The sequence below is a fragment of the Sporosarcina sp. SAFN-010 genome, assembly GCF_059415065.1.
In genome coordinates, this window is sequence record NZ_JBPFDS010000005.1 from 57672 (window position 1) to 115342 (window position 57671).

56 protein-coding genes and 1 riboswitch (2 of these 57 cut by a window edge) are annotated in these 57671 nt (G+C 42.1%); of the genes, 18 read left to right on the forward strand and 38 right to left on the reverse strand.

Annotated features, from left to right (window positions below):
- Positions 1–282 carry the 5' end (the start) of a transcriptional regulator YeiL gene (gene yeiL / locus ACR65F_RS07730; RefSeq protein ID WP_440503917.1) on the reverse strand. The gene continues 390 nt to the left of window position 1, outside the view, so only the first 282 of its 672 coding nucleotides appear in the window; the start codon lies at positions 280–282; its stop codon lies beyond the left edge, outside the window.
- A 77-nt stretch (positions 283–359) separates the two neighbouring features.
- Between yeiL and ACR65F_RS07735 the strand changes: the two genes are divergently transcribed.
- Positions 360–1055, forward strand: a complete 696-nt coding sequence (locus ACR65F_RS07735) for a YjjG family noncanonical pyrimidine nucleotidase (protein WP_440503918.1) — start codon at positions 360–362, stop codon at positions 1053–1055.
- A 2-nt stretch (positions 1056–1057) separates the two neighbouring features.
- Entirely contained in the window at positions 1058–1669 is a 612-nt protein-coding gene (locus ACR65F_RS07740) for a YczE/YyaS/YitT family protein (protein ID WP_440503919.1), read from the forward strand.
- Between the two features lie 193 nt (positions 1670–1862).
- On the opposite strand, the gene ACR65F_RS07745 is transcribed toward ACR65F_RS07740, so the two are convergent.
- The gene (locus ACR65F_RS07745; RefSeq protein WP_440503920.1) at positions 1863–2048 is read right to left on the reverse strand and encodes a hypothetical protein; all 186 of its coding nucleotides are present in this window, start codon (positions 2046–2048) and stop codon (positions 1863–1865) included.
- A gap of 238 nt (positions 2049–2286) precedes the next feature.
- Between ACR65F_RS07745 and ACR65F_RS07750 the strand changes: the two genes are divergently transcribed.
- Entirely contained in the window at positions 2287–3198 is a 912-nt protein-coding gene (locus ACR65F_RS07750) for an NAD(P)/FAD-dependent oxidoreductase (protein ID WP_440503921.1), read from the forward strand.
- 108 nt (positions 3199–3306) lie between these two features.
- Here the strand turns inward: ACR65F_RS07750 and ACR65F_RS07755 are convergent, their stop codons facing one another.
- The 3 genes from ACR65F_RS07755 to ACR65F_RS07765 form a co-directional block, all read right to left on the reverse strand.
- Positions 3307–4272 (reverse strand): S66 family peptidase, encoded by a 966-nt coding sequence (locus tag ACR65F_RS07755; RefSeq protein WP_440503922.1) that lies wholly within the window; start codon positions 4270–4272, stop codon positions 3307–3309.
- A gap of 109 nt (positions 4273–4381) precedes the next feature.
- On the reverse strand, positions 4382–5113 hold the full coding sequence (locus ACR65F_RS07760; RefSeq protein WP_440503923.1) for a MerR family transcriptional regulator: 732 nt from the start codon (positions 5111–5113) through the stop codon (positions 4382–4384).
- A gap of 97 nt (positions 5114–5210) precedes the next feature.
- Entirely contained in the window at positions 5211–5528 is a 318-nt protein-coding gene (locus tag ACR65F_RS07765; RefSeq protein ID WP_440503924.1) for a hypothetical protein, read from the reverse strand.
- A 197-nt stretch (positions 5529–5725) separates the two neighbouring features.
- Here ACR65F_RS07765 and ACR65F_RS07770 point away from each other — a divergent pair, with 197 nt between their 5' ends.
- Positions 5726–7321 (forward strand): aspartate:alanine exchanger family transporter, encoded by a 1596-nt coding sequence (locus ACR65F_RS07770; protein ID WP_440503925.1) that lies wholly within the window; start codon positions 5726–5728, stop codon positions 7319–7321.
- 24 nt (positions 7322–7345) lie between these two features.
- Here the strand turns inward: ACR65F_RS07770 and ACR65F_RS07775 are convergent, their stop codons facing one another.
- The 3 genes from ACR65F_RS07775 to ACR65F_RS07785 all read right to left on the reverse strand — a co-directional run bounded on the left by ACR65F_RS07775 (position 7346) and on the right by ACR65F_RS07785 (position 11139).
- Positions 7346–8527: an MFS transporter gene (locus ACR65F_RS07775; protein ID WP_039042005.1), complete on the reverse strand. Its 1182-nt coding sequence runs from the start codon at positions 8525–8527 to the stop codon at positions 7346–7348.
- Between the two features lie 129 nt (positions 8528–8656).
- A complete protein-coding gene (locus tag ACR65F_RS07780) occupies positions 8657–10345 on the reverse strand; it encodes a DUF2207 domain-containing protein (RefSeq protein WP_440503927.1) in 1689 nt (562 codons plus the stop codon).
- Between the two features lie 149 nt (positions 10346–10494).
- Positions 10495–11139 carry an HAD family hydrolase gene (locus ACR65F_RS07785; protein WP_039042998.1) on the reverse strand — a complete coding sequence of 215 codons (645 nt, stop codon included), beginning with the start codon at positions 11137–11139 and terminating at the stop codon, positions 10495–10497.
- 176 nt (positions 11140–11315) lie between these two features.
- On the opposite strand from ACR65F_RS07785, the gene ACR65F_RS07790 reads away from it, so the two are divergent.
- From ACR65F_RS07790 to ACR65F_RS07805, 4 genes are all read left to right on the forward strand, one after another.
- Positions 11316–11963 carry an MOSC domain-containing protein gene (locus ACR65F_RS07790; RefSeq protein ID WP_440503928.1) on the forward strand — a complete coding sequence of 216 codons (648 nt, stop codon included), beginning with the start codon at positions 11316–11318 and terminating at the stop codon, positions 11961–11963.
- A gap of 72 nt (positions 11964–12035) precedes the next feature.
- A riboswitch (TPP riboswitch) is annotated at positions 12036–12145 on the forward strand.
- A gap of 92 nt (positions 12146–12237) precedes the next feature.
- Positions 12238–12807, forward strand: coding sequence for an ECF transporter S component (locus tag ACR65F_RS07795; RefSeq protein WP_039042996.1), 570 nt, complete (start codon positions 12238–12240; stop codon positions 12805–12807).
- Between the two features lie 5 nt (positions 12808–12812).
- Positions 12813–14306, forward strand: coding sequence for an ABC transporter ATP-binding protein (locus tag ACR65F_RS07800; RefSeq protein WP_440503929.1), 1494 nt, complete (start codon positions 12813–12815; stop codon positions 14304–14306).
- Positions 14284–15057: an energy-coupling factor transporter transmembrane component T family protein gene (locus ACR65F_RS07805; protein WP_440503931.1), complete on the forward strand. Its 774-nt coding sequence runs from the start codon at positions 14284–14286 to the stop codon at positions 15055–15057. Before ACR65F_RS07800 ends, ACR65F_RS07805 begins: the two co-directional genes overlap by 23 nt.
- Positions 15058–15381: 324 nt before the next feature.
- Here the strand turns inward: ACR65F_RS07805 and ACR65F_RS07810 are convergent, their stop codons facing one another.
- The 4 genes from ACR65F_RS07810 to ACR65F_RS07825 form a co-directional block, all read right to left on the reverse strand.
- A complete protein-coding gene (locus ACR65F_RS07810; protein WP_440503932.1) occupies positions 15382–16695 on the reverse strand; it encodes an acetyl-CoA hydrolase/transferase family protein in 1314 nt (437 codons plus the stop codon).
- Positions 16696–16809: 114 nt separating this feature from the next.
- Positions 16810–19425, reverse strand: a complete 2616-nt coding sequence (locus ACR65F_RS07815) for a YfhO family protein (RefSeq protein ID WP_440503933.1) — start codon at positions 19423–19425, stop codon at positions 16810–16812.
- Complete coding sequence (locus ACR65F_RS07820) at positions 19425–19805, reverse strand: GtrA family protein (protein ID WP_440503934.1); 381 nt, start codon at positions 19803–19805, stop codon at positions 19425–19427. Before ACR65F_RS07820 ends, ACR65F_RS07815 begins: the two co-directional genes overlap by 1 nt.
- On the reverse strand, positions 19783–20754 hold the full coding sequence (locus ACR65F_RS07825; protein WP_440503935.1) for a glycosyltransferase family 2 protein: 972 nt from the start codon (positions 20752–20754) through the stop codon (positions 19783–19785). The genes ACR65F_RS07820 and ACR65F_RS07825 overlap by 23 nt, the downstream gene beginning before the upstream one ends.
- A 259-nt stretch (positions 20755–21013) precedes the next feature.
- Here ACR65F_RS07825 and yfkAB point away from each other — a divergent pair, with 259 nt between their 5' ends.
- The 4 genes from yfkAB (at position 21014) to ACR65F_RS07845 (ending at position 26574) form a co-directional block, all read left to right on the forward strand.
- The gene (gene yfkAB / locus ACR65F_RS07830; protein ID WP_440503937.1) at positions 21014–22126 is read left to right on the forward strand and encodes a radical SAM/CxCxxxxC motif protein YfkAB; all 1113 of its coding nucleotides are present in this window, start codon (positions 21014–21016) and stop codon (positions 22124–22126) included.
- Positions 22127–22162: 36 nt separating this feature from the next.
- Positions 22163–23524 (forward strand): guanine deaminase, encoded by a 1362-nt coding sequence (gene guaD / locus ACR65F_RS07835; RefSeq protein WP_440503939.1) that lies wholly within the window; start codon positions 22163–22165, stop codon positions 23522–23524.
- Positions 23525–23968: 444 nt separating this feature from the next.
- Complete coding sequence (locus ACR65F_RS07840) at positions 23969–24817, forward strand: gluconate 2-dehydrogenase subunit 3 family protein (protein ID WP_039043585.1); 849 nt, start codon at positions 23969–23971, stop codon at positions 24815–24817.
- A gap of 11 nt (positions 24818–24828) precedes the next feature.
- Positions 24829–26574, forward strand: coding sequence for a GMC family oxidoreductase (locus ACR65F_RS07845; protein ID WP_039043586.1), 1746 nt, complete (start codon positions 24829–24831; stop codon positions 26572–26574).
- Between the two features lie 79 nt (positions 26575–26653).
- On the opposite strand, the gene ACR65F_RS07850 is transcribed toward ACR65F_RS07845, so the two are convergent.
- Positions 26654–28606 carry a Na+/H+ antiporter gene (locus ACR65F_RS07850; protein WP_039043587.1) on the reverse strand — a complete coding sequence of 651 codons (1953 nt, stop codon included), beginning with the start codon at positions 28604–28606 and terminating at the stop codon, positions 26654–26656.
- Positions 28607–28872: 266 nt separating this feature from the next.
- Here ACR65F_RS07850 and ACR65F_RS07855 point away from each other — a divergent pair, with 266 nt between their 5' ends.
- Entirely contained in the window at positions 28873–29367 is a 495-nt protein-coding gene (locus ACR65F_RS07855) for a DinB family protein (RefSeq protein WP_440503940.1), read from the forward strand.
- 74 nt (positions 29368–29441) lie between these two features.
- Here the strand turns inward: ACR65F_RS07855 and ACR65F_RS07860 are convergent, their stop codons facing one another.
- From ACR65F_RS07860 to ACR65F_RS07905, 10 genes are all read right to left on the reverse strand, one after another.
- The gene (locus tag ACR65F_RS07860) at positions 29442–30566 is read right to left on the reverse strand and encodes a DHHW family protein (RefSeq protein WP_440503942.1); all 1125 of its coding nucleotides are present in this window, start codon (positions 30564–30566) and stop codon (positions 29442–29444) included.
- A 39-nt stretch (positions 30567–30605) separates the two neighbouring features.
- Positions 30606–32030, reverse strand: coding sequence for an MBOAT family O-acyltransferase (locus ACR65F_RS07865; protein WP_440503943.1), 1425 nt, complete (start codon positions 32028–32030; stop codon positions 30606–30608).
- 59 nt (positions 32031–32089) lie between these two features.
- Complete coding sequence (locus tag ACR65F_RS07870) at positions 32090–32635, reverse strand: DUF4358 domain-containing protein (RefSeq protein WP_440503944.1); 546 nt, start codon at positions 32633–32635, stop codon at positions 32090–32092.
- Positions 32636–32828: 193 nt separating this feature from the next.
- Complete coding sequence (locus tag ACR65F_RS07875) at positions 32829–33668, reverse strand: MurR/RpiR family transcriptional regulator (protein WP_440503945.1); 840 nt, start codon at positions 33666–33668, stop codon at positions 32829–32831.
- Positions 33669–33688: 20 nt separating this feature from the next.
- A complete protein-coding gene (locus ACR65F_RS07880; RefSeq protein ID WP_440503946.1) occupies positions 33689–34600 on the reverse strand; it encodes an ROK family protein in 912 nt (303 codons plus the stop codon).
- Between the two features lie 100 nt (positions 34601–34700).
- Positions 34701–36194 carry a sodium:solute symporter family protein gene (locus ACR65F_RS07885; RefSeq protein ID WP_440503947.1) on the reverse strand — a complete coding sequence of 498 codons (1494 nt, stop codon included), beginning with the start codon at positions 36192–36194 and terminating at the stop codon, positions 34701–34703.
- A gap of 82 nt (positions 36195–36276) precedes the next feature.
- Positions 36277–37149, reverse strand: coding sequence for an N-acetylneuraminate lyase (locus tag ACR65F_RS07890; RefSeq protein WP_039043593.1), 873 nt, complete (start codon positions 37147–37149; stop codon positions 36277–36279).
- Positions 37150–37191: 42 nt separating this feature from the next.
- On the reverse strand, positions 37192–37878 hold the full coding sequence (locus tag ACR65F_RS07895) for an N-acetylmannosamine-6-phosphate 2-epimerase (RefSeq protein ID WP_039043594.1): 687 nt from the start codon (positions 37876–37878) through the stop codon (positions 37192–37194).
- A 219-nt stretch (positions 37879–38097) separates the two neighbouring features.
- Positions 38098–38460, reverse strand: a complete 363-nt coding sequence (locus ACR65F_RS07900; protein WP_052245934.1) for a hypothetical protein — start codon at positions 38458–38460, stop codon at positions 38098–38100.
- 622 nt (positions 38461–39082) lie between these two features.
- The gene (locus ACR65F_RS07905) at positions 39083–39448 is read right to left on the reverse strand and encodes a winged helix-turn-helix transcriptional regulator (RefSeq protein ID WP_039043596.1); all 366 of its coding nucleotides are present in this window, start codon (positions 39446–39448) and stop codon (positions 39083–39085) included.
- Positions 39449–39635: 187 nt separating this feature from the next.
- On the opposite strand from ACR65F_RS07905, the gene ACR65F_RS07910 reads away from it, so the two are divergent.
- On the forward strand, positions 39636–40622 hold the full coding sequence (locus tag ACR65F_RS07910; RefSeq protein ID WP_440503948.1) for a Gfo/Idh/MocA family protein: 987 nt from the start codon (positions 39636–39638) through the stop codon (positions 40620–40622).
- Positions 40623–40684: 62 nt separating this feature from the next.
- On the opposite strand, the gene ACR65F_RS07915 is transcribed toward ACR65F_RS07910, so the two are convergent.
- The 4 genes from ACR65F_RS07915 to hxlA form a co-directional block, all read right to left on the reverse strand.
- Complete coding sequence (locus ACR65F_RS07915; protein WP_440503949.1) at positions 40685–41497, reverse strand: Cof-type HAD-IIB family hydrolase; 813 nt, start codon at positions 41495–41497, stop codon at positions 40685–40687.
- A gap of 47 nt (positions 41498–41544) precedes the next feature.
- The gene (locus ACR65F_RS07920; protein ID WP_440503950.1) at positions 41545–42162 is read right to left on the reverse strand and encodes a cyclase family protein; all 618 of its coding nucleotides are present in this window, start codon (positions 42160–42162) and stop codon (positions 41545–41547) included.
- Positions 42163–42311: 149 nt separating this feature from the next.
- Positions 42312–42866 carry a 6-phospho-3-hexuloisomerase gene (hxlB, locus tag ACR65F_RS07925; protein WP_440503951.1) on the reverse strand — a complete coding sequence of 185 codons (555 nt, stop codon included), beginning with the start codon at positions 42864–42866 and terminating at the stop codon, positions 42312–42314.
- A 1-nt stretch (position 42867) separates the two neighbouring features.
- Positions 42868–43509, reverse strand: a complete 642-nt coding sequence (hxlA, locus tag ACR65F_RS07930; RefSeq protein WP_440503952.1) for a 3-hexulose-6-phosphate synthase — start codon at positions 43507–43509, stop codon at positions 42868–42870.
- Between the two features lie 413 nt (positions 43510–43922).
- Here hxlA and zwf point away from each other — a divergent pair, with 413 nt between their 5' ends.
- From zwf to gnd, 3 genes are read left to right on the forward strand one after another with little or no spacing between them, the layout of a single operon-like run.
- Positions 43923–45425: a glucose-6-phosphate dehydrogenase gene (gene zwf / locus ACR65F_RS07935; protein WP_440503954.1), complete on the forward strand. Its 1503-nt coding sequence runs from the start codon at positions 43923–43925 to the stop codon at positions 45423–45425.
- Positions 45426–45460: 35 nt separating this feature from the next.
- Complete coding sequence (locus ACR65F_RS07940; RefSeq protein ID WP_440503955.1) at positions 45461–46810, forward strand: glucose-6-phosphate isomerase; 1350 nt, start codon at positions 45461–45463, stop codon at positions 46808–46810.
- A 20-nt stretch (positions 46811–46830) separates the two neighbouring features.
- Positions 46831–48246: an NADP-dependent phosphogluconate dehydrogenase gene (gene gnd, locus ACR65F_RS07945; protein WP_440503956.1), complete on the forward strand. Its 1416-nt coding sequence runs from the start codon at positions 46831–46833 to the stop codon at positions 48244–48246.
- Positions 48247–48314: 68 nt separating this feature from the next.
- On the opposite strand, the gene ACR65F_RS07950 is transcribed toward gnd, so the two are convergent.
- From ACR65F_RS07950 to ACR65F_RS07970, 5 genes are all read right to left on the reverse strand, one after another.
- Positions 48315–49676, reverse strand: a complete 1362-nt coding sequence (locus tag ACR65F_RS07950; RefSeq protein WP_440503957.1) for a dihydrolipoyl dehydrogenase family protein — start codon at positions 49674–49676, stop codon at positions 48315–48317.
- Between the two features lie 432 nt (positions 49677–50108).
- A complete protein-coding gene (locus tag ACR65F_RS07955) occupies positions 50109–51329 on the reverse strand; it encodes a DHA2 family efflux MFS transporter permease subunit (RefSeq protein ID WP_440503958.1) in 1221 nt (406 codons plus the stop codon).
- A gap of 5 nt (positions 51330–51334) precedes the next feature.
- Entirely contained in the window at positions 51335–51895 is a 561-nt protein-coding gene (locus ACR65F_RS07960) for a TetR/AcrR family transcriptional regulator (protein WP_039043612.1), read from the reverse strand.
- Positions 51896–52057: 162 nt separating this feature from the next.
- The gene (locus ACR65F_RS07965; protein ID WP_369795227.1) at positions 52058–52600 is read right to left on the reverse strand and encodes an NADPH-dependent FMN reductase; all 543 of its coding nucleotides are present in this window, start codon (positions 52598–52600) and stop codon (positions 52058–52060) included.
- 94 nt (positions 52601–52694) lie between these two features.
- Positions 52695–53546, reverse strand: coding sequence for a VOC family protein (locus ACR65F_RS07970; protein ID WP_039043614.1), 852 nt, complete (start codon positions 53544–53546; stop codon positions 52695–52697).
- A gap of 194 nt (positions 53547–53740) precedes the next feature.
- On the opposite strand from ACR65F_RS07970, the gene ACR65F_RS07975 reads away from it, so the two are divergent.
- Complete coding sequence (locus ACR65F_RS07975; RefSeq protein ID WP_039043615.1) at positions 53741–54079, forward strand: winged helix-turn-helix transcriptional regulator; 339 nt, start codon at positions 53741–53743, stop codon at positions 54077–54079.
- Between the two features lie 471 nt (positions 54080–54550).
- On the opposite strand, the gene ACR65F_RS07980 is transcribed toward ACR65F_RS07975, so the two are convergent.
- The 6 genes from ACR65F_RS07980 to ACR65F_RS08005 all read right to left on the reverse strand — a co-directional run.
- Positions 54551–54742: a DUF6366 family protein gene (locus tag ACR65F_RS07980; RefSeq protein ID WP_440503959.1), complete on the reverse strand. Its 192-nt coding sequence runs from the start codon at positions 54740–54742 to the stop codon at positions 54551–54553.
- Between the two features lie 446 nt (positions 54743–55188).
- Positions 55189–55413 carry a DUF3953 domain-containing protein gene (locus tag ACR65F_RS07985; protein ID WP_440503960.1) on the reverse strand — a complete coding sequence of 75 codons (225 nt, stop codon included), beginning with the start codon at positions 55411–55413 and terminating at the stop codon, positions 55189–55191.
- A 117-nt stretch (positions 55414–55530) separates the two neighbouring features.
- Positions 55531–55857 carry a hypothetical protein gene (locus tag ACR65F_RS07990; protein ID WP_125102156.1) on the reverse strand — a complete coding sequence of 109 codons (327 nt, stop codon included), beginning with the start codon at positions 55855–55857 and terminating at the stop codon, positions 55531–55533.
- A 103-nt stretch (positions 55858–55960) separates the two neighbouring features.
- Positions 55961–56197, reverse strand: a complete 237-nt coding sequence (locus tag ACR65F_RS07995) for a DUF3977 family protein (RefSeq protein ID WP_125102157.1) — start codon at positions 56195–56197, stop codon at positions 55961–55963.
- Between the two features lie 485 nt (positions 56198–56682).
- A complete protein-coding gene (locus tag ACR65F_RS08000; RefSeq protein ID WP_440503962.1) occupies positions 56683–57435 on the reverse strand; it encodes a hypothetical protein in 753 nt (250 codons plus the stop codon).
- A gap of 174 nt (positions 57436–57609) precedes the next feature.
- Positions 57610–57671, reverse strand: partial view of a hypothetical protein gene (locus ACR65F_RS08005; protein WP_440503963.1) — the final stretch only. It continues 151 nt past the right edge of the window; 62 of the gene's 213 nt are visible here — the last part of the coding sequence; its start codon lies beyond the right edge, outside the window — the gene reads right to left on this strand; its stop codon occupies positions 57610–57612.

Consider the following 57671-nt stretch of genomic DNA (forward strand, 5'->3'; position numbering starts at 1 on the left):
TTTTTCCACCTCAATCAAGGATAAGTCACCAATAAAATCATCTTTCTTAAGAAACTGAATCAGTGCACGTTTTCCATTTTCGTGTACTATATATATCTTTGCTCGCCCATCCAATAAAAAAAATAAGTACTGAATATCTTCATCAAAGCGCACTATATATTCATTAGATGAAAACTTACAAATAATAGCTTGAGGTAAAACTTCTTTCGGAAAAGTTTCTTGAATATCATTATATGCATCTTCGAAGTTTTCGGCGTAATCCTTCAAATTAATTTTCTCCATTTTATCACCTCAATATGAGATATCTCCTATTATTATATTCTTACTATCGATATATTACTATCAAGAGGTGGATAAGAATGAACAAATACAAACATATTATTTTTGACCTAGATGATACGATACTTGATTTTCAAGATTCAGAAGAAAAGGCTTTAAAACAAATTATTTCGCTATACAAGATGCCCTATAACAAACATACCATTGCATGTTATAAGCGTATAAATGATGGATTATGGCATCAATTAGAGGACGGCTTGATTTCCCGTGAAGAAGTATTAACAACGCGTTTTTTACTTTTTTTGAAGGAATTTCGAATAGATGAGAACGGAGCAAAAGTTGAAGCTATATACCGTGAGCATTTAAACCAAGGACATAAGACTGTTACCCATGCACATGAATTATTAAATGCTTTAAGTAAGCGAGATTATAACTTATATATTGGAACAAACGGTGTAGGTACGACCCAAAGAAAAAGATTAGAAGATGCTAAGCTACAAGGATATTTTGAGCAACTTTTTATCTCCGAAGAAATTGGCTATGAAAAACCGAATCCCGATTTCTTTCACTATATTTTTGATGCCCTGAATTCAAGCCGTAAAGAAGAATTTTTAATGATAGGTGATCGAGTAACATCGGATATTAAAGGAGCAATCAATGCCGGAATTGACTGTGTATGGTTTAACCCAAAGAGAAGCATTCCTAAATCAGGTTCACCTAAGAGCACATATACGATAACAAATTTAATGCAAATAATGGACTTATTAGAGGAATAATCATGAAAAAAGTATTTCAATCGATTCTACTCTATATTATAAGTGCTATTGGCATAAGTCTTACATTAAAAGCTGATGTTGGAGTAAGCAGTTTTAATGCGATGAATTTATCCATCTCTGAATGGACCTCCATCAAAGTTGGATCAATGACATTCATAGCTAATCTAATTTTTCTAATCGGTTATATCTGCCTATGTAAAAAAAAGGATCTTAGAAAATTCGCTTTGATGTTCATTTCCATCTTGTCCTTTGGAATGGTTATTAATTTTTTCCTCTATACTATTTTCGGTACGTTCCACGTAGAAAATTATTTAATAAGAATCGGACTTTTTATTTTCGGTACGATACTAGCCGGTGGCGCAACTGGCATTATTTTATCATTAAACATCATTCCTTTCCCTATTGAAAGTTTATGTTTACGAATGGCTGACTTAACTAAACACTCTTTTTCTCAATACAGATATTGTGTCGATCTATTCTCCATTATTCTATCAATATCATTATCACTACTATACAATTTACCCATCAATATTCGAGAAGGAACGCTTATTAGTTTCTTCTTATTGTCCGGCATTATTTCTTATACACAATTGAAATTTAAAGTTATTAGCTGAAACCAAAACTCAATAAAAAGCATAACTAAAAATAACCTCTTACGGATAAGAATCCAAAGAGGTTATTTTTATCAAACTATATCCTTAGTAATAAATCTGTTATTGTAATACTCCAGTTAAACCATCTTGCACTTTTGCAGCCAAGTCCTTATTAATTCAACTCCCCCTAAAGTTGAAGATAGATGCTATTTACTTAGTGGGATTGCTCGCCAGGTTTAAGTGTATACACTACTTCACTTTTACTATTGTTAGCAATATATTCAGCTTCATAGATATTATTACTTTCAGTTTCAAATAATCCAAACCTTTTACCGGAACCTTTAGGTAGAAGTTCAAAATCACTTATAATTTCCTCTCCTATTTCGATTATATTATGCACCCATTTTTCGTCCTATCTTTGCCCAAAAGTATAGAACTTTACACAAAAAATAAACATAGCACTTGCGGACAGTCAGTTTCTATACTCCCTTAAGTGTTCTGTTAGTATTCTCGTAAATTGATAAGTGCAAGAAACATCCAGGATTGTTCGGAAAACACCTAACATTAATTCGTTCTTTAAGCTTAATCACAGTAGACATGGGTAAAGTGAATGTATGAAGAAAGGATGAGCAAAAAAGATGAACTATGATTGCATTATCATCGGTGGGGGACCGGCAGGATTAAACGCCGCACTCGTTCTCGGGAGAGCACGTAGAAATGTCATTTTAATTGATAGTAATGAACCCCGTAATCATGTCGTACGGGAATCGCACGGGTTTTTAACACGTGATGGAATCCAACCGGCAAAATTTCGGCAGCTTGCATTGGAAGAATTGGGAGCTTACCCTTCCATTCAAGTCAAACCTGAAAAGGCACTCTCTATTGAACGTATTTCAGAAACAAATTACGAAGTAACCACAGAATCCAGCAACGTGTATAAAACCACTAAAATCTTGCTGGCGACAGGATTAAAAGATGAGCAGCCAAATGTACCTGGCATTGAACGATTTTATGGGACAAGCTTGTTTAGCTGCCCATACTGTGACGGCTGGGAAGTTCGCGATCAGCCTCTCGCCGTCATTGCGGACAAAAATGTCTATAAGCTTGCAAAAGAGGTTTTCACATGGAGTCGTGATCTCATTGTGTTCACTAACGGAGAAGGACGACTCGAACTACACGAAAGGGAGCGTCTGGAAACACGTGGTATAAAAGTTGTGGAAGATATTCTTTCCGGGCTTGAAGGCACAAACGGTCAACTTGAACGCGTACGTCTAGAAGACGGCACGCTGATTGACCGATCATATGGTTTCGTTACTCCCCTGTGGTCGCACCCTAACCATTTTGCCGAAATCCTCGGCTGCAAATTGAACGGATACGGAGGAATCCAAACGGACGAATATGGACGCACAAATGTATGGAACGTATACGCCGCTGGTGATGCGGCAAATATCGTCCCTGCACAGCTTATTGTAGCAGCAGGCAGTGGAAGTGCCGCGGCAATTGGCATTAACGGAGACCTAACGAACGAATTATTTGATCAAACAAACTAGCATACATATCTTATAAAAGTGCTTAATACAAAAAACTTTCACTTTAGAGAACGTATTGCAAAAAGACACTGCATGAAGCAGTGCCAGTTTGAGAGATTGTTTGTCACGTTAGAACTTTGTCAATTCGATTGAACAATCCGCACTATTTAATATTGCTTCTCCACCAATCGGGAACGTGAACATCGGTTGGGTATGACCGAAATCGACGTCATAGAGAACAGGTATGTTTTGAAGCATCGGGTGTTTGTCTAGAATATATTGGATTTGTTCATCAGTGACCTTGGAGCTGCGCTGAAACCGACCTATCACCAGTCCACGTATTTCACCTGCTACTTGTAGCAGCGAAGCCAAATCCCGTGCAAACGTTTCGGGTATCGTCATTTCATCGTCTTCTAGGAATAAAATAGAATCGCCCAAATCAGGCATATACTCCGTTCCTTGCAGTAGGTTCAACGTACATAAATTTGCACCAAAGATTTGGCCCTCGGCCGTTCCTTCGTTATAAACCTTCCATTCTGTTGGTTCAAAGGTTCGATTTTCCTGATCCATGTACCATGAATCATCACTCCATTGTTCAGATGGTGTGATCGCAAAATGTTCCTCTTGCATGAGACACTTTTTGAAGAACTCCGTCTGCCATTCTCGGCCAATATCCATCGAAAAGCTTGAGAAATGAGGTCCTGAATACGTGATCATCCCTGTTTTGGCCGTGATCGCTGACGCAATTGCGGTAATGTCACTATATCCACAAAATACTTTAGGGTTGTTCCCAATCAATTCGTAATCCAGAAACGGTAGCAACTCATTACTATTAAATCCGCCAATGACCGTCAGAATGCCTTTGACAGCAGGATCTCTGAACGCTTCATGGACATCCTCGATTCGGTGTTCAATCGATGCGGAGTGTTGAAGATCCGACTCAAATGCATACGTACCGAACGTGACTTTGAATCCAAGTGCTTCCAAACGTTCTGTTGCGCTCTTCACTCCATCTTCTGATAATATCGCACCACTACGACTCGGCGCGACAATACGAATCTCATCACCGATTTGTAATTTAACAGGAACGTTCATTGGCTCACAACCTTTCCATCTAGTGTCAAACTGTTTTGATTAATCATAGAACAATGACTAAACGAGGTCAAACTAAAACAGGCACCCTTTGAAGGATGCCTGTTCAGTACTAGTTATTATGTTGTGCATATTCTTTCATCGCATCGCGCATGAAGCTCGCGAGCCCTATCCCAAACTTATCGATGTTCGTTGTGAACCGTTCGTCGGCAACATACATCTCCCCAAGTCCTGCGAATGCTTCTATTGAATACGTACCAATCGTGTTCAAAAACTGATACCATTCACCAATTGCTTTTTGGGCTTCCTCAGAGTCAGGTTGGAAATGTCGCACTTCAGCAAGACGTCGGTAGATCGCATTCATTTTTTCCTGCTGTTTCCCACCGAACTGTTGCAACTTCTTGTTCGTTTCGTCCACAGCTTCATCTCCCCAGCGGTCTCTCGCTTCCTGTTCATAAGGATTTTCACTGAAGTCGAATCCTTTAAATCGTTCTTCGCGTGTCATCGTCACTTCACCCTTTCCTTCTTTTATGGTTTGTTCAATCGTCCGGATCATGTCATCGAGTTGCTCACGCTTCTGATGAAGCATCTGTCGCTGACTAACCAATGCTTCAAGTCGATTAAATGATGGATTAGACAGTATTTCTTTGATTTGTTTCAACGAAAAACCAAGTGCTCTGTAAAACAGAATCTGTTGGAGCTCAGCAAGATTTTCGTCAGAGTAAACCCGATATCCGGCTTCAGTCGTTTCTGCGGGTTTCAATAATCCTAGTTCATCATAGTGATGCAGCGTTCGGACACTCACGCCTGATAATGCTGCTAGTTCTTTCACTTTCATACCCATCCTCCTTTCATACTTTCAGTGTAAAGGCTGACGTAACGTAAGAGTCAACAAGAAAAAAGAGACTGCTTATTTTTAGAAGTAGCCTATCTGTTCCGATTCATATTCCAGCATACAAAAAGCCGAGTCCGACTAATACGGAGAGGGTGAGAAGTACTCTACCTCCGAGTGCCTCTCGTTTTACAAAACTAATTGCCAAACCACCTACAGCGCTAATTCCCAGTGCTGCCGCGATTAACTTTCTTATAGTTTCCCCTTCTGGAAACGAAGTGAATGTTATGTATGCAATGAGTAGTCCGAGTACAGTATTCATGACACGAATTCCTAAATTCAAGTTGAATTGCTTCGTATACATCAACCCTTGAAGGAGCACCCCCGCAGCACCGAGAGCGATGAAAATGATTAATAATATTCCCACGTGAAAACTCCTTTCCATACGTAGCTAGTGTACTTCCTCATTTCGTTCTTTCCCTATTGTATAAGATGACTAACCTTTTCATCCCGATCCACAGATTCACTATCTTTCAGAGCAATGGGAATTTCAGGACTTGTCACTGCACTCAGCTGGTTCATTACAGTATACTTGGGGTAGATTGTTTCATAGAGGTGAATTGGATGGAATTACTGCGCTCGTTACTCGACGAACCACTGATTTTATTATTCGTTATCTTATTTCTGGGCTCCTGGTTCGGCTCATTGTCCATTAAGGGTCTTAACTTAGGTGCAGCAGGAGTTTTGCTAGTTGCAATGGTATTTGGACATTTCGGCTTTGCCATTTCGCCAGTGATCCAAAACCTCGGATTGAGTCTTTTCATAGTCGGTATCGGATTGCAGGCAGGTCCGAAGTTTTTCCGCATGCTGCGATCAAGTGGCCTGATTTTCGGGATTTTGTCGTTACTAATCATCCTTTTTGCTGTTGTAACGACGATTTTAGTTGCAAAAGGGCTCAACCTGGACCCGGCGCTCAGTGTTGGACTCATGACCGGTGCCCTTACAAGTACACCTGGTTTAGCCGCTGCCTTGCAGGCAACTCATGATCCACTAGCGTCGGTTGGTTATGGTATTGCCTATCCATTCGGTGTTCTAGCCGTTGTCTTGTTTGTCCAGTTGTTGCCCCGTATCGGCAAAGTGGACTTACAAAAAGACTTGGAAGAGACCGCGAACCCGATCCGGACAGTAGGTTCTCCCGTACTCACAACACTTGAAGTGACGAACCCGATGCTTCACAAAAGTAGTTTAAGCGAGTTGAATTTCGCTCCCTATGACGCCGTCGTCAGCCGGGTCATCCGTGATGGTCATACGATGATTGCTCTAGGTGATACGATATTACTGAACGGAGACAATTTAGTTGTCGTAGGTAATGAGACGAAGCTCGATGGACTAATCGCATATGTTGGGAAGCCTGTCGACACAGATTTAGAGAATCCCGATAATGTCCACCTCCGAAAAGTGACCGTCGATTCAGATGAAGTAATGGGGAAAACGCTGAAAGACCTTAGATTACGAAAAGATCACGGAACGACTGTCACCCGCATTACACGTGAGGGAATTGAACTTACGCAAAATCCAAATTTGCCGCTGATCCGCGGGGATGTCTTAACGATTGTCAGTACGGAGCTGCGACTTGATGAAGTCGAGGAACTTTTCAACCGCAAAAAACTCGCCATCACGAATTTGGATATCTTTTCAATCAGTGTGACGTTGTTGCTTGGCGTATTGCTTGGTATGGTTCCCATACCAATACCAGGTCTTGGTACCATTAAGCTAGGAACCGCAGGAGGTCCACTTTTTGTCGCTCTGATCATCGGGCATTTCGGTAAGCTTGGACCTATCCACGTTCGCTATTATGGTCCTTCCAATCATGTAATCCGTGAACTCGGTCTGGTGCTATTCCTAGCCGGAGCCGGAACGACAGCAGGTGCCGGTATTGTAGAAGTAATCCAGACTGAAGGCGTGAAGCTCATCTTTGGTGGGGTTCTGATAACACTGATCCCTATTTTCGCCGGCTATTTCGCTGCGCGCAAACTGTTAAAACTAAGTGTCGTCCACTCACTTGGCGGACTTTCAGGTGGCATGACAAGTACACCTGCACTTGGTGCCTTGAACCAACTAATCGACTCAGAAGATCCAGCGATAGCGTACGCAGCTGCTTATCCATTTGCGCTAATCCTAGTTGCGATAGCATCCCAATTGATTGTGTTCTTCTTATAGAAAAAGACCCTGTACATCAGCCGATTACAACGGCTGGTGTATAGGGTCTTTTGTTACGTCGGGTCTACGCATCCAAACGAATGCGAGTATAGCTCCTCCGATAAGTACAATCGTCGCGAAGTAAAACGGATAGTCGAGGTCAATATCAAACAACATGCCCCCAACGATTGGGCCAATCATATTCCCAATGCTCGTAAACATGGAGTTCATGCCCCCGACAAATCCTTGCTCGTTCCCTGCAATTTTAGATAAGTAGGAAGTCGCCGCTGGACGGATCAAATCAAATCCGACAAACACGACAATCGTAACTGCTAAAACCGCAAAGTAAGAATTCACTACTGTCATCATTGCAACTAAAACAGCGGATAAAACTAAACACAGGTAAATCAGCTTCTTTTCGCCCATCCGTTTTGCGAGTCGATCGAACAGTACGACTTGTGCGATTGCCCCGACAATTCCACTTCCTGTAATAACGATGGCAATGTCTGCAGGTGTGAATCCAAATTTGTGATCGACAAACAAGCTAAATATGGATTCGAACGATGCCAGTCCGAATGACAAGACAAAAATCAGGAGGAAAACGATGAAGTATATGGGTGCAAAAACCCGTGTAAATCCTGGTTTTTTCGTATTCATCGTTTCCTCATATTGACGCTCAGGTTCGCGTAACATAATCAGCGAGAAGATAGCTGCAAATAGCGCTAGACCTGCTGCGAAGAAAAACGGAACTCGGGTACCAAGTGTCGCAAGGAACCCACCCACTCCTGGTCCAAGGATAAATCCAGTGGAAATTGCTGCGGACATATACCCAAGCGCTTTCGCCCGAGTATCGTTTGTGGTGATATCCGCGATGAATGCTGTGACCGCTGGCATGATGAAAGCTGCACTAACTCCACCGACAATTCGGGATGCAAACAAAACAGATAGCGTTTGACCGACAGCAAATAGCAGTTCTGATGCACTAAACATGAGCAATCCAATGACAATCATTTTCTTCCGCCCAATTGAATCTACCCAACGCCCCGATAACGGAGAGGCAATAAGCTGTGCAACCGCAAAGAAAGCGACTAAGTAGCCGACTACTTTTCCGGATAGATGTAATTCATTCATTAACGTCGGCATGACGGGAATCACGAGACCTATGCCTAAAAAGGCAATGAGCAAATTGGTTAGCAACAACCATAAAGTTAGGGATGTTTTTTTCATATTATACGCTCCTACAGCCAGTATCGAACCAAAATAATATATTTCCTCATCTTATCACGGTTCTGGTAGGTTACCTAGCTAATTGTATTAAGGATTGCACTGGTTGTGACTAACTTTTGTCATCAAGGATTAAAAGGCTCCAGCACCGCCACCTCCGCCTCCAACTCCTCCCCCGCCACCAGAGACTGATGACGAAGACGAGCTCGATGCAGCAACTGCACTATCCGCCCGGTTCAATTGCGTATATGCAAGCGTACCGATTGGGAAGTAGTACATAATTGGCGGAACAAACCCTCGATCGTATACTGAATGTGATTCAAACAATTTATTTTCATTAAGTGTTTTCGTACCTATTCCAAAAATCACTGCACGCTTTTGCTCGTCATCGAGTTGATCATTCAAATCTGCTTCTGTCACCTCAGGCAATCGCTTTCTAAAAGCCTCCCACTGATATTGGATTCCATGCCCTTTGACTGTTTGTGGAGCGTACAAAAATCCAAATAGTACAAGAATGAGACTTGGGAATATCAAAAACAATAACCACATCGGTTGATCATAGATTCCAAATGCAATCATAGGTGCGATCAGTAAAAATCCTGCTATTACGGATAAGACACGGACTCCTTTACCGCCGCCCTTCAAATGATTTTCATCTATTTCCTCTTTAATAGACTTCTCCCAGGCACTTTGCAATGTATTATATTTATTGACTTCCTGTTGAACTGATAGTTTGTCTCCTTCCAATACATCCAAATCACTATAGGAAAATGTTTCTCCATTACCAAAACCATCGAATAACCATTCAATGAGCAATCGTTCGTGCTCATACTCCGTATCACGACTGATTACACGAAATGCATCTTCTCCATCTCTTTCAATGTATCCTTTTCTAAGCAGATCTAATAATGCGGTTGTTTGAATTTGTGTACTTTCCACATGCAATACCGTGTATCTAAGTGTTGAAGGCAAGCTCATAATCTCTTCTGGAACAAAGTAGGCTTCTGGATAATCCAAAGCTGCTTTCTCGCGGCGTTTGTTTTCTGTTCGCATGACATATACGCCTATAAGAAGCAACAGCAGTACTGCACTTCCAAATATGAATGGAGCCACCTGCCCTGACAACTTATGCATCTTGTCATAACGCGCTTGAGCAGCTGCTAATGATGCTTGCTCTTTTTCCAATTCGGGACGTATTTTTTGGTCACTTGTTTGTAGAGACCCGGGGAATAGCGCCTCGTCAACACCAATGCGGACATCTGCATTCGTCCCAGCTGATATTTCTCCAAGGTTAAATACAACCGTTCCCTCTTCATCCGTCTTTTCTAATCCACGTGCAGCATCATAGCCCATCGCAATTACATCATTCGTCACTTCAGGCGGGCGAATAGTAATCATTACATTTCCAAAGTCAGTTTCGTTTCGGTCGTCAAAAAACGGCCAGTAAAATTGTGCCATGTCAGAGTATTTTTCTACACCTTCTACAATCGTGTAGGTTAATTCAATAGCGACAGTCTCATCTTTTGCTTTCCTGTGTATTTTATAGCTGCCATCATTCCCTTCGATTTTCAGAGATTTCCCATTCTCTTCAGCATGAAGATCACTGATTTTGCTACCTTCTTTCGGATAAAGGTCACGGGTGATTCCATTGAAAGAACCGTCGAATTCATACGTTAACCGTTCCTTCACCTGCACATTTCCATCCGTTTCGAGTTGTGCATCAATTTTAAAATCTTTGATTGTAAAATCTTCTGCAAATGCCGGAATCGGAAAAACTATCAACAATACCAACATCACAACACTTAACAATGTTTTTTTCACGTCCATCACTCCCTTCTTTCTATTACGAATGTCCACAATTATAGTTTCAAAGTTCGAAATATTAGACCGCCTATATGTCTCTTCCCCTAAATCCGCCCATATAAAAGCGTTCCATCCATTTTTGGATAGAACGCTCTCGAATTACCTATTTACTGCTCTAGTAAACGATAGTCAAAATCAGAAAACGACTCAATCAGTTGTCCCTTTTCGTGGAACGATAACGAACGCGTCACATCATTCGGGATGATTAAGCAATGCACGCCTGCGCTTATTGCTGCAATCGATCCGTTATAGGAATCTTCCACAGCAATTGCCTCATCTGGTGTAACACCAAGTCGTTCCAATGCCACTTCGTAAATAGCTGGATTTGGTTTCACTTCATCCACGTCATCTGCTGAAACGATAATCGGGAAATACTCCAGCAAGCCATATTTCGTGAGAAACCCTTCGATCCAATTTCGATTTGAACTACTCGCAACAGCCAGCAAGATCCCTCGTTCTTTTAGTTGTTTTACAGTCTCTAAAAACCCTTCCCGTAAAGCCAATTGTTCCCGAATCGTTTCAAACCGGGTATTGACCTGATCATGGAAAACAGTACGATCCATTGGCACATCGAGCGACTGGTCAATAAAGTCGAATAAGGCTCCATCCGTTGAACCTACCACTTTCACGAATTCCTCTAACGTCAAGTTGAATCCATGCTGCTCCTTCAAGATTTCCTGATAAATATCAAACCATGCTGATTCTGTATCAATAATCGTCCCATCAAAATCGAATATTACCGCCTTCTTCACACCTGTTCCCCATTTCCAAAATACGTTCTAGTTCTCCTGTACCCATTATAGGGGCAAAGACGCATTTGGTCGACCAATTCTCTGGAATTCACCTTGTTATCAGAATACTGTCGTTAACTCTTGTCTTATTTGCTATACTTATTGCATAATCTAATGAATAGAAAAGAGGAGAATACATGCAATTAGTGGCACTATCTACGAGTTTACCTAAGCAAATTAGTACGTCAAAAGGAAAAGAACTCGTGACCGGCATTTGTAAGGAAACAATTCAAGAAGCATTTTTGTCTGTTGATGGTTTCAAAGGCGACGACGTGGCTGATAAAAAACACCACGGTGGACTCGATCGTGCAGTTTGTATGTATCCTCATGAACACTATTCAAAGTGGAATGATGAGTTTGAATGTGTACTTCCACCCGCAGCATTCGGAGAAAATATCACAGCATCCGGCATGACCGAATCTGAAATTTGTATAGGTGATATCTTTACACTTGGAGACGCTGTCATACAAGTGACCCAAGGCAGAATTCCATGCAACACAATTGACCAGCGCCTTGGATATCCTATGATGAAAAACATGATCCAAACCGGATTTACAGGCTACTTATGTCGCGTTCTAAAAGAAGGAATGGTTCGGTCGGATGACCAGATAACGTTACACAAAAAAGATTCACATGGAGTCACAGTACTTGAAGCCAATACAACGTACTTCCATAATCCTAAAGATATCGAAGGAATCCGTCGTGTGTTAGCGATAGAAGCACTCGCTGACGATTGGCGTGATAAGTTCGGCAAACGTTTAGAAATAGCGCTTGCGAACACCTAATATCAAAAAACTATAAGTAGATTGTGAGGTTGCCAGAAAATTTGTACTGTTGTATACTCGAATCACTTACATAACTGACCGTACGGGTGCTTGAGTGAATCAGGCTGAGATAGCAGATGAATCCGCTGCTGACCGCATCTGATCTGGATAATGCCAGCGTAGAGAGCCGTGATCTGAGGATCATTTGGGTACCCGGGAACCCACTCCTCGACCGTCTGCGCTTTCAGACGGTCTTTTTTTGTGAGAACACAAGCAAAAAAGGAGTTGGAGTTCATTGAAAAAGTTAACATTCACCGATTTACTCATTACCATCATGGTCGGTGTCGTGTTCGGTATCCTGATGAAGTTTTGGGATGATCTCTATACTGTCGTCAAACCGATGATGCCAGTAGCGAGACAACTACTCTATGGAATGTGGTTCATGAATGGGGTGTTTGCATTTCTGCTCATCCGTAAGCCTGGTGTCGCATTGATCGCCAGTATTGCTGGCGCAGGACTCTCTGCATTTATCGGCCATGGCTTGGAAGTTCTGATCTATGGATTTGCTCAAGGATTAGCTGCAGAATTGCTGTTTGCCGCATTCCGATATAGGAAGTTCTCTATGATCATCGCAGGTCTTGGAGGGATCTTGTCGTGTGCTGCGAGTTTCGGACTGGACATGTTTTACGGATATGCAGACTTGGAAACTTGGGCGCTCGTTGTAAAGTACGGATTGCGTGCAATTAGTGCATTCATCTTTACTGGAGTATTTGCGGTTCTTATCGTTCGTGCACTCGAAGCAACAGGCGTTACTCAGTCAATACGACCGGTGGCGAAAGAAGAATATTCGCTGCTGGACAGGTGATTTGAATGGAAACCTTAATCTCACACCAACGAGAGGCTGCGCTCAGTATGACCAACTTGCGATTGAAGTTTCCTGGGGAGGATTCCTTGTTGTTTAAGGACCTCTCCTTCTCAGTCAATAAGGGTGAGAAAGTATTGCTGCTCGGTCCGAGCGGCTGCGGGAAGTCCACGTTGCTGCAAGTTGCGAGTGGTATTGTCCCGAATTCCTTTGAGTTACCTATGAAAGCGGAAAAACTTGAGCTTCCGGATTCATGGGGATTTGTCTTCCAAGATCCCGACACACAATTTTGCATGCCTTATGTAGACGAAGAACTCGCGTTTGTATTGGAAAACTTGAACGTACCTCGCCAGGATATGACTGCGCTAATTGTCGAAGCTTTGGAATGTGTAGGTCTTCATCTGCCAGACATTCACACGCCGATTCTTGAACTATCGCAAGGCATGAAACAGCGGCTAGCATTGGCATCCGTTTTGCTGATGGAGCCAGAAGTGCTGTTTTTAGATGAACCTTCCGCTCTTCTCGACCCTGAAGGTACGGACCAAATATGGACGTCCATTCAAGCCGCAACAGCTGAGCAAACTGTCGTAATTGTGGAACATAAAATCGAACAGATTGCTGAGTGGATTGACCGTGTCGTTCTATTTACGGATGATGGAGCAATATTAGCAGATGGTCCACCCGATTCGATTTTTAAAGATTATAAGGAAGAACTCATTCGATATGGCATTTGGTATCCAGGAGTATGGGTTGACTATTTGGATTCAAAAGCATTTAAGACGTTGAGTGAGAATCGTTCATCTATAAGTTCGGTTGAAGTTCTTCATGCGGAGGAATTCAACGGGTATCGCGGCAAGAAATCCGTTATTCACGTGCCAAATGCATCTATTAGCCAAGGTTCCTGGGTGACGATTTTAGGAGAGAACGGTTCTGGGAAGAGCTCGCTACTGCTATCGCTTATGCAGTTGTTGAAAACATCTGGTTCTTTGCATGTCAATGGCAAGCAGGTTGTGCAAAAGAAACGACGTAGAACCCTTCCCGCAGGGCTATCTCTTGTCTTTCAGAATCCTGAGCTCCAATTTGTGACGAATACGATCGTGGAAGAATTGACGATTTCATTACAAGGGATGTCGTCAATGGGAGCAGTAAGTCATGTAGAAGAGATGATTGAGCTGTTCAACTTACCCGTTTCAGGTAACCGCCACCCGTACCAGCTATCGGTTGGTCAAAAGCGACGGTTAAGCGTCGCGACAGCGCTCACCTCTTCTATAGATATTTTATTGTTGGATGAACCTACATTCGGTCAGGATGCACGCAATACCTTCGCAATTCTGGAAAAGTTGGAGTCGTTGCGCAGGAATGGGATGACGATTGTGATGGTGACTCATGATTTGAATATTGCATCGAATTTTGCAACGGATTGTTGGAAAGTTGCTGATGGTAAGCTTGTGTCGTGCACTCGGCAAGGGGGTGTTGCTGATGCCCGCTTGGTTTACACCTGATCGCGAAACATGGTTATTTCGAGTGAATCCTGCGTTGAAATTCATGATATTTGTTTTGCTATTGCTCATTACACTTTTCACGAGGAATTTACCTTTTGTCAGTTGGCTAGCTGTTCTATTCGGAATCCTACTCTACGGTTTCAGTGGATACCCGATTCGAAAGTTAGTATTGCTATCGATTCCTCTCGTCATCTCCTTCGCTTCTTCAGCATTTACGATGATGCTGTTCGGAAAAGGAGATGCCGTGTTATGGCAATGGGGCATCCTTAAAATTTCAGAAGAGAGCATTCAGCACGGATTGTTGCTTGGCACGAAGTCGTTAACGTTTGGGCTGGTAGGCTTTACGTTCTTACTCACTGTTCAGCCCGTGTTGTTCTTTTACGCGATGATGCAGCAATATCGTTTGCCTTCAAAATACGCTTATAGTTTCATCGCATCGATTCGCTTGCTACCTCTAGTTGTAGAAGAGATACATGTGAGGACGAATGCGTTGAAAGTTCGTGGCATTACCTTTTCCCGTGGAATGAAAGGTTTAGGCGAACGGGTTCAAGCGTACACCGTTCCGTTGTTCGCTCAAAGTATTCGCCGAGCGCAACGGATCGCGATTGCAATGGAAGCGAAACAATACCAGATGGGGGCCGCCCGAACTTACTACTATCCAACTTCGTACAGTCGGATTGATGTAGTGTTTATAGGGGTGGTTGTTGTGAGTGTTGCTGGCGTTATGCTACTTGCGTTTGGGATGAACTAAGTAGAAAACAGGAGCCTCCTTGTAATGGGAGCTCCTGTTTTTATTATGGTGTTTCAATAGAATTGCTTCGCGAATGCGAAGCAACCCTTATTCAGCTTTTAAAGTGCTTGATTGGTCGCGTGATGGTTAGGCGTTGGCGTCTGTCTTCATACCGCGGGCGATTGATTGGGACTCCACTTTGTGTTTATGAGCACTTTTTGAAGTTTATGAGCACTTTCTAGGATTTATGATCACTTTTTAAGTTTTATGAGCACATTCCATGATTTATGAGCACTTTTCATGTTTTATGAGCATTTATCAAAATTTATGAGCACTTACCCAAGTTTATGAGCGCTCCACCATCTCCGTAGCTAAATGTCCCCCTTGAGTAGGCAATATTCCAGCCGCCATCGCTTCGCTTCGTAGCTCATCCCGGAATTTCGGATGTGCAATCGCAATCAAAGCTTCTGCACGTTCGCGAAGCGACTTACCATGTAGCTTGGCAATTCCGTATTCTGTTACGATACAATCGACTTCGTTTTTAGACGTCGTTACGACAGAACCTGGAGTAAGATTTAATTTGATGCGTGACATGGTATCGTTCTTCAATGTCGAGTACATGCAGATAAACCCTTTTCCATTTTTCGAAAGTTGGACAGCCCTTGCGAAGTCTGCTTGTCCGCCTGTTGACGAATAGTAGTTTCCGGCAATCGTTTCAGAAGCACATTGGCCATACAAGTCCACTTCTGTTGTCGCATTGATAGAAACAATATTATCCTCTTTTGCAATCTCATATGGATCATTGACCATACTCACCGGCAAAAACTCGACGCTAGGATTATTGTGAAGGAACTCATATAGTCGCTGAGTCCCATAGGCAAAGGTCGTCACAATTTTACCTTGATGGGTGCATTTGTTCATACCTGTCACCGCACCTGAGGCAACGAGGTCCACAATACCATCAGTCAACATTTCAGTATGGATTCCCAAATCACGGTGGTCCCGTAGCATACTCATAACGGCATTCGGAACCGCACCAATTCCCACCTGCAACGTATCTCCATTTTGAATTTGAGACGTGATATAACTTGCAATCTTTTTGTCTTTTTCATTACTTACTGGACACTTCTCTTCTGCAAGGAAAGCATCATGTTCGACATAGCCTTCAATTTGGCTCATGTGTACTTGGTTTTTCCCGAAGGTGCGTGGCATGTACCTGTTCACTTCGAGGATAAATGGAACTTTCCCGATGAACTCTGAGACATAATCGGCTTGGGTTCCAAGTGAGAAGTACCCGTGCTCATCAGGTAAAGATGCAACCGCCATGACGACTGGACGTCTCAGTGTTTCACGTAACAACCTCGGGACTTCGTTGAATACATTTGGAACGAGATCGACAACTCCACTGCGGAATGCGTTGCGTGTCGCTCCGCTCAAAAAATATGACGTATGCGACAAATGTCCTTTCATTTCTCCTCGAATATAAGCACGTTCGCGGAGTGCCAACATTTGGTGAACGATTACGTGATCCAATTGTTCATAATTTGCTTCTAATAGATCCAGTAACAAGTGAGGTTCCCCATTTGCAATTGGAATAATGAGATCAGTGCCAGGTTGCATTAGTGCCATCAATTCTAGCTCGCTCAAATGTTTCGTCATGATTAGGTTAACAGCTCCAGTTCATATGATACTTCGATTATATCGCAGACTGAGCGCTCGCTCAATAGAGAGCTCAACGAGTTAATCACTTATTACGAAAACAAACCTTCCGCATCAATCTGCGAAAGGTTTGTTTCTCTTTTTCCTAATCATCCAGACGAACAATCCTGTTATCACAAGGAAACTGACAATCAGAGATGCACCGAAGTAAGGCGGCCGATAAAACATTTCTATTGTATTTTTGCCTGCTTCAATCGGGATACCCGAAAACGCATAATTCGCTTTCAACACAGACACCTTTTCTCCATTCACTTTCGCAGTCCATCCTTTTTCAAATGGAATTGGCATTACAGCCAAGCTGTCTCCGTTCGAATTATCGAGCTGAACGGTTGCATGGCCGCCTTTCCACTCAACTATGGGTTCAGAAGTCTGTTCGACCTTCCGCTCAGCCTCCTCAAGTGTCGAATAATCCTCAGCGTAAAGCGCTAAATCACTTAATGTATACGTCCCTTCAGGCACTCGAATTCGAATAGTTTCTTCAGACGGAACCCGGATCGTGATGTCATTGACACGAGTGCGGTATATCGAATCCGTCCGTTTACGAGTCGTTTTATAATCATTCACTTTCAAGTGAAAGCCTTTGTCTGCAGTTGAGCGCTCCAAGTAAAACGAAATATACGTGTCCTCTTTCAACAGACGTACGTCAGAGACTTTCAAATCGATACCGCCATTCTTTCCTGTAACAACAAGCTTGTCATTTTTGTACTCAGCTTGTACTGGTTGCACGGTAACTTTATCCATTAAATTTTCTACAGTTGGCGAAGTTTCCGGTTGTTCATCCCATTCTTCTAAAATCGCCCCATTTAACATCGCGTGCTCGCGTGCAAGCACAGGACTATCTTCCAACTCTTCTTCTGTATAAACCCTATGCGTTGTCCGAACAAATGGAAGACGGTGTTCGTTTTCAAACGCTTTGAATTTGCCATTATGCTCAACTTCTTCAAAGCCGAACGGAACCGGATTCCCTTTGTCTGAACGAACTGCATACACCCCGTTTAGTATGCTATATAGATTCGCCCGCCCGCCAAACCCAGCATAGCGACTGACACTTTCCCGTCCCATATCGATCGACAAATCGTTTAAGTAAAAATGTAACAAGTGCTGATTTAAAATACTCGAGTAAATGCTCGTCCCTAAAAAGTCTTGGACAATCGGTGTGTTGTTGCGTGTGCCGATCATCCAATCGATACGAGCTAGTGGATCCTCTTCACGTACCGTCAACTGCTGAACAAGTTCACGTGATGCTTCCCCGTTATAGGAATCGCTTGTGAAAAAGGACTGTGGAATGCCTTGCCCCTCGACTTGCTCCACCTTGGAATTATTACCTGTCAACTTCTCCTCTTGAAACAAATTCACGGTAATTAGACTAGACGCAACAATCCCAATCCACAATGCGATGTCCCAATGCTTAAATTGACGTACAGTAGCTAAAATCGCAATCGCACATGTGATTAACGCCATTACCTCTAAACTGTCCGAATACAAACTCGGCTTTCCTTCTAACTCTAATTTCGAAAATAACATGTAGAGTCCAATCGTTCCGAGTGCCGCAATTACTGCATACTTTAGCTGGATTTCCTTCCAATTTTGAAGCGTGATAGCTACCAGTCCTCCAGCAACAAGCATGAGCATGTGTTCCCAGCGAAATTGTGGCGCTGATAATCCATTAAACACACTTCCCACTGCAGGAGAAGCATGCAACACTGCTAACAGTACGGTCATGATTGCAAACAACCGAAATCCTCTCTTTTTATAGAGAGGGAACAGAAATAAACAAATAATCGCAAATGCAGGTAAGACAACCAACTTCCCGTCGGACAATATATTTTCTGTCATGTCGAAAAGAGGAATCTCCCCTTCAAACGGGGGTCTGAAGTTATTCAAATATCCGTAAACTGCTGGAACGAAGAATGGCGTACTTATCGCAGCTCCGAGCACTCCACCCACCAGAAAATATACAATCTGGCGCTTTCGCTTCAGTTCGTTCTCTACCAAAGGGATGAACCAACGAAAAACTATGTATATGAATGTTAGTAGGAAGTTAATATACGCAAAATAGAAGTTATCCACCATACTAAGCGCGACCGCTACAATGAACCAACCTGGTTTTCCATAGCGCATAATCCGCTCTGCCCCAATGAGTAATAGCGGCAAAAAAACAATCGCGTCTGCAAAGAACTCCCAATACGTAACATGGCGGAAATACAAAATACTGATTCCATAAATGACTGCGCCAATATAGGAAAACCGGCTTTTCAAACCGATTAATCGGAAGAAAATCGTCGTGATGATCAAAATCACTGACAGACGAATGATGCTGACAAAAACGGTAACATCCGCCCAGTATTGAAGATCAGGTGTTGCCAACAATCCAATCCATTCTAAAAATGCCGTAATTGCTACAGTTACTAGGAAAACAATAGACGTAGAAAAATAATAACCGAGCTGGGAAAATGAGCCTCCCCCTAATCCGAAGCGTTCGGAGTAAAAGAAATTTCCATCTCGCATGGATTCATAAAGAAAATGTTTGAAAGGGATCATTTGTGATAACCCATCATTCGGTCCTACCACATAACGTTCTTGCATCCATTCAGACAACATGAATCCATGAGCAATTATAGCTGTGATCACGCTCACCATAACAAGACCAATCCAACTCTTTTTCGTCATCACGCTGCCTTCAGCACCTTTCCAGTTACGATGAATGTGACAGGAACTGTGATGATTAGTGCCCCGAGCGGTGCAATGCTACTGTTCACATGAAATCCGTCCACTAGAATGTAGAGCAATACTGCTGTCACTGCTATATTGACGAGTTGAGTCACCGGATAGATTAAAAACTTTTTTAATGTCGGTTTTACTTTGTATGTCACATAACTATTCAAGAAAAAAGAAATGATCATGCTTAAAATGACTGCGCTGAAATGCGCAACCATATAAACAAGTCCTAGCTCTTTTAATCCAAACAAGTAGAACGCATAATAGGTTGCTGTATTAATAACGCCAACAATGGCGAATGTGATGAATTCACGAACTTCGAATTTTGGCATGAGAGACTGGTTTTCCTTTCACCGCGGCGCTTGTCCGGCGGACGAGATAATGGGGACGTTTTTTTGTTTCATTGTAAATCCGTCCAACATACTCTCCGATGATGCCAAGAGATAATAATTGGACACCGCCAAGAAAGAGTACTGCTGAAATGGTCGTGAAATAACCTGGTACGTCCACCCCGTTTCTTGCAATATCAGCTAATGTAATAACTATATAGGAAATAGCTAAGAACATGCTTAATATTCCTGTATAGAAGCACAAGCGTAACGGCTTTGTGTTGAACGAAACAATACCGTCCACTGCATAGTTGAGCAATTGTTTAAATGACCACTTCGTCTCGCCATGTTGTCGTGTGACATTCTCATAACAAATCGTCTTCTGTTCCAATCCAATCCATGAATACAGTCCTTTAGAAAAACGATTTCCTTCACTGAGTTGCAACAACGAATCGACTGCGCGGCGGCTGAGCAGACGGAAATCACCTTCTCCATCATGTAACTCGACTTCGATAGTTTTGTTAACTCCCCAATAATAAGCACGGGACAGCAATGAACGAATCGGAGAGTCCCCTTTCCGATTACGTTTAGCAATAACTTGGTCATAGCCCTCTTCATAACCTCTGATCAATTGAGGGATTAAATCTGGTGGATGCTGCAAATCTGCATCCATTAATATCACGGCATCCCCTTTTGCATACTCAAGACCTGCTAAAATAGCAGCCTCTTTCCCAAAATTACGTGTAAAGGATACATATTCAACTTCTGGATAATCAATTAGTGCCCCACGAATTTCGTCCATGGTTTTATCGTCACTTCCATCATCTACAAATAACACCTCGTAGGGTAACCCACTTGACGACATGACTTCGTTCAATGCTTTCATCATGTTGAAAATATTGCCTTCTTCGTTATATGAAGGGATGACGAATGAAATAAACAATTGCTTCATTCTGTGCACCTGCTTTCTAAATTTGTGCCAACGGCTTTCCTTCTAATACCCGTTTTTCATGGAAATATCACCTTTTGTTAAGAGAGATTATGTTCAGAATGATTCATTTGTTTAAACAGGTTCCTACGAAGCACTGAAGCTGTCCATTCTCAACCTCAAAGAATTTTCACCTTGTTCTGCGAATTTGTTCTCTTATTGCATCGTCTTCTGATTCAGCGCATACTTAGTTAGGTACATTTAGAAGACAGGAGTTTGACTTATGATTTCAACTAATGACATGATCTCCCAAGATCCTTGGGAAGCTTATTTAGACGTGGATACCCACGGACACCAAGTACTTTCGAGCATTGAATTCACGACGACTTACTTGTGCAATATGCGTTGTGAACACTGTGCGGTTGGCTATATGCTTCAACCAAAGGACCCCGACGCTCTTCCGATAGAGTTGCTTATCCAGCGACTCGAGGAAATCCCTCATTTACGCACAATTAGCTTAACCGGTGGTGAACCGATGTTTTCAAAACGATCGGTGGAACGATACGTCCTGCCTCTCCTTAAATATGCGCACGAACGTGGCGTTCGTACCCAGATGAACTCCAATTTGACGATGCCACTTGAGCGTTATGAAATGATCGCCCCCTACCTCGATGTACTTCACATCTCCCATAATTGGGGTACCGTAGAAGATTTCGCTGAAGGCGGATTTGCAAATATGGAACGCATCCCTTCTTTTGAACGTCGTGCAGAACAATTTCAACGGATGATTGAAAACAGTCGTGCACTGGCAGACTTAGGGGTAATGGTCTCCGCAGAAACCATGTTGAATCGCAGAACGCTTCCTCACTTACAAAAAATTCACGAACAAGTTGTACACGAAATGAAATGTGCACGACACGAAATTCACCCGATGTACCCTAGTGACTTTGCTTCAACTCTGGAAGTCCTTTCATTGGATGAAACCCGCACGGCTATAAAAGAAATCCTTCAATTCCGTGATCCTTCCACCTGGATGCTGTTTGGTACGCTGCCTTTCTATTCTTGTAGCCCATCTGTTGCGGACCAGGAACTATTGGCTCAACTTAAATCGAGTCCTAACGTGTCGGTCCGAAATGATCCCGATGGACGATCCCGCTTGAATGTCAATATCTTTACAGGTGATGTCATTGTGACTGATTTCGGAGACGTGCCACCTCTTGGTAATATTCAACAAGGGAACCTTCCTGAAATGTATGAAGCGTGGCAACAACACCCGCTCGCTAAATCCGTTAGCTGTCACTGCCCAGCTGTTCGTTGTCTTGGGCCGAATCTACTTGTTAAGAATGCTTACTATAAGGACATCGACTTCACAACTAGAAAATCAGTAATGGTATAATAGTCTCTATCAAACGAATAAGGGGATGTAACGTCTATGTATACAAAAGTTTTTTTAGCAACCGCCTTTACAAGTAATTCACAAAAAGAGGTAGAGGTATTGAAAGACTGCCTGTTCTGTATTGATGAACATGGTATGATCGAACGCATCGTACGCCCCGAGCAGTCTGATTATGAAAAAGTACTCAATGAGTATATACATACAGATGTTTTCCAAAAGATTGATGATGGGTCCTATTTGCTACCTGGCTTCATCGATTTGCACATACATGCCTCTCAATGGGCACAAGCTGGTACAGCACTGGATATTCCACTCCATGATTGGTTAAGCACGTATACATTCCCTTCTGAAGCGAAATTTGCAGATCTTGACTATGCGAAATTAGTTTATGAAGATGTAGTCAGCACGCTTCTCGCAAACGGTACAACCACTGCTCTTTACTTTGCGACGGTTCACAAAGAAGCCAGTGTTTTGCTAGCGGACATTTGTGCAAAACGTGGTCAACGTGGTCTAGTTGGAAAAGTTGTAATGGATTTAGTTCAGGAATGTCCTGAGTTTTATCGAGATTCAAGTACACAGACTGCTTTGCAGGATACTGAGGAATTTATTCTAGAAGTGAAGAAGATTGCTGAGACAACTAAGCAAGGAGTCTATCCAGTTGTCACTCCTAGATTCATCCCAACATGTACGAATGAGGTACTTGAAGGTCTTGGTGCGCTTGCAGCCAAGTATGATACACATATTCAGTCACATTGCAGTGAAAGCGATTGGGCCCATCAGCATGTGCAACAACGTTTTGGAAAGAACGATGCACAGGCGCTCAATGATTTTGGATTGTTACAGGACAAGTCTGTAATGGCTCATAGTAATTTCCTTTCTGATGACGATGCAAAATTATTTGCTGAAACAGGTAGTGCGATAGCCCACTGTCCGGTTTCTAACGCGTACTTTGCGAATAGCGTAATTCCTATTGCAAAATTTGCTCGTATGGGAGTGGATATTGGACTAGGTTCAGACATCTCCGGTGGATTTTCTCCAAGTCTTTACGATAATTCCCGTCAAGCAGTCATGTCTTCCCGCATGTTAGAAGATGGCGTAAATCCTAACGTACCTGCTGATGAACGAGGTGTAGAAGATTCTCGCATTACGATTGCAGAAGCATTCTACTTGGTCACAGCTGGTGGTGGAGCGAGTTTGAGTCTGCCTATAGGACGGCTGGAAGAAGGTTATGCATGGGATGTCCAGCGCGTTGATCCTACAATCTCGACAGCAAAGCTTCCATTATTCGATCCTAACGAGCCCCTAATTGATATTTTTCAAAAGATGATGTACCTTGTACGGCCTGAAAATATTCGGGATGTCTGGGTCCAAGGCGAACTTGTTCATTCTCGTAAGTGAACTAGACATACGGACCTCTAGACAACCTTTAGCTATAGCTAGGAAAAAAATTGTATTAAACACATAATTTTTCTTCAATAATTGCTTAACTCTTCGTTTAGGAGGACATACTGTTTATCGAACGAGCAAAATAGTACTATTCCCCTACAAAAATCTATTATCTTTGCTTTATTTTCCATTTAATATGTATTACACCATCTTCATAGGCATATTGAATAATTTATTTCGTAAACCGAGATATTCGCTTTAAGAATGGTTATACTTAAACGCTGTAGAATTATACTTAGTCAGCACTTTCTTTGATGTCTTTTTTTGATGGATGAACTTATTTTTTCTTATTTTCTATTGCTCATTGGAGTTACGAATTCAACCTTACATCACGGAAGATCAGCTATAGGAGTGACGTACGGTGTATCTACAAACCAAAAAAAGGAGGAGAAAGTAATGTCTGAAACGCAAGTTCCAAAGAATACTCAAGACAAAAAAGGGATGAGCCGTCGTAATTTCATGAAGAACACGGGTCTCCTTGCCGGCGGTTTAGTCGGCGGTGGTTTGTTCGGTGGTTTGATCACGAATCAGATGAAGAAACAGCCAGCGAGTGACAAAAAACCTGCAGCGTCTGAGAACAAGGACATGGAAGCTCGTACGTTCTTCAGTAAAACCGAAGATTTCGAAACGATTTCCGCTGCTACTGAACGACTTTTCCCTGAAGACAAGGCTGGCCCAGGGGCAATCGCTCTTGGAGTTCCTTACTTCATCGACCGTCAGCTATCTAGCGACTGGGGGTCTAACGCAAAAGAATACATGAAGGGACCGTTCCCGCAAAACCAGGAAGCGGCCTATTATGAGGACCAAAGCAAGGACCAGAATAAGCAAGGACCTAACTCGGTGACACAGGTAGCTGCACCGACTCCACGCTATCAGACACGTATGAACCGTGGTGAGATCTTTAGAGAAGGCGTCAAGACACTTCAAGACACAGCACAGTCGAAGCATAAGAAGAAATTCTTTGAACTCGAAGGTGAACAAATGGATGAAATCCTAACAATGTTGGAAGAAGGAAAAGTTCGTATGAACGGAATCCATTCAACTGTTTTCTTTAACCTCTTGCTGCAAACAACCATTGAAGGTGCGTACGCAGACCCTGTTTATGGTGGAAACCGTAATATGGCAGGCTGGAAGATGAAAGAATTCCCTGGACCTCGTATGGGGTATCTTGGACAAATTGAAGATGAAGAATTCGCAGTAATGAAGCAGGAAAGCCTACGCGATTATCAAGAAATGTGGGGCTAGGAGGAAACTAAATGGCTAAAAAACTAGAAAAAGTAGACGTTGTTGTTGTAGGTAGTGGCTGGGCTGGCGGTATTGTATCTGCCGAAGCTGCAAAAGCAGGACATAAAGTCGTAACACTTGAACGAGGAAAACCTGTAGATCGTGGCGACTATGTTGGTGTAAAGGACGAACTTCGCTTTTCAGATCGCTATGAAATGATGCAGAACCTAGCTCCTGAAACAATTACATCACGAAATACATTGGACGAAGAGGCATTGCCGGTTCGTACAAGAAATGAAATGATGGCAGGAACCGACTTAGGCGGAGGTAGTGTCCACTGGGCTGGAGCTACGTATCGCTGGAGACCGATTGACTTCGAAATCCGTTCTAAAACGATTGAGCGCTACGGCGAAAAGAAAATCCCTGAAGGCATGATCATTCGTGACTGGGGTATTACGTACGATGAGATGGAACCGTATTATGATAAGTGGGAAAAAACAGCGGGGATTTCTGGAGAACCGGATCCACTTGGCGACAAGAGATCAAGCGATTATCCTAACCCTCCTATGAAGGAGTCGCCAGCAATCCGTTTGTTTAAAGATACAACGAAAAAGATGGGCTACCATCCCTATCAAGTAGCCTCTGCCAACCTTTCACAATCGTATAAGAATCCAGATGGCGAAACAATTGCTCAATGTATGTTCTGCTCATTCTGTACGGAGTATGGGTGTGACTTTGGTGCAAAATCAGATCCACTTGTAACCGTAATCCCGACAGCGATCAAAACAGGTAACTGTGAAATTCGTACAAACTCTCTTGTTCGTCGTGTATTGCACGAAAACGGTAAGGCTACAGGCGTGATGTATGTCGACCTTCGGACAGGTATTGAATATATTCAGCCAGCAGATGTCGTTGTGCTTGGGGCATTCTCGTTTACAAACAACCGACTTCTCATGCTTTCTAAAATCGGTGAGCAATATGATCCCGTGACGCGTAAAGGTGTCATTGGCCGTAACTTCAATGGTCAATTCAACATTACATTCTTAGGAGCACGCGGCTTCTTCGATAAAAAGAAATTCAACCTGTTCATGGGAGCTGGAGCACTCGGTGGAACATTGAGTGACTTCGCTGGCGATAATTTCGACCACACTGACCTTGACTTCATCAACGGTGGTGGAATTGAATTACGTCAGTATGGTCATGGACCGATTGCAACGAACAGTGTTCCAAAAGGAACAAAAGGCTGGGGTCCAGAATTTAAAGAGAAATCTGTCCACTACACAAACCGTAGTTTAGTTGCTTGGTATACTCCAGCGGTTATGTCATGGTGGCACAACTATACGTCTCTCGATCCAACGTATACGGATGAGTTCGGAGACCCATTGCTACGAATCACTAACAAATATACTGATCATGATAAAGCTATGGCTAAATTCGGCATTGAAAAATGTACGGGAATCATGGAAAAAATGGGTGCGGACATTGTCGACCCAGACAGCATCCCCGAAGAGTTCGATCACATTTATGATGGTGGTCACTATGCAGGCGGAGTGAGTATGGGTGAAAATCCAGAAACGTCTGCTATCAATAACTACTTGCAACTGTGGGATATGGAAAACCTATTCGTCGTTGGCGGATCTGCGTTCCCACAATTCGGTGGTCACCACCCTACTGCAACGATCGGTGCACTTTCTTACCGCGCTTCAGAAGGGGTTATCAAATACTTGAAAGAACCAGGTCTTCTTACACAACCTAAAAAAGAAGGCGCGAAAGCATAACTAACTGAAATACAAAAGGACTGTCCAGAACGTCAGTAAACACTGACTTCTGTGACAGTCCTTTTTCTATCCTCACTACTCAGTCTTGCAGTTGGAGGCTACTTTCAATGGCTAGTAGGTTTTCTCGATATCGCCTCATCTCGCCTCTCGTAATATCTCCTTTTTCAAATGCTATCTGGATGAAACTCCTTTCAGTATGAAGGGCAAAATCAATCCATTCATGCAAATGATGTGCTGCTTCTTTTGGTAGACCATAGCCCCCCATTCTTTCATAATTCAACAGGAAGGCTTCGATGAGCTCTGCTGAGAATTGACCGTCTTCGAGTGATTTCAATTTCTCTGTTATGAATTGCCCATTGCTTTGCAGGAGAATCATCCGCTGTTCTTTGCGTTGTTCTGCTGTGAGCGGTGTCAAATGCATTCCTTGAAGATGTTTTTTCAAAAGTCGGCTGTAAAACGCATTAACTCTATACTTTTTCTCTTTCGAAATTTTATAAAGTCGTTTGTTCAACCTTCTAAGAACCGGGAATGCAAGTTGGATACGGATACGGTCCTGCCTTACTAACTCCCGTGTATTCTCCAGCTGCCAATCCATAATCAGTTGGCGTAGTTTTCTCTCACTATTGTTCATTTCCTTTAAATTGCTGAGGGAAAAAATCCGGTCGTTGTACATCCGAATCACTTTGCCAATCGCTCTCTTATTCTCACTCGTCCTATGTTTTCTTAATTCTTTTTTCACTTCTCGAAGCATTTCAATTTCCCACTCATTGTCATGTTGAAGCATAGTCCCTTCAACTTTGGGTGCGAACAAATGCATTGTGAAGTTAGCAAGCAATAGGGTCAATAATATAACCCCTGCGGCGATGAACAGCAACAGATCACGCCCCTCGAACGGCGTACCATCACTTAAAAATAACGGAAGGGACAGTACACTGACTAATGTAATAGTCCCTCTCACTCCAGAAACTGTATAGAGTAGAGTATCCGATATTCTTCTTTTGCTCACAAATTCAGTTGTTTTCTGGAAATTATTGAATAGAACAATCCACAAGAACCGCAAGCCAAGCAGTACTAAAGTAATCGCTAAAATGTAGCCAAGTAGAGTGATGATTTCAAGATGTTGATCATTTAAAATCGTTTGCAAAATACTTGGAATCTGAGTCCCTAGCAATACAAAAACGATTCCATTCAAACTGAATGAAATGACTGACCAGGTGTTTCTGGACAATAAATTCAGTTGTGCGACTTCGACATTCAGCTTCTTATAGCTAAGTGAGTGGACAATCCCCCCGCTCACTACCGCTAAGATACCATTAACTCCCACTTTTTCAGCAATCACAAATATTAGAAATGGCAAAAGTACTTCCATGAGGATAAACGACGTGCTATTTTCAATCCCCAGTTCGCGAAGTCGTCTCATCAGTGCGATTTCTAAGAAACTCAACACTGCGCCAAGGATAATTCCACCGATAGAAATGATTATAAAAGTAGTACTCGCTTGGAACAATGAAAATGTTCCTGTCATTAAAGCAGCCACTGCAAATTGAAAGGATACAAGGCCTGACGCATCATTGATCAGCGATTCTCCTTCGAGCGTATGCATGATCTTATGGGGAACTTTCACTTTTTCCGCCAATGCACTAACTGCAACTGCATCTGTAGGCGCAAGTGCAGCAGCGAGCGCAAACGCGGCCGCTAATGGTAAGGATGGCAGCAGTAAGTGGATGAATCCTCCGAGCAGCCCAACAGTAATAAATACCAGGCCAATTGAGAGAGACAAGATTGATTTACGCTCTCGCCAAATTGCTTTTTTATCTACATTCACTCCATCGTTGAACAAGATCGGGGCTATGAAAAGAAGCAGGAATAGTTCTGGACTTAACTCTAGTGAATGATTTGTCAGTGGAATGGCTAGCACAATCCCTAAGGCGACCTGGATAAGTGGGATTGCAATGGTAGGTAAAAACCGATTAAGTACATTGGATAGAAAAACCGCGCTCAGCATGAGCAAAATTATTTCAAAGATTTCCATTCCTTCACCTTCTTTATGGTTGATTCACTTTTATGTCTTGTAGTTGTAAGTATGCTCTTAGGTACAGTAATATATAGCGCCTAAAAGAGCCTGCCGAATATATATTAACAGCCGCTCCACCTTGAAAATTATACGGTAAACTATGCTATTTAGACACTAAAAAGCAAGAGGTTATAAACCATTCACATCTATCCTAGCTATTGTGGGTGGTTTAATTTTCTAAATGAATGGTATAAATAGGTATAGAGTTTAGGAGGAGTGATTCGATGAAAGTAAATGAGGAAGCACGCAAAAAGCTATTGGATACAGTAAATGGTCTCAGTGATGAAGAGCTGAACTGGAAAGCCTCTGAAGACAAGTGGTCCATCCGCCAAGTGCTAGAGCACCTTTATTTGATGGAAGGCAGCGTTGCAAAGGCAATTCAATCGCAACTCACAAAGGGAGAACCTCATGAAACCGCCGACAAACCAATTGAGCGGACAGTCGATCGGTCAACAAAAGTTGAAGCGCCTGACTTCGCAACACCTAGTGAATCCTTTGCTACAGCTGCGGAGTTGAAGGATAAACTAAACGCATCCCACACCTTGCTTCAACAACTTGAAGATACTACTCCCTCTGAACAGCTGAAGGAGAGATCTTATCCACATCCTGTCTTTGGTGACATGAGCTTAGACCAATGGATTCCCTTCGTGGGATACCATGAGTTACGGCATATTGAACAAATCCAAGAAGTAAAAGAATCCATGAATGTTACAAAATAAGTTCCAGATTGCACTATGAAATGATAGAAAGGCCGAGACGCTTTGAAGACGTCCCGGCCTTTCTTTTACATTTTTTATTGGCGTAGCCAAATCAAGTTCTCGTCTTCTGCAAAACCAGCGATATTGTACACAAATAACACATCTTGAATCTCTTTTTCTTTAACGACTTGTGCCATATCCCTATGGTCATAACGCAAATCGACCATATAGATTTCTTCAAAGTGATTCGCTAGAAATGGAACGAGCGCATGGGCGTATGAGTCTTTGAAGATCATCAGTTTTCGTCCGTTTTTCACATTGGAATGGATGGTTACAGCACGATGATTACCGCCTAAAAACAATGAATACTGATCACGTTTTTCAAGAAACTCCCATGCATATAGTGAATCCATTTTCGATTGACCATCGTCAATGTCGACGTCATAGGATACATGAAACTTCGGCTCAAACACGTCGATTTCATCTGATTCAACTGAGGGGTCATTTGCCTTTGCGTCATACGTTCCCCTGAAGTTTTTAGACACGGTCCGAATGGCAAACTCATCTGAAGATAACGGAGCCATTCCCATTTTCTCCATCGCCGCGCGGTAAGCTACATACGCCCCGTGTGTCGTCCAGTGATGGTCTGTGTGGAAATAGATCGGCTGCTCTTTTGCCGCTTTTAATGCGCCGGTTGCATCTATCCAGCTGATATCTCCTTTCACTTGTTCTTCGACGCGTTGAATAGCAGCTGTTTCACTTGCTGTTTGCGCGAATTTCGGCAACTTATCAGGATATATTTCGATAGAGGTCGGGGCAAGTAGTCCGTAAACTGAAACACCTTTTGTCTTCTCAAGAAACCGTGAAATACTCTCACTATTGGCATCGAGTTGCTCTGAAGGGGGTTTAAACTTCTCAAACAAATAGCCGTCTTCCCCGAAGTACACTCCATTGTTATCCTTTTTCAAAACAACTTTTTGAGCAGTTGCTTTGATGCTTGTCCAAAAACGTTTATGAACGAACTGATCACTTAAGTACGTTTCTACATCTTTTGTAAACGCTCCTGATGTGATTCTGTCCAGAGACACTTTGGGGAATTCCATAAGAGGACGATTTTCTGCTTGTGAAAACGGTTGGTCATCTGCCAGCAGATTCATACATGCAATCCCACCAATAAAAACGGCAAATACGACAATCATAATAGTATTCAATCGCTTCACAATTCTCCCCCTCCAGTCTTGTTCGAATTTCAGATTGTGTTAGAAACGGAAGTACAGGAATGGATTAAACGAGTCGTCGACTAAGTATGCAGTCGATAGGAAGAGAATCGCCATGAAAAAGACCACCTGCAAAGCTGTCTGGATCCATTCGTTTCGAATAATTTCACTACGTTCGACACACTGTTTCCACAGTCGCGTAAATAGCGGCGTTGATAAAAGTCCGGCAACCAGCAACAAAACGCCATTTGTATAAAGATCATATAGAAATGCTGTATCGTAGAGGGGGCGTCCTCCCAGCCCGACCATCACTTGCGCATAGCGAATCCCTTCGTTAATATCTTCAAAGACGAATAACACCCAGCTGAACAAGATGGCGATGAGTAAATAACCATGCTGGACAAAACGTGGGAGCTTTTCCAGCCATTTGAGTAGACCCGCGCGTTCAATCCCAATCAACACTCCGAAATACAATCCCCACAACACATAATTCCAACTGGCTCCATGCCATAATCCAGTCAATCCCCAGACGATGAACAAATTCCGATAAAGCACAAACTGTCCCTTTCGATTGCCCCCAAGCGGAATGTAGACGTAATCTCTGAACCAGGAACCGAGTGTTATATGCCAACGCCGCCAAAATTCAGAAGCATTCTTCGCGATATATGGATACTTGAAGTTTGTTGGGAAGCTAAATCCAAACATTTTCCCAAGACCTATCGCCATGTCCGAATAGCCACTGAAGTCAAAGTAAATCTGGAACGCAAATGCAATAATGCCGAGCCATGCAGCTAATACAGTCAGGTCTGAAACACCCTGGCTTTCAACACTAGCCCACAGTTGGCCGATTGAATTGGCGACCAACACCTTCTTACCGAGTCCGATGATGAATATCCGAACACCATCAGCAAATTGACTGAGCTGAAACGTCCGATTCATCAATTCTTTCTCTATAATTTCATAGCGTACAATAGGTCCTGCAATCAGTTGAGGAAATAAGGAGACATAGAGCGCAAATGTTATGATATTCTTTTGCGGACGGACATTCCCTCGGTACACATCGATCGCGTAGGACATCGTTTGAAACGTATAAAACGATATACCGATTGGTAGTGGCAAATCCAATGGTTCAACGCCTGTTCCTATGATGGAGTTGATACTTCCAATTAGAAAGTCAGCATACTTAAAAAATGATAAAACAGCTAAATTTACAACGAGTGAGGACACGAGTCCCAATTTTGCATAGAGTGGTCGTTGTTCTCGATACCGTCCGATAATACGACCATGTATGTAATCCGTTAGTGCAGAAAAAATCATTAAAATTATGTAAACAGGTTCGCCCCATGCATAAAAAAACAGGCTAACACCAAGTAACGTGAAGTTTTTCATCGCGCGTGGACTGATGTAATAGAGTAAAATTGCTATAGGCAAAAAGAAAAAGAGAAACGTTAAACTGCTGAATACCATGCGCGACACTCCCTCACCAAACCAATTAGAAAAAGGCACACACTGTGCCTTTTAGTTTGTTAGAAACTTTCGTTGAATGCTTTCTCGATTGCTTCCGGATTTGTATATGTCACATACAAAAGGAATTTCCCTTTTGTGACGATTTTATTGTTCTTCACTTTTTCATATTGATCAGGTAAGTATCGCTCCCAAGTTTGAACTTGTGAAGCCAGTTCGTTTTCAAGTGATTTTTTCAATTCAGCGACCTGTTCTTCATCTTTTGCTTCCAGTACGATGATCTCATCTGCATTGACGTTCATTAGTGCAGCTATGACTGTCCCATTTGCGAGTAATTCAGGATTCATCTTCATTTTTTCAATCCAAATATTCGCTACGGAATTTTCATCTTTTGTATCTTTCAAATCCACTTCTTGATGGGTTTGACTCGTATCGTCTACACCTTCAGCTTTCAAATCTTCCGAAACTTGGTCCTTAATGTTCGAAACGATGTCTGTGAACTTCACTTCAGAGGCCTGTTCCTTATTCGGTTCGCCCGAAGACTGACTGCCACAAGCCGCCATCATGACTGCCATGCACAATACTACGATTCCTGCTAACTTCTTCATAAAATCCCCTCGATTCACTAAATGTTCGTTCCTATTAGAAGTAGTCGGATGAACTGATAAAAAGTTTCATTGTTATTTCGAAAAAGTGAGGTCCCCCTAAAATACCTTCACTGAAACTCTACATGAAATCAGAACGTCAAATTTCATAATGATGATTGGTTTTTACGAGAGGAATATTAATGAAATATCTTAATCAATAAAGTTTTGTAGAGATATTTGCAGAAATCTCGGTCTGAATTTCTTCAGCTTTTTCTACATCCTTCACAGCCAATCCGGTACACAAAACATCAATTAAAAACAATTGGGCGATTTTCGATACTAACGACCCGCTATCCAGCGGATTTTCTTTCGCTGATCCGAGTAGAATATGATCTGCGTATTGACTCAAAGGTGATTTTAAGTAGTTCGTCAATACAATTATGGTGGCACCTTTTTCTTTTGCGATTTTAACAGAGTCGACGATATCCTTTGTACCACCTGAAATACTAATTGCGATGACCACACTATTTTCGTTCAAAGAAGACGCGAGCATCACTTGAAAATGTGGATCGATGACAGCTGTCGCTTGGCGCCCTATACGGATGAGCCGGCTTTGCATATCGAGACCTGCAATCCCTGAAGAACCTACTCCAAAGATGACAATATTACTTTTCTGTTTGATCACTTCTATCGTACGCTGCAGTTCATTTTCATCAACAAGTCCTGCGGAGTCTTCAACAGCCCTTACCATATTATTGCGGATTTTATCCAAATAAGTACCGTGCTCTGGCACAGTAGCATCTGCCGCCAACTCTTGTGCATAGGAATACTTGAAATCTTGGAATCCTTTAAACTTAAGCTTCCTGAAAAAACGAAGGACAGTTGCTTCTGCTACACCGCTTGCCTCACACAATTCCGTGAGAGATAGGTAGATTACATGGGGTTCATTTGCTGTTAAATACGTATAGATTTTATGCTCTGATTTGGTAAACTGCGGCTTATATTGCTCCATGAGCACCGAAGGTTTCATCCCTTTTAACGGTCCCGTTTGCATAGAAATCGTCCTCCGTCCTCTTAGTCATTCTGAATAGGATTGTTGTTCAAAAAGTGCCGTACCGCTCCCAACAGATTTGCGTCATTCCCTCTTTCCGCTAGAACAACAGATAACTCTTTTTTGTGATTCGGCATCAGCTTCGTCTCGAGAGACGTTTGAATCGCTTCTCGCAACAACTCGCCTTGCGCAGAAATCCCTCCACCAATCACTACTACTGAAGGATTCAAAATCAGTACGAGTGACGCTAATCCAGTTGTCAAATCATCAATCCATTTTTCAAATACGACGTTTGCTTCAGCATTTCCTAAACGAATCATTTCAAAAAATGCAGGTAGCTCCAACTCACCAAATTGTTGCTGTACAGCAACAGCTAACGCAGCACTGGAGGCATATCGCTCATAACACCCTGCTTGTGTACATGTACAAGGATTTCCTCCTGGATGCAAAATCATATGGCCGATTTCACCACCAGAGAAAGTTGCTCCTCTATATAAACTTCCGTTGATGAACAACGCACCACCGATTCCCGTTCCAAGCGTTACAGTCAAAAAGTCGCTGACGTTCCGGGCGGCACCTACCCATTGCTCACCAAGTGCTGTACAGTTTACATCGTTGTCCATCGTTGCCGGCACATTGAACTTCGCAGTCACTCGCTCGCACACATTCATCCCAGAATAGCCTGGAATCGTGTCTGTGGCATAGATAATCGTCCCATTCTCTGTATCTACTTGGCCCGCTGAACTAATCGCAATTCCACTCAGATTTTGTAGTGCTTGCATCTCTTCGCAAATCATCAGGATTTTTTCCATGAGATGCGAACCGCCTTTCTTCGCTTCTGTTGGATATGCTTTAGGATTCGTCAACTTTCCATATTCATCTGAAATTGCTGTTTTTATGGATGTTCCGCCAATATCGATCGCACCAATGTACATAGCGATTCCCCCTTATCTATTCCATTTACTATATCATTTGAAACGGTAAAGGACAGCACCTAGTCTACGGCGCTGTCCTTTCGTACGATTCTTATAGTTTTTACTTTTGATCGTAATAAGTAAGCCCTGCAGAACTATCCTCTGCCTTACTCTTTTCTTTGAATAGTAAGCTAAACAAGTAACCAAATACGAGAGATGATACTAGGTTAATAAGTGAATACGCCCATAGTGTCGTGTCTGTGAAATAAGAAACGTAGATCGCGATTAAGGACGTTACAATGAAACCTGCAATCGCTCCTTTTGTATTCGCACGTTTCGTCAACACACCAAGAGTGAACGTACCACCGATAATACCAAGTACAAGACCCATCAGACCATTGAACCACTCATATGCAGAACTAACGTTAGAGTATGCGAGAACGATTGCAAAGATGATTGACAGGACACCTACGATGATGCTGACAATCTTAGCGATTTTCGTTCCTTTTTCATCGGTCATATTTGGACGTAGAACCTTTTGGATATCCAACGTCCAACTGGTCGCGACACTGTTCAACCCTGTAGAGAGTGTGGATTGACCTGCCGCAAAGAGTCCTGCGATGAGTAATCCCGAGATCCCTGCTGGTAACTCAGTAACGATGAAGTTCGCAAAGATGAGATCTTTTGCACCTTCAGGCATATCACCGCCAGCTTGCTTATAAAACACATATAATGACGTTCCGATAAAGAAGAACAAAGTTGCGGTACCAAGAGAGAGTACACCATTCATGATGGTCATCTTGTTCATCTGTTTCAAATCTGTCGTAGTCAAATAACGTTGTACCATGTCTTGACTCGAAATGTACGAGAACAATGTTGATAATCCAGCACCAAGGAAGATGATGAACAAGCTATCATTGAAGATATTCGGGTCAAAGATCACTGCTTCACTAAAGAATTTGTTGTCTTGGACACCGACTTTCATAATCTCAGGGAAGCCGCCTTTAACAGAGAGAATAAGTACGATGAGTGCGAAAACCCCGCCACCTATCAGGACAATCCCTTGGATGAAATCTGTCCACAGAACGGACTTAATGCCACCAATTGATGAGTAAATTGTCGCAATGACACCCATGAATAGAATGATTGCCACAGTATGAATACCAGTAACGGCCGATAATGCGAGCGCTGGCAAGTACATGATGATCGACATACGTCCAACTTGGTAAATGATGAAAAGTGAACTTCCCATAATCCGTAAGCCTTTGCCAAATCGTCTTTCTAAATATTCATAGGCCGTATCGATGTTGAGATTCCGATACACCGGTAAGAAGAAGTAAATGGCTACTGGAACAGCGATGAACAGCCCAATTTGACCTGCCCAAAGTTGCCAGTTTCCAAGATATGAATTCCCAGCAAGTGATAAGAACGAAATTGGAGAGAGCAGTGTTGCGAAAAGACTTACAGACGTGACCCACCACGGGATACTGCCGTCTCCTTTAAAGAACTCTTTCCCTTTCATTTCCTTTTTTGCAACAGCAACTCCGATGTAAAGAATTAAGAGCAAGTACGCAACCAAAATAACATAGTCTATTACTGCAAACTTTCCATCCATCCCTTTTCCCCCTATCGTTTCTTTGTCTATAGGTAAGCGCTTACTTGTAGTTCAAAAGACTTCAGCAGAAGTCTTTCTTTCCTCACTTAGTTAAAAAAGTTGATGCAAGTTCTTGAGCTACTTTCACTTTTTCTGCCGAAAGCTGTTTCATCGGCTTGCGGCAAACTCCCGCTTCCACGCCTTGTGTTTTCAACATTTCTTTGATTGTCTGATAAAGACCGTTCGCTAAAATGCCTGAAATGAGATCATTTGTAACTTTTTGGATTTCTCGTGCTTCGTCAATTTTACCTTCTTGAGCAAGTTGGAAAATTGAACGTGCACGTGTACCATTCACGTTAAACGTACTACCAATAGCTCCATCCACGTTTAAAACTGCTGCAGATAATAACATTTCGTCAAATCCTGAATAGATGAGTTTTTCAGGATACGCATGGCGTAAGCGCTCGAGTAAATAGAAATCAGGCGCTGTGAATTTAACACCGATTATTTTCTCATTTTCAAACAACTCACCGAATTGCTCCAGACTCATATTGACACCTGTTAAAGCAGGAATCGAATAGATAATCATCGTATTATCGACGCTGTTAATAATTGTGTTGTAATAGTCTTTGATCTCTTCGAAATCGAATTTATAGTAGAAAGGTGTAACGGCAGATAAAGAATCATAACCAAGATCTGTCGCGAATTTAGCAAGTTCAACAGCTTCATCAATGTTAAGTGCACCAACTTGTGCAATGAGCTTCACTTGGTCCCCTGCTTCGTCTTTGACAATTTCGAAGATCCGTTTTTTGTTTTCAGTCGAGATCAAGAAGTTCTCCCCTGTACTTCCATTAACGTATAATCCGTCTACTTTAGAGACATCGATGTTATGACGTACTAACTGGCGTAATCCTTTTTCGTGAATGTTACCCTGCTCGTCAAATGCACACATTAGTGCTGTAAAAATACCTTTCATTACTAATCCGCTCCTCTGTTTTAAATGATTGGTGTGAGTTTCTTATTTGTGAAGAATAGCTGTTGCAAATTTTTCCGTGATATTCATAGGTCGTGTAATGGCGCTCCCTACAACAACTGCATGAGCACCATGTTCAATTGCCAACTTTGCCTTTTCAGGAGTATCAAAGTTTCCTTCTGCAATGACTGGCACGTTCACTTTTTCAACGAGTTGCTTCACAAGCTCTAATGGCTTCACGTCTTTTGAGTAAGGTGTGTACCCTGCTAATGTTGGAGCGACAATGTCTGCACCAGCTTCTACCGCAAGCAACCCTTCTTCCAGCGTCGAAACATCCGCCATAAAGAGTTGTTCCGGGAACGCCTCTTTCGCTTGTCTGAGTAGTTCTTCAAATGTTTGGTTTCCCGGTCTCATTCGATCGGTGCCGTCTAGTGCGATAATATCTACACCTTCTTCAGCTAGTGCAGATATTTCTTCGAACGTTGGAGTAATGAAGACCGCCTCGTCCGGATAGTCTTTTTTAATGATCCCGATAATGGGGAGATCAACTTCTTGTTTTATTGCTTGGATATCTTCTACGGAATTTGCACGGATGCCAACCGCTCCGCCCAGTTTTGCTGCTAGCGCCATTTTACTCATGATGAATGAGCTGTGTAACGGCTCATCCTCTAATGCCTGGCAAGAGACAATGAGGGAATGTTGTAATTGCTTCAGTAAATCTTGGCTGTTCATGGATAGTCTCCTTGCTGTTTGACGTTGAACGAGAAATAACTAGTAAGCGTTTTCAATCTATTGGCACTATATCATTTATGAAAGTTAACTGTCAAATATTCATAATTTATGATTATTAATCTGTCATTATGATGAAAGTATGATTTTCAGAGTGCTAGTTCCTGACCAAAACAAAAAAGCAACGACTCTACATGGAGTCATTGCAAGGGGATGTTTCTATTATTTCTTACGCGAGATAAGAATGCCTATTATTCCAGTAACAATCAGACCAATTGTAGCTGCCTTCCGATAACTGTTTGTAGATTTGAAAGTAACGTGATCAGGTGTAATTTCATACACTCCAACAGGTTTAACGGAGAAACTTCCTCCAGCACCTTCTCCTCCACCACTTTCTCCTCCGCCACCAATTGCATACTTCAACTTAGCGACTGGAATTACTTTGGTCAAACCGACTTCAACTGGTTCACCAAAAATAAGCGAGACATCTTTTTGAATACCAAATTTCTTGAAAACCACTTTTATCGACGTTTCTTCAAAGGGCTTCCCCAATTCGCCATGGCTGTCCTTTTCGTGATCATTCATCTGAACTCCCCCTCAATTCTATGCAGAGTTTTAGTACATTCCATTATACTAACTGGTACGAATGAAAATGATCTTTAGTTTCATCATGACGTCGTTTATTAATCATTTTTGACTAGTTGTTTAACCTTCTCGTATCCAATATGTAATCTCTTTTACCTGCATATGATGAAGTTTTCACTTATGGTTTGTGTGCGGAGTGATGTGGATTGCGCGGGGCAACTCTTTTTGCGCGCGGTACTGGACCGATTGCGCGCGCACGGGCGCCATTTCCGCGCGGTTGCTTCTTGTTTACGCGCGTTCTGATTTTTGCGCGCGGGGCAACTCTTTTTGCGCGCGGGACTGGGTAGATTGCGAGCGAACGGACATCATTTACGCGCGGTTGCATCTCGTTTACGCGCGTTCCGATTTTTGCGCGCGGGGCAACTCTTTTTGCGCGCGATTCTAGACCGATTGCGCGCGTACGAACATCGCTTCCGCGCGGTTGCTCCTTGTTTACGCGCGTTCTGATTTTCGCGCGCGGGCAACACTATTTGCGCGCGGTACTACACCGATTGCGCGCCCACCTACCTCACTTCCGCGCGGTTGCATCTCAATCACGCGCGTTCCAATTCATATATGCCCCTCAGTTTCCGGTCTGTTCTTCTTCATCTGGGGTTTGTAAATTGGTTGCAATATAGGTTTTACCCCATTCATACATCGCATCCAAAATTGGCATGAGTGTTCTTCCTTGTTCAGTTAGCGAGTACTCCACTTTTGGCGGTACGACTGGATAGACTTCGCGATGGACGATTAAATGGTCTTCAAGTTCGCGCAATTGGTTGACGAGCATACGTTGCGTAATTCCAGGCATCAAATTCTTTAATTCACCAAAGCGCTTTGTTCCTTCTCTTCCCAAATGCCAGAGGACTAACATTTTCCACTTGCCCCCGATAATCGATAGCGTTAATTCCTTTTCACAATTAAAATCTTTCTCACCTAATTTTGGCACGTTATCCCTCCTGAACCTTATAATCAACCATAGTATACTTTTCGACACTATGTATACTTTAATGTCGTAGTTTGAATTGTATCTGGTACACATTATAATGGAACTATCCCCGTTCGTAAATTCTATTGTTTGTACAAGGAATTCATGGAAACGAGGGGATTTCATTAATTAAAACAGAGGTGAAACGATGGTTAGAATCGGGTTAGTCGGCACGAACTGGATTACAGAAAGATTATTAGGTGGAGCGGCACATGTGGATGGACTAAACATCTCAGCTGTTTACTCTAGAACAAGTGAACGCGCAGAAGAGTTTGCAAGTAAACATGGAATTCCCCATCAGTTTACGAATCTTGAGGAAATGGCTAGTAGTGACAAAATTGACGCGGTGTACATCGCTACCCCAAACTCTTTTCACGCAGAACAAGCCATTCTTTTCTTAAAAAATGGCAAACATGTATTATGCGAGAAACCTCTCGCGGCCAATTCAAATGAAGTTCAACGGATGTTTGAAACTGCGAAGAAACATAACGTCCTCTTAATGGAGGCTATGAAGTCAACACTTCTTCCAAATTTCAAAGTGATCCAAGATAACCTTCATAAGCTTGGACCGATTCGAAAATACTTTGCAAGCTTCTGCCAATATTCATCCCGATATGATCAATATAAAAAAGGCATCGTATTAAATGCGTTCAATCCGAAATTTGCGAATGGTGCATTGATGGACCTAGGAGTCTACTGTTTATATCCTTTGATCACTCTGTTCGGTGAACCCCTTGAGGTCAAAGCGACGGGCACGCTCCTGGAATCCGGTGTAGATAGTTCAGGGAGTGTTACGTTGAAATACAAGGACAAAGATGCGGTGTTGATGTACTCCAAAGTTTCAAATTCTGCATTGCCATGGGAAATCCAAGGGGAAAAAGGCACGATGCTAATTACGAAAGTTTCTTCTCCTGAACACGTTGAAATCCAGTATAACGATGGTAGTGTCGAAGTGCTCACCGTACAGATGCCTTACCCATCTATGTACTACGAATTGCAAGAGTTTGTAGATTTGATAGAACAAGGAAAAACCGAATCACCCGTGAACACTTACTTCAATTCCCATACGACCATGAAAGTGGCGGATGCCATCCGGAAAGATATCGGTTTGGCATTCCCAAGTGATCTAAATTAACACAAACAAGGCTTGGACTATCTGTTCGTATAGTCCAAGCCTTGTCGTATGAATACTGACATTTATTTAATTTTTGTTGCGGGTTCTAGTACAAATTTTTCAAGTGCATGGAGCACTCCCTCATCATTGTTTGTCTTGGTAATGTAATCAGCGACACTTTTCAATGCCTCGACCCCATTTCCCATGACTACACCTAAACCGGCTGTCGTAATGAGTTCAAAATCATTATGGTTATCCCCGATTCCAATGATTTCAGACTGCTGGATTCCAAGTTGCTCGGCTAAGTAAAGCAATGCATTTCCTTTGTTCGCTTCAGGATTTGTGACTTCCAAGTAATGAGGTTTAGATTTCGCAATATGCGCATCTGAACCAAACACCCCATGCAGTTCAACTTGCAAGTGATCCAAATACATCGGTTCTCCAATGAACAAAACTTTCGAAAATCCCCTTTTTGCAAGACTGCCCAATTCATCGACAACTGTATAGGGCACGTTGCTTTCTCTTGCGTAGGCTTGAATGGCTTTATTATCTTCAGCTACGTAAACGATATCATCTTGGTACACTTGTACGTGTACTTGATGCTCCTGCGCAAACTCAATGAGCCTTTCTGAGATTTCAGGAGGTACTGGTCGTTCGAACCAAACCTTTGTCTCTTCAACATCTTTAATGACTGCACCTTGGTACGTAATAAGCGGGACATTCAAGTTCAGCTGTTTGGCAAACTTTTTTGCTGATGGAAACATACGGCCCGTTGCGAGTGTGACGACTACGCCATTTTCGATTGCCTGTTGAATCGCGTCGATTGTATTTGGCGTAATCTCCAATTGATCGGTCAACAGTGTTCCGTCGAGGTCGATTGCTACTAATTTATACATAAAGCTTCTCCTTTACTGCTTAACGAATCGCTCGGGTTGCCAGGTTTTTATTGGAGTCCTTCAAACAATAACACCCTTGCTGGTGACGCGTCCGTTCCGACTAATTTAAGAGGAGCTGCAACCATGAAGTATTCGCCCTGTTCCACTTCTTTCAAACGAAGTCCTTCGATGATAATGATGTCATTTGCAAATAATGTTTTGTGAGTGGGATGTCCTTCCTGGCTTCTTTCCACACCAAGTGCATCTATTCCAATTCCACGAATACCGATTTGTGCTAGATACTCTGCTCCGTCTGCTGCAAGAAAAACAAAGTCAAAGTCAAAGTCTTCTACAAAGGAGTTTTTGGTTTTCAATAAAACAAAATCGTTCTTCTGAAGGTTGAATCCTTCTAAGTCTGTTTTAGAAACTCCTGACTCGACATTTGTTACATCGATGACTTTACATTGTCCAACGAGATTCGTTAACGGAAGTGTTTCAAAGGTATCCCCTTCTACAACCATATGAAGAGGTGCGTCAATGTGGGTACCTGTGTGCACATCCAGTTCCAAGCGCGTTTCTGTCACATAGCCATTTGTCACCCGTTTTAATTCAGGCTGCTTTTCTGGCTTGTTTTTATAGACCGTCATTCCTTCGTAAATTGAACTTGTCACGTCGTACATTTTCATTATTATCAACCACCCATTCTGTAGTAGTTTCTATTCAATCTCTACCGTCATCCTTGCACATTCGACATCGCCCTGTCTAGAGGTAGCACCTTTTCGGATAAAAAAAGCCTGAGTCACCATAATAACTGGACTCAGGTTATGCAACGCTTCTATTCTAAATTCGCATGGCGTCCGTACATGATATCTGAGTGAGAGTCACTTTTCTCCATCACACTCAAAATGAGGGCGTCGTAAAACAACAGTAGCGCCTGTTCAAACAAGGATCCCATCGGTTGAATGGATTTCCCACTTGCGCTATCCGCCTTCGCTTGTGCAGGGATTTCGATTGTAAGATCCGCCAACTTTCCGATTGTTGAAACCGGATTAGTTGTGATGGACGCAATCGTCGCACCAATGTTTTTCGCTTTCTCTGTCATGGAGACTAAACTTCCTGTTTCGCCTGAACCAGAGCCTACAATGAAAAGGTCATCCGCTTCCAAGTTAGGCGTAACAGTTTCGCCTACCACGTATGCTTCAAGACCGATGTGCATCATACGCATCACAAATGCTTTGGCCATAAAACCAGAACGTCCTCCACCAGCCACAAAAATCTTTTTCGCATTAAGAATGGCGTCAACTAAGTTTTCAGCGTCAGCGTCTTTCATAAGCGACATAGTACGTTTCAGTTCATCCAGTATTTCCTGTGTGTAGGCAGTTGCGTTCATATTACACGAACGCGCCTTGTTGGATCATCTGTTTAATTTGTTGCGCTGCTGCTTTCTTATCTTCCTTGCCAGTGATTCCGCCACCGACAATAACGAGATCCGGTTGAGCTTTAATCACTTCTGGAAGAGTTTCTAGCTTAATCCCACCGGCAATTGCTGTCTTCGCATTTTTAACAACGCTTTTAATCGTACGGAGATCTGCAAATGAATCTTTTCCTTCTGCTTGGAGATCATATCCTGTGTGAACACAAATGTAATCTGCACCCAACTGATCAAGCTCAGCAGCACGCGTTTTGATATCTTTTACAGCAATCATATCGACTAAGATCTGCTTGCCAAGCTTTTTAGCTTCTTCAACAGCACCGCGAATTGAAGAGTCTTCTGCTTGAGCAAGAATGGTAACAATATCCGCTCCTGCTGCAGATGCGTTCCCTACTTCATATCCTGCTGCGTCCATGATTTTCACGTCTGCAAGAACGTCCAAGTTAGGAAATGCCGCTTTTACTTCTTTCACTGCAGCGAGTCCTTCCTTGTTAATGACTGGAGTTCCAATTTCGACGATATCGATAAATTCTCTAACTTCGTTGACGACCTCAATTGCTCCTGGGATGTCGACAAGGTCTAACGCTAATTGTAATTTCATATATTCATTCTCCTTTTATGTGTTTTTTCAGTGCTCACTCAGTGTAAATCCAGAGATATCTTTTGAGAAGTACGCACTTTAAAATCACATACTGACAAGGAGTATACTGTCGGATCGTATTTATGTAGATGGATTTCTTTCAACTTCATATAGAGGATCTAGTTTGGATTTGTATTTTAAAACTAAAATCATCGTCATTTTTCAAAAAGAAAGTTCGTGCAAGTTCGTGCAAAAACCTTCATTTTATAAACGTTTGCTTCTGTTCAGAGTGTTCAGCATTGTTCACAGTATACTTTTTTGTACTATATGTTTTAAAACTGCGTACTTACATTTCTCTCGCGGTACTCTTATACTAGGTACTGTTGTACTTTTAAATACCGGAATTACTATTCCACCCATTGGAGGGGAAACATATGCAATTCAATAATTTCTCTTCACAAACAGAGGAGCACTGTGAACGAAATACGCAAGGAATGACAGTTGTTTTGTTTGGCGCAACAGGTGATTTGGCCAAGCGAAAGTTATTCCCTGCATTATATAATTTGTATGTCGAAAACAAAATGCCAAAAGCTTTTTCGGTTATTGGTCTAGGTCGTACCCCTTACACCGATGATGTTTTTCAGACAAAGGTGGAACAATCACTACGGACATACTCAAGAGGAAACGTTGAAGAAGAAGGATTACAACAATTCCTATCCTCCTTCCGATACTGCACGTTTGACGCAACAGAAACATCGTCATATCAAAAGTTGAACGGACTTATTAAAAAACGTGAACTTGAATTGAACCTCCCGGAAAACCGGCTCTTCTATTTGTCTGTCGCTCCAAGTCTGATCGATATAATTTCGGCCAATCTCAAGACAAGTGGGCTGTGTCAAACATCAGGTTGGAAGCGTCTCATAGTAGAGAAACCATTCGGCAGCGATTTGGCAACCGCTCGCCAACTGAATGATAAGTTGTCAACAGCGTTTAGTGAAGACGAGATCTATAGAATCGACCATTACCTTGGCAAGCCGATGGTTCAAAGTTTGGAAACGTTGATCCTCGTCAATCCTGTATTGGATTCGTTATTCAATCACCAGCTTATTTCAAACGTTCAAATTACAGCGAGTGAAACCGTAGGCGTTGAGACACGAGCTCCTTATTACGACAAGGCGGGCGCGATCCGTGATATGGTCCAAAATCATATGTTACAGCTCGTGATGATGACGGCGCTGCACCTTCCGACAAAAGCACAACCTGAAGAAATCCGTACGAAAAAGATGGAAATCATGCAAGCACTTCGGCCAATCCAGCAAGACGATTTGCAAGACAATCTCATTCGTGCTCAATACGATAAAGGTGAGATTTCTGGGATCGACGTGCCTGCTTATCGCGAAGAACCTGGTGTCCCTCATTCTTCCATGAATGATACGTATATTGCTGCGCGCTTATTTATCGACAACGAGTTTTGGACAGGTATTCCTTTCTATATTCGAACCGGTAAACGATTGGATAAAAAATCCACACGCATCGTATTTGAATTCAAAGAACGTCCGTCAGATATAGAAAATTACCATCCTGAAGGTCTTGCTCCAAATCTGTTGATTCTTGAAATCAGTCCAAATGAAAGTATTTCGTTACAAGTGAACATGAAGGACCCTTCTACAAATCGATTTAAGCCTTCTACGATTACGTTCACCACGAATTCAAGTAATCAGCCAGAAGCTTACGAACTGCTTTTACATGACGCCATGCTTGGCAACGCAACGTTCTTTGCCAATTGGAAGGAAGTCGAGTTGTCTTGGCAATGGATTCAGCCTTTGCTGGAAGCATTTGAGGAAAATCGGTTACCATTAGTTCCTTATGCCGCTGGCTCCACAGGACCTAAAGAAGCAAAACAGTTACTTGCCAATGATCACGTTACGTGGTGGTAATTAGACCGCCTTTCACATAAAAGGAGATACAGTACATGTCAGTTACATTTGAATATACAAACGCAATGTCCTTCATGAAGAGTACGGAAATGGATAATTTCAGTGAATTTGTAAAGCAAGCACATAACCAAATCCACGGCCAACGTGGTCCTGGATCGGATTATCTTGGATGGGTGAATTGGCCCGTCAGTTACGACAAAGAAGAGTTCGAGCGGGTGAAAATGGCCGCTTCACGAATTCAACAGCAATCGGATGCCCTGATCGTTATCGGAATCGGTGGTTCGTATCTCGGATCGAAAGCTGCGATTGAAGCACTCTCCCATACATTCCATAACCAGATAGACGGCAATACGGAAGTGTATTTCGCAGGACAAAATATTAGTTCCATTTACATCGAACACCTTCTTCAAGTGTTGGATGGGAAAGATATTTCCATCAATGTCATTTCCAAGTCAGGGACAACGACTGAACCTGCCTTAGCTTTCCGCATTTTCCGTGAGTTCATGGAGAAAAAGTACGGAGAGGAAGAAGCACGTAAGAGAATTTACGTGACGACGGACAAAAACGAAGGCGCACTTCGTAAGCTTGCTACGGAAGAAGGCTACGAAACTTTCGTCATTCCTGAAGATATTGGAGGGCGTTATTCGGTACTTACACCAGTCGGACTTCTTCCAATCGCTGTTGCAGGTCTTGATATTGACCAAATGATTGCGGGTGCTGAAGCCGCTTTTCACAAATACAATGATCCGAACCTCGCGACAAACGGGAGTTATCAATATGCTGCGGTTCGAAATATATTCAACAGCAAAGGAAAATCCATTGAGCTATTAGTGACCTACGAACCTGGTCTACATTTTCTAGCTGAATGGTGGAAACAACTTTTCGGGGAAAGTGAAGGTAAAGACGTAAAAGGTCTCTTCCCTGCCTCGGTAAACTTCACGACGGACTTGCATTCTATGGGACAATACGTTCAAGAAGGACGTCGGTTGTTCATCGAAACAGCGTTGCAAATAAAGAAATCCCCCGTAGAGCGAACGATTCAAAATGACGTCAATAATATTGATGGATTGAATTTCTTAACAGGGAAAACGATGGACGAAGTGAACAAAAAGGCTGCACTCGGTACGACACTTGCACATATCGATGGAGATGTGCCGAATTTGCTAATTGAGTTAGATGAGTTGAATGAATATACATTTGGTGAGCTCGTCTATTTCTTTGAAAAAGCATGTGCTATCAGTGGGACGTTACTTGGTGTGAATCCGTTTGACCAACCGGGTGTTGAAGCGTATAAGAAGAACATGTTTGCGCTACTTGGTAAAGAAGGATTTGAAGATGAAAAGAAGCAACTAGAAGAACGGATAGCGGAGATCACAAACTACTAAAACCAGAACGGAGGATGGCTATGAGCAATCAGCAAATCGGTGTTATCGGACTTGGCGTCATGGGGTTGAACTTGGCCTTGAACATGGAGAGTAAAGGATTCCCTGTTGCAGTCTATGACTACTGGACAGACCGTACAGATGAGTTCATCGCAAATGAAGCTCAAGGAAAAAATATCATCGGGGCTTCCACTCTTGATGAGTTTGTTGGGTCCATTGCAACACCGCGCAAGATCTTGATGATGGTTAAAGCCGGAGAGACGACGGATTCGGTCATCCAATCACTCCTCCCTCACCTCGAGTCAGGCGATATTTTAATCGATGGAGGCAACACATTCTTTGAAGATACGAATCGACGTACAGCCGAGTTAAAAGCGTCTGGTATCCATTTCATTGGAACAGGAGTTTCAGGTGGCGAAGAAGGCGCGCGGTTCGGTCCTTCACTCATGCCAGGTGGACCTAAGGAAGCGTATGACCAAGTAAAACCGATTCTTGATGCCATTTCCGCGAAAGTGGATGGCACTCCATGTAGTGCCCATATGGGTCCTGAAGGGGCTGGACATTATGTGAAAATGGTCCATAACGGCATCGAATATGGCGATATGCAACTTATTTCAGAAGCGTACTTCATCATGAAACATGCTCTCGGTATGACACCTAAAGAATTGCATGACACATTTTCAGAGTGGAATACGGGTGAACTAAATAGTTACCTGATTGAGATCACTTCTGAGATTTTCGAGAAAATGGATGAAGAGACGGGTAACCCGCTACTCGATCAGATTTTAGATAAAGCCGGTCAAAAAGGAACGGGTAAGTGGACAAGTCAAAATGCATTGGATCTAGGAATCTCACTTCCAATCGTAACGGAGTCCGTCTTTGCACGGTTCATCTCTTCTATAAAAGAAGAGCGTGTCGCTGCGAGTCAATTACTGACAGGGCCAGAAGTAGAATCGTTTACAGGAGATCGTAAAGCGCTGATTGAAGCGATTCGTAAAGCATTGTATATGAGTAAGATTTGTTCGTATGCACAAGGATTTGCTCAAATGCGTGCCGCGTCTGAACAATACGGGTGGGACATTCCGTACGGCGAAGTTGCAATGATTTTCCGCGGAGGCTGCATTATCCGCGCTCAGTTCCTCCAAAACATTAAAGACGCATTCGATCACAATCCAGAGTTGCCGAACTTATTGGTAGACCCTTATTTCACGAAAATTGTTGGCGACTATCAGTCAGCACTTCGTGAAGTACTCGGCCTTGCGATTCAACAAGGTATTCCAACTCCTGCATTCTCTAGCGCTCTTGCTTATTATGATAGTTATCGGACAGCGACACTCCCAGCTAATTTAATCCAGGCACAGCGCGATTATTTTGGAGCACATACTTATGAACGTATTGACAAGGATGGATCATTCCATACGGATTGGTCGAAGAAATAACACGAACTATAGGTAAAACCCCGCTCATCGACTGGATGGCGGGGTTTTCATTTGCAAGGATAACTCGCTTATTTAACTTCATTCAACATGGAACCAATATCGGATGCTCCTGTAGGGTAAGCAAAAATCGTCTTCTTCATTTCTTCAAAAGTTAACTCTAGGCGAATAGCCGTGGAGAAATGATTAATGAGATCATCAGCATTGTCGCCTAAAAAATGCGCACCCAGAACGGTTCCTCTCTCAGCATTCGTAATGAGTTTGAATGCAGCGGCTTGTTCGTTCGTCCGTTTAAACGTAAACCAATCTGTTATTTCCTGGTACGTCACTTTGGTTTTTTGGTTAGATTTTTTAGCTTCCTCTTCTGTCATACCGACGGAAGCGATTTTCGGGACAGTGAACGCAACAGACGGCACAACTGGATAGACAATTGGCGTGTGGTTGCCATGAAGTAAGTTTTGGATGACTGCAGCTGAATCCTTTGAAGAAATGGGAGTAAGCGGTGGTGCTGATGTCTCAGCAGCGTCCCCGGCAGCGTATACATTAGGGTTGCTCACACTTTGCAGGTATTCATTGACCTGAACGCCACCCTTATCACCAAAATTAACATGTCCTTTTTCAGGATCGATATCGAGTGCAGGTGCACGCCCCAATCCATGGACAACTAAATCGCCTGTAAAGGTTTGCTTTTCACCGTCTCTTTCAGCCGTTACTGTAAACGTTTTTCCGTTCTTTTCTACAGACCTAACTCGCGTATTTAGGTGGATTTTAATGCCGACCTGTTCAGAACGTTTTACAAGAAGATCGACTAAATCTGGATCGAATTGTTCAAGAGGTCGTTCTCCACCATGGATGACTTCAACTTCCGCACCGACACGTGCAGCGAGATGCGCAAATTCCATTGAAATGTAGCCTCCACCTGCAAAGATGATTTTCTTCGGCAATTCTTCAAGGTCGAGGAAGTCATCGCTGTGAATCATTAAGTCCTCACCATCTAGTCCTAATTTTACTGGCTGTGCACCTGTTGCAATGACGATTTTATTCCCAGTAATCACATCATCGCCTACTCGGATTTGCGTATCGGATTCGAACTTCGCCTCTCCATGATAACCATCAATCCCGAGCTCCTTAAATTTCTTTTCGGTGTTTTCAGGAATCGGCTCCGTGAACGTTTTCTTAAACGCCATCAAGTCTTTCCAATCGATACGTGCATCTCCCGAGAGTCCTTTTCCTGCCATTCTCTCCTTCCAATCCATCCATTCCGCTGCGCCTACCAACACTTTTTTCGGGTCACACCCCCGTTGGGGACATGTACCACCATATGTACGTCTATCAATAATGGCAACAGTCCAACCGGCTTTTTTACAAGCTTGAGCAGTACTAGAACCTGCTGTTCCTGTACCGATTACAATCAAATCATAGTTTTTCTTCAAACTGGGTTTCCTCCTTTTCCTTGCATTCGTAAACAAAGGCTGTCCAGGCTACTTAGCCATCATATATTGAGGGCTGATATCCACCTTCAACCAAAAAGTTAACGTTACACAAGTGAGTGATACTACTTAATTTACCCAGGTTTAAGTGTTCTAACCTTATTTAATTATTAGTCTATGAAAGATGATTGACGCAATAAAAGCTGATTCCGCCTAATTGGCAGAACCAGCTTTTATAAACCATTCAATTCGATGGCTGTGCACGTCTTATTGTGTTTTCTTCAAGAAGAGAGACAGCACAACATTAATGACAGCCAGTACTAAACTGAACGTAAATACCATAGAAGTGCCCGCCGCTGTAGCTGCCATCATGGTTGCTCCCTCCGCTAAAGCTACTCCTTGTTTAGCAGTTAGGATTGAAATCATAATAGCAATTCAGACAGCTCCCGATACTTGCTGCGATGTTTGGGTAACAGCAATACCATCTGGATAGAGCCTTTTCGGCAATGCATTCAGCGTATTCGTCTGAACGGCTCCAATGGTCATCCCTACGCCAAGCATCATCACTATATGTGTAACAACCATCATCCACAAAGCGGTTTCTGTTCCATACTGTGTATAGAGGGCATATCCCACCACAACAAGCAGGGTTCCTGGTGTAATGATCGCCCGCGGACCAAACCGATCAAATAAGCGTCCAATCGGAGGAGCAAGAATACAATTCAGCAGGCTGCCTGGAAGCAAAACCAGTCCAGTTGCAAAGGCTGAAACGATGAGCGCTACTTGCATGTACATCGGTAAAACAACGAGCATGGAAAGCATACTGAAGAATGTAATGCTGTTCATTGTGAATCCCAACACAAATTGCGGATGTTTGAAAACGTGTAAGTTAAGCATAGGTGACTCAAGCTTCGTCTGTCGGACAACGAATAAGAAGAGCGCAATGAGTCCGAGGACGATTGTTCCAATTACCGGCATACTTCCCCATCCGTAATCACCACTACTACTAAATCCGTACACTAGCCCCCCGAAACCAAACGTAGACAGTATGACAGATAGACTGTCGATTCGGGTGTTCCGTACTTCATTTAAGTTCGGGATGAAGATGTACCCGAATAGTAAAGAGAATACTAAGAAGGGTAACGTAACCCCAAAAATCCAATGCCATGAGAGAGTGTCCAGAATCAGCCCTGCAACGGTCGGCCCGAGTGTGGGTCCAGCAAGAATTACAAGACCCATGATTCCCATGGCGCCCCCTCGTTCGTTCGGTGCATAAATCGTAAAAATCACATTTTGCGTTAACGGTAACACGATCGCAAGTCCCGCCGCCTGAATGACACGTGCGATGATCAGCACACTAAAGACAGGCGCCATTGCCGCAGTAATCGTTCCGATAATCGACAAGGTCAGAGATGCGATGAACAGCTGACGTGTCGTAAACTTCTGCATCAGATTCCCTGTAATCGGAACAAGAATTCCGAGCGTTAAGAAATAACCTGTAGCAAGCCATTGTATTGCGGTTGTACTAACTTGAAAAATGTGGCTGAGTTCGCCTAGCGCAATGTTTAAGGCAGTCTCACTGAACAACCCAACAAAACCCGCCGTGAACAATGCCAACATGATATATCCTCTTTTAATTTCTCGTTCCTTCATCATACTTTTTAAAACTCCTTCATCAATTCAGGTAATACGTTCGATATCGTTTGTAAAGGGATAGAAGAATTTTGTGCACGACACAAGAGTAGCCCGCCTTCTATGGATGCCGTTAAGAACAAAGATATTGAGGACGCCCGATCACTTGTAAAACCGTCTTCGACTAATTTTGCATAGAAAATAGACTGGATTTTTTCATATAGCGCTCTGCAAGCATCACGAGCGGGTTCACTAAGAAGAGACATCTCACTAACGATGCTACTAAACGTATAGCCGGCAATCGTTCCGTCTCGATCCAAATCCTTAATCATCTCACCAATAACTGCACGGACTGCAGCTTCTGTAGAAGTAGCTCTGTTAAATAGCGATTCAATATCCATAGTTAGCGTCTCGTTAAGCGATTGCAAACACGCGATGAGTAACTCTTCCTTACCTCCCGGAAAATGGTGATAAAGTGCTCCCTTTGTTATCCCGCATGCTTGCAGCAGTTCGTTCAGCCCTACAGCTTTGTAGCCTCTCTGCTGAAAAAGCTTTGTCGCCGTTTCAATCATCCGTGTTTTCGTGTCCATATTCCTCTTCCTTCCTCCAGCATACCAACCGGTCTGTTTTACTATAGCAGAACTTTCACAGATGGTGTAAGTGTTTTTTAAAAAAAGAAGAAAACCTAAAAAGCTCTAAGCAAGATGCTCAGAGCTTCACTAAATTTTTTTCATTTTTCGGACCTAACATTGTTATCTAAGTGTTTTTAATGCTCCGCTCCAAGCATTGACTTGGTCAAGCATCAAATTCACATTATCCAAATGTAAATCTTGTGGCTTCAATACCGATCCGTTTTCAAAATCAGTAAAGAGCGAGAGTGTTGGATGGGTACGCACATCTGCAATCATTAGTTCTCCCATGATTCCTCGTAAATGTTCTGCTGCTCGAGCCCCACCTGTTGAACCATAACTTACAATCCCAGCAGCTTTGTTATTCCATGCTTCGCGTGCAAGATCCAATGCATTTTTCAACGCTCCTGAAATACTATGATTGTATTCTGCGACAACGAATACAAAACCATCCAAGCTAGCAAGTTTGTCATTCCAAGCTGTAATTCCCGGCTCAGTTCCATCAGTTGTTCCCATGAATGGCAACTGGAATTCTGCGATATCGATAATTTCATAATTGGCATCTCCACGTTTGTCTGCAATTCCTTTTACCCATTCCCCTACTTGTGGGCTAACCCGACCTTCACGTGTACTCCCTAAAATAATTCCGATATTCATTGTATTCATTTTAACTTCCTCCTTGGATTGTTTATTAAATATTTTTGTGAAAATACTCATTTAATTGACACCAACCTATTCTTTCTTTTGTAAAGCGACCTACTTATACTTCTAGAAGGATTCGATTTCCTGAAGGATCGGATGTGATATAGTGATGGCCTTCTTCTATAACACTTCCGCCAATCCGCTTAATATCTTCAATGACTTGTATGCGCGTAGCTCCATCAGGCAATACGAGTGTAAAGGATTGTAGACCTACACTGTTTTGAGTCGGTCGCGGTGCTCCTTGCCCATTCCAAATGTTGACTCCTATATGGTGGTGGTATTTTCCTGAAGAGAGGAACAATGCCTGCTTACCGAAGCGGTTGACGACATCAAGTCCCAAGCCCTTCACATAGAACTCTTCTGTTTTCACCAATTCAGAAACATGTAAATGGATGTGTCCCATTACCGTTCCCTCCGGCATTCCTCGCCATGCCGAGTCAGAGCTCGATATTGCCAGCAAGTTTTCAAAATCAAGAGGATCTACGGTCATCGCTACTTCTTCCTCTTGCCAAACCCACTCAGAAGGAGAACGGTCAATATAGATTTCAATTCCGTTTCCATCTAAGTCATTAAGATACAGCGCTTCACTGACAAGGTGATCGGAAGATGCTAATGGAATACCTTGTTTGGATAAATGAATCACGAGATTCGCCAAATCTGCTCTCTCCGGTAATAAAATCGCAAAATGATACAACCCCGTAGTTTTACCCTGCTTGGGTACAACATTGTCCGGTTGCTCCAATGATAAAATGCTAGTCTTCCCATCCGCAGTAAGCTTTACGGACGAAGGAGTTTGCTCTAGGATACCGAAACCAAGAATGTCTTGGTAGAAGGATTTCGCCCGCTCCAAGTTTTCCACTTTAATTTGGACATGACCAACAAATGTTGTAGGTTTCGTATGGAAACTCATCATTACCCTCCTCTCTTTCTCGAATAAGAAGCATTTGATTGTCATTACAATCGATGCAACATTACTTTTTTATAAGTTGATTACCTTATGTAACTAACTATACATAAGGAATCAAATATCGTCAAGTACTTTAATTTCACTTTGTAATTTCTGTGTTTTCTATGGTATACTATATGGAAAGAGGTGTATATCCCATGAAACAATCCACGATTTGTCCAAAATTCGAAAAAGCCATCTCACTCCTTAGTCAAAGATGGACGGGTTTGGTAATCTACCAACTTCTAACAGGGACTCAACGGTTTAGCGAGATTCAGTCAGCTGTTGGAATTAGCGGCAAAGTCTTGTCAGATCGTTTGAAGGATCTGGAAAGCCAAGGTGTTGTTAAACGGGAAGTATTCCCTGAAACTCCTGTGATCATTGAATATTCCTTAACCGAAAAAGGTCACTCCTTGGAACCTGTGCTAAAAGAAATCGAAAACTGGTCGCACATCTGGGTATCTTCAGAAGATGACGGGTCCTGCGAAATTGACTAAAACTGACAAAGAGAGCTTGCTACATAGCAAGCTCTCTTTTTTATGGAAAGATCACTTTACACTTTATTGCTCAATTTATTCATTTTACCTCTACTCTTCTTCCCCCCATATGTCCTTCTGTCCAAGAAGACATCATTTAGTATTCGGCCCTATGCAGCTTGTGGCAAAAAAAGAGAACTAAGATTGCATTCGATAGTAGCAATCCCAGTTCTCCTATGTTTTATAAAATTTATTTTTTTAAAGTCGTGTTCCTTCTTAAATTCGTTCCTTTAAAATTCTTCTATTCCGGTGTTGCTTTAGAAAAATGTTTTTAAAAAAACACCACATAAACCATATTTCTCTTATAAATAGAAAGTAACCTTATCGACAAAAAGATTGATCAAAATGAATTCATATCCCATCTATTAAAGATTTGGTTTGATAAAAAAGTTTGATTACTTCCCATCTTTAAGTTCCAACACACGTCCCCGATCAACGAAAGAACATGGCATATATTATAAAGCCAATTATTAATAAAAGAATCATCAGTCCAGTGCCTTTCCAACCTAAGCCACCTACTAAATCAGAAAGTACGCTCCCGTGAACACTGCTAGCTGGATGCTTTAATTCCTTCTGCCTTAATCTTTCACGTCTTTCTTCAGGAGTTTCGTTATCTCTACTCATTTCATCACTCCTTAAATTTTCTTTAAGGTGCTTCAAATTGGCCCGATCGAGGCACAACTATTGCTTGCAAAAAAAGCACCTCATAGAGATGCTTTTTAACTGATTGTACTAAGATATAAGTCAAGAGAGTCTTCTACTTCATGTTCTCCTAGCGCTATAAAGTCACTATAATTTTCTGTTGTATGTGCTTTGTCGAGCGCTTCATAACAGGACAATCGATTTTCTACCTTTATAGTTACTGGAGGAAATCCATCTTTCATTACTTTCTTACCCTTAACTTAGCCAATAATTCAAATGATTGCTAATCCTTGTTAAAGAATTTAGCTCGATTGAAGGGTGACACGTATGCAATTATTGCCCCCGATTCCTAAATTTGATTCAGATTTTAAATACCCTGCATCTACTAAAGGCTTCCCCTCCTAATCAACCATAACAGTCAGTTACATTTAAAAAGTGTAGATGGAGACAAATAATATAAAAGCCGACCCAATGATAGAAACGATTGCATTTGTTGATCGTTTTGCTTTTAGTTCCCTAACCCCTATACTCAATATAAAAACTCCTAAGAAGAAAAACATATAGGACATAAACTCAAAGTTTTTAATTATTAGGCCATAACCAGCTAATGTAATAACAATAACTGATAAGACAACTCCTAATACTTTCAGCATTTTACTTCCTCCAAATCCCTAAAAAAGTTCTTGTTTAGCCATATGATTAAACTTTTTTTATTATATGGCTCGTTTAGACGCAGCTCATATTCCAAAAGTGCCCCCATTTATGGAATACTATTCTTTGAGTAATCCTTGGCTTTCAAATTCATATTTCTTTTTATAAAACCGAATTGCAAACCCGTACACAGTAAATAAAAGCAGCATTAATACCACCATACTATCTCTATATGACTCATAAGATATATTTGCAATGATGCGATGATAAAGCTCAAGTATCACCCAACCAACCGGAAAAATTGGAAGTGCGATTTTAGAAGATTTAGCTACTATATTTTGTGCTAAGTCACTCTTAGAACCCTCACCTTTAAAAAATTTAAAATTCGTAGCCAACGTAAATATGAAAAACGGAACCAACAACACCCCTATAAACATTATCAGCATTAATCAAATCCCCCTTAATATAAAAAATAAATATTTCGACATTTTTCAATGTATTAAGCTTAGCTATTATTACATTATTGCCCCCGATTGCTTGATTTGTAATTTAAGTACCAGCTAAACCTAAAATTAATTTAATCGCTTTTCGTGTTTTTTTACTCCATTTAAATCCCTCTCTTGAGTCTATAATCAAAACCGTTTTACCGATCCAGATCCTCAAGTAGAGGGAATGATATTTTATTGGTCCAACTATTCCTTTTTCCTCATATTCTGTTCCATCTGCTAACTCTGTTTCAGTCCTAACCAACCACGTATTACCTATCCCGAATTCAACAAACTTCAAAGAATCAACTCTCTTCATCTTCTCTTCAAAATGGCACGAATGTAGCCCCGCCCCTATTCATTAAATGCATCTATTTGCTTAACAATGTCAATTCATGAGTTATAGCCAAATGAGATTATAAATATCATTGAAATCAAAGATGCAACGATAAAAATTGTAGAAATTAAAATTATAATTACGGTTAAACTTTTAGGTATGTTAGTACGATTTTTCCAAGTAGCTATCAGCAGGAAAACACTCAGTAAAATTAGAATAAGAAAAAATGATAAGAAAGCAGAACGCTCTTTAATCATAACCCACAAATCCATTTCCTCTGCTCCTTTCCGATTGCGATATAGACGAAATCGCTTATAAAGGAATAGTCCCCGTTTCTGGAGTCTAAGTACATATGATTGCTCACCAATAAAAAGGATATAAAGCCGCTTTATGTTATTGGGTGAACGCCGCTGTTAGAAGAGAACATTAGAAAATTACATCTGCCGTCTTCATTCATTCTGGGCATTCGTTTCCTTAACAATTTGCTTTAAGTATCCTTCTGGAATGGGTTCAGTCATTAAGATATTCTTCCAAAATGATTGATTCTCTATCGTCGTAATTTCAAGTAACAGACTATTTTTTGAGCTAAGTTTGTATGGTTCATGTATAAAAATGTCAACTGTATCACCTTGGGCAAGTGTAAGGGGGAAAACCACTTCATCACCATCTTGCTTGAAGGAAATCGTTGCTACACTATCATAATGACCAATTAAATTAATCGTTACATCTTTCGGTGATGTATACGTATAGCGGAGTGTTTCCTCATCCTTAGTGACAACAGGAGTCTCGTCGTCTAGGATGAGAACGAGTATTGTTTCAATCGGAGGATAGTCTTCAAATGAAATTTGAATAGATAATGTACGTCCCTCTTGGGAAAGAAAATAAACAAGTTGATCATCTGTTAATTCAACTATATCTTCTCGCAGCTCATAGCCATTTTGTGCTGCTAATACTTGTGTAGAATTAGTCTTTCCGTCCCAATTGCCATCCGTACGTGGTGGATAGAAACCTATTGTGTCATGTGCAATTTCCATTAGATATGTATCATCATCGTGATCTACTATATAAGAAACTGCTAATGTTTTAGTTACTTCGTTAAATTGAGTGGACATAATAATAGGTTTTTCTAAACTTTCTTTTGGCCAAGTAAGGTATACACCCACAGCAATTATGGCTAATAAAATGATTATCCATTTCTTCATCTGTTTTAATTCCCCCCTATCGTTTTAGAAACACAAGTGTTTTTCTCAACAATTTTCATTCACTTTAACAGAAACATTTAATTATCTTCCCAAGCATTGTTAAACAATTTGGCCCTATTATGGCACAGCCCTTATGAATGAAACGCCCCGTTAGCAGAAATGAAAAAGACAGAATCATTTATTTTCATTATAAATTCCCCGCCTTAAATCAAAGAAACCAATTGTTCCACAGACTA

What these genes read in the sequence shown, in the direction of transcription:
- ACR65F_RS07735 (WP_440503918.1), top strand. Translation starts at nt 360, where the DNA reads ATGAACAAATACAAACATATTATTTTTGACCTAGATGATACGATACTT.
- ACR65F_RS07740 (WP_440503919.1), top strand. Translation starts at nt 1,058, where the DNA reads ATGAAAAAAGTATTTCAATCGATTCTACTCTATATTATAAGTGCTATT.
- ACR65F_RS07750 (WP_440503921.1), top strand. Translation starts at nt 2,287, where the DNA reads ATGAACTATGATTGCATTATCATCGGTGGGGGACCGGCAGGATTAAAC.
- ACR65F_RS07755 (WP_440503922.1), bottom strand. Translation starts at nt 4,272, where the DNA reads ATGAACGTTCCTGTTAAATTACAAATCGGTGATGAGATTCGTATTGTC.
- ACR65F_RS07760 (WP_440503923.1), bottom strand. Translation starts at nt 5,113, where the DNA reads ATGGGTATGAAAGTGAAAGAACTAGCAGCATTATCAGGCGTGAGTGTC.
- ACR65F_RS07770 (WP_440503925.1), top strand. Translation starts at nt 5,726, where the DNA reads ATGGAATTACTGCGCTCGTTACTCGACGAACCACTGATTTTATTATTC.
- ACR65F_RS07775 (WP_039042005.1), bottom strand. Translation starts at nt 8,527, where the DNA reads ATGAAAAAAACATCCCTAACTTTATGGTTGTTGCTAACCAATTTGCTC.
- ACR65F_RS07790 (WP_440503928.1), top strand. Translation starts at nt 11,316, where the DNA reads ATGCAATTAGTGGCACTATCTACGAGTTTACCTAAGCAAATTAGTACG.
- ACR65F_RS07800 (WP_440503929.1), top strand. Translation starts at nt 12,813, where the DNA reads ATGGAAACCTTAATCTCACACCAACGAGAGGCTGCGCTCAGTATGACC.
- ACR65F_RS07805 (WP_440503931.1), top strand. Translation starts at nt 14,284, where the DNA reads ATGCCCGCTTGGTTTACACCTGATCGCGAAACATGGTTATTTCGAGTG.
- ACR65F_RS07810 (WP_440503932.1), bottom strand. Translation starts at nt 16,695, where the DNA reads ATGACGAAACATTTGAGCGAGCTAGAATTGATGGCACTAATGCAACCT.
- ACR65F_RS07815 (WP_440503933.1), bottom strand. Translation starts at nt 19,425, where the DNA reads ATGACGAAAAAGAGTTGGATTGGTCTTGTTATGGTGAGCGTGATCACA.
- ACR65F_RS07820 (WP_440503934.1), bottom strand. Translation starts at nt 19,805, where the DNA reads ATGCCAAAATTCGAAGTTCGTGAATTCATCACATTCGCCATTGTTGGC.
- ACR65F_RS07825 (WP_440503935.1), bottom strand. Translation starts at nt 20,754, where the DNA reads ATGAAGCAATTGTTTATTTCATTCGTCATCCCTTCATATAACGAAGAA.
- yfkAB (WP_440503937.1), top strand. Translation starts at nt 21,014, where the DNA reads ATGATTTCAACTAATGACATGATCTCCCAAGATCCTTGGGAAGCTTAT.
- guaD (WP_440503939.1), top strand. Translation starts at nt 22,163, where the DNA reads ATGTATACAAAAGTTTTTTTAGCAACCGCCTTTACAAGTAATTCACAA.
- ACR65F_RS07840 (WP_039043585.1), top strand. Translation starts at nt 23,969, where the DNA reads ATGTCTGAAACGCAAGTTCCAAAGAATACTCAAGACAAAAAAGGGATG.
- ACR65F_RS07845 (WP_039043586.1), top strand. Translation starts at nt 24,829, where the DNA reads ATGGCTAAAAAACTAGAAAAAGTAGACGTTGTTGTTGTAGGTAGTGGC.
- ACR65F_RS07850 (WP_039043587.1), bottom strand. Translation starts at nt 28,606, where the DNA reads ATGGAAATCTTTGAAATAATTTTGCTCATGCTGAGCGCGGTTTTTCTA.
- ACR65F_RS07855 (WP_440503940.1), top strand. Translation starts at nt 28,873, where the DNA reads ATGAAAGTAAATGAGGAAGCACGCAAAAAGCTATTGGATACAGTAAAT.
- ACR65F_RS07865 (WP_440503943.1), bottom strand. Translation starts at nt 32,030, where the DNA reads ATGGTATTCAGCAGTTTAACGTTTCTCTTTTTCTTTTTGCCTATAGCA.
- ACR65F_RS07870 (WP_440503944.1), bottom strand. Translation starts at nt 32,635, where the DNA reads ATGAAGAAGTTAGCAGGAATCGTAGTATTGTGCATGGCAGTCATGATG.
- ACR65F_RS07875 (WP_440503945.1), bottom strand. Translation starts at nt 33,668, where the DNA reads ATGCAAACGGGACCGTTAAAAGGGATGAAACCTTCGGTGCTCATGGAG.
- ACR65F_RS07880 (WP_440503946.1), bottom strand. Translation starts at nt 34,600, where the DNA reads ATGTACATTGGTGCGATCGATATTGGCGGAACATCCATAAAAACAGCA.
- ACR65F_RS07885 (WP_440503947.1), bottom strand. Translation starts at nt 36,194, where the DNA reads ATGGATGGAAAGTTTGCAGTAATAGACTATGTTATTTTGGTTGCGTAC.
- ACR65F_RS07890 (WP_039043593.1), bottom strand. Translation starts at nt 37,149, where the DNA reads ATGAAAGGTATTTTTACAGCACTAATGTGTGCATTTGACGAGCAGGGT.
- ACR65F_RS07895 (WP_039043594.1), bottom strand. Translation starts at nt 37,878, where the DNA reads ATGAACAGCCAAGATTTACTGAAGCAATTACAACATTCCCTCATTGTC.
- ACR65F_RS07900 (WP_052245934.1), bottom strand. Translation starts at nt 38,460, where the DNA reads ATGAATGATCACGAAAAGGACAGCCATGGCGAATTGGGGAAGCCCTTT.
- ACR65F_RS07910 (WP_440503948.1), top strand. Translation starts at nt 39,636, where the DNA reads ATGGTTAGAATCGGGTTAGTCGGCACGAACTGGATTACAGAAAGATTA.
- ACR65F_RS07915 (WP_440503949.1), bottom strand. Translation starts at nt 41,497, where the DNA reads ATGTATAAATTAGTAGCAATCGACCTCGACGGAACACTGTTGACCGAT.
- ACR65F_RS07920 (WP_440503950.1), bottom strand. Translation starts at nt 42,162, where the DNA reads ATGAAAATGTACGACGTGACAAGTTCAATTTACGAAGGAATGACGGTC.
- hxlB (WP_440503951.1), bottom strand. Translation starts at nt 42,866, where the DNA reads ATGAACGCAACTGCCTACACACAGGAAATACTGGATGAACTGAAACGT.
- hxlA (WP_440503952.1), bottom strand. Translation starts at nt 43,509, where the DNA reads ATGAAATTACAATTAGCGTTAGACCTTGTCGACATCCCAGGAGCAATT.
- zwf (WP_440503954.1), top strand. Translation starts at nt 43,923, where the DNA reads ATGCAATTCAATAATTTCTCTTCACAAACAGAGGAGCACTGTGAACGA.
- ACR65F_RS07940 (WP_440503955.1), top strand. Translation starts at nt 45,461, where the DNA reads ATGTCAGTTACATTTGAATATACAAACGCAATGTCCTTCATGAAGAGT.
- gnd (WP_440503956.1), top strand. Translation starts at nt 46,831, where the DNA reads ATGAGCAATCAGCAAATCGGTGTTATCGGACTTGGCGTCATGGGGTTG.
- ACR65F_RS07955 (WP_440503958.1), bottom strand. Translation starts at nt 51,329, where the DNA reads ATGATGAAGGAACGAGAAATTAAAAGAGGATATATCATGTTGGCATTG.
- ACR65F_RS07960 (WP_039043612.1), bottom strand. Translation starts at nt 51,895, where the DNA reads ATGGACACGAAAACACGGATGATTGAAACGGCGACAAAGCTTTTTCAG.
- ACR65F_RS07965 (WP_369795227.1), bottom strand. Translation starts at nt 52,600, where the DNA reads ATGAATACAATGAATATCGGAATTATTTTAGGGAGTACACGTGAAGGT.
- ACR65F_RS07970 (WP_039043614.1), bottom strand. Translation starts at nt 53,546, where the DNA reads ATGAGTTTCCATACGAAACCTACAACATTTGTTGGTCATGTCCAAATT.
- ACR65F_RS07975 (WP_039043615.1), top strand. Translation starts at nt 53,741, where the DNA reads ATGAAACAATCCACGATTTGTCCAAAATTCGAAAAAGCCATCTCACTC.
- ACR65F_RS07980 (WP_440503959.1), bottom strand. Translation starts at nt 54,742, where the DNA reads ATGAGTAGAGATAACGAAACTCCTGAAGAAAGACGTGAAAGATTAAGG.
- ACR65F_RS07985 (WP_440503960.1), bottom strand. Translation starts at nt 55,413, where the DNA reads ATGCTGAAAGTATTAGGAGTTGTCTTATCAGTTATTGTTATTACATTA.
- ACR65F_RS07990 (WP_125102156.1), bottom strand. Translation starts at nt 55,857, where the DNA reads ATGCTGATAATGTTTATAGGGGTGTTGTTGGTTCCGTTTTTCATATTT.
- ACR65F_RS08000 (WP_440503962.1), bottom strand. Translation starts at nt 57,435, where the DNA reads ATGAAGAAATGGATAATCATTTTATTAGCCATAATTGCTGTGGGTGTA.